The sequence below is a fragment of the Paraburkholderia ginsengisoli NBRC 100965 genome (assembly GCF_000739735.1).
Lineage (GTDB): Bacteria > Pseudomonadota > Gammaproteobacteria > Burkholderiales > Burkholderiaceae > Paraburkholderia > Paraburkholderia ginsengisoli.
The window spans coordinates 111,856-169,409 of the sequence record NZ_BBJF01000011.1; the positions used below are offsets into that span (position 1 = coordinate 111,856).

A 57,554-nucleotide genomic window follows, 5' to 3' on the forward strand; every position below is an offset into this window, starting at 1 on the left:
GATCGGCGTGACTTGCCTGCTGCTGTTCTATTACGGGATCTCCGTGTATTTCTGGCGGCACCGCCATTCGGGCGACCCGGCGACTCGGGCGGCGTCCTACGCAGGGCTTGCGGTCGCCACTAGCACCGTGATTTTCGGCCTGACCATCGACGTGCTCGTACCGATCATGGTCACGGTGCTGCTCGCACTGCTGGTCGCCACGCTGCTCGCGGTGATCGATGCCAGAAAGCGCGAACTGCAGGGTGCGCCCGGTTCGCGTGCGGAGCGTCGGGCCGTTGGCGACAAGGTCTGAGGTCGCACCCTTCAGCCACGCCCGCCGCGCGTGCGTGGCGCGCATCCACCCCACTCAGCGCGTGAACACCTCATAAAGCGCGGCGACATGCGCGTCGACGCTCGGGTCGTACACCAGACTGTCGAGCGGCCGCGCGATCCGCGCGCCGCCGCTGCGCACGCGCTCCACCGCCTGCTCGATCGCACGCTCGAAACTCCCCGCCGACTGCCGCGAGAACTCGATCTTCGCCGCGCCGGTGACGGTCTCCGCCGAACCGACGTTGTCCGCGATCACGAGCGGCGTGCCGCACATCACCGACTCGACCCCGACGAGGCCGAACGGCTCGTACGCCGAAGCGACGACGGTGAAGTCGGCGGCCGCGAACAGCTTTTCGATCTCCTTGCTGTAGCCGACATAGCGGATCGTGTCGCTCGTTTTCGGCACCGGCCGGCCGGCAACGACGAGGCACACCGGCAGCGTGGTCCGCGCGAAGAACGCCTCCAGCAGCGGATAGCCCTTGCGCTCGTGACTGGTCGACGAAAACACGAAGATCACGCGGTCTTCGGGCAGATCGAACTGGCGGCGCACCGCAGCGCGCGCTTCGTCGGCGAGCGGCTGGAAACGCGCGTCGACGGGCGGATAAAGTACGTCGATGCGCTCCGCCGGCACGCCGTAAAAGCGCTGCAACTCGCGGCTCATCAACTGTGAATGCGCGACGATCGCACGCGCCTGCGAATAGACGCGCCGTTCCAGTTCGATCTGCCACTCGTCGCTGCGGCGCGCGCGGCGCCCGGCAGCTTCGAGCGAACCGGGATGCGTGCCGCCGCACAGCGCGACGTCGGCATGCGTCGAGTGATTGATAGAGAACACGCAGCCGGGCCGATGCCGTCTGAGGCGCTGCTTGAGCCGCCAGTCGAACGCGAGGTTGCGTAGCTTGCGCGGCGCCCAGCGCACGTTCAGCGGCTGCGCGTCGATCCACGCCGCTTCGGGCAGGCTGCGGTCGATTTCGCGGGCGAATAGCGTCGGACGCAAGCCCATCCGATGCAGGCCGGCGATCACATCACGTGTGTAGCGCTCGGCGCCGCCGCTGTTTTTCAGCGCCTGAGCGGTCAGCGCGATGTCGGTAAGGGGACGGCGGGTCGGGTCGGACAAGGATCGGATCTCGGTGAAGGGCACACACGCGCACATGCGGCGCGGCGGGTTGGTCCAAAGCAGCGGCAATTGTAAAGGATGCCTCGCGCCGCGCTCCGCGCTCCTCGCCGCTGATTGCGGCCCGTGTCGCGCAGCCCCGCCGCCACCGATTAAAATCTAGCCCAATTGCCACCGCTCCGACTCCATGACCGATAGCCTGTCGCCCCCGCCTTCGCCCGTATCGGCCGCCGAACGCCCGCTGGTCACGATGCTGCTGATCGCCTACAACCAGGCCGGGCAGATCGGCGACGCCGTGCGCTGCGCCCTCGCGCAGACCTATCAGCCGCTCGAAATCATCATCTCCGACGACGCCTCCAGCGACGCCACCTTCGCCGCGATCGAAGCGGCGTTGGCCGGCTACGACGGCCCGCACCGGGTGAGCGTGCGGCGTAACGCGGCCAATCAGGGCATCAGCGCGCACCTGTCGCAGATCGCACAGCTGGCGCACGGCGAACTGCTGTTCGTCGCTGCGGGCGACGACATGTCGGCGCCGACCCGCTGCGAGCGCGTGGTCGACTTCTGGCTCACGCACGAGCGGCGTCCCGACCTGATCGCCACCGATCTCGCCGACATGGACGAAGCCGGCCACGTCCACGAACGGCTGAGCCCGACCGAGCTCGACACCTACCGCAGTTTCGACGACTGGCTGGCGCGCCGTCCTTGGCTGATCGGCGCGGCGCACACGTGGTCGCGGCGGCTGTTCGAACGCTTCGGGCCGATGCTGCCGGGCGCCGCCGCCGAAGATCAGATCATGGTGCTGCGCGCCATTCTCTCCGGCGGGGCGCTGAGTCTGCGCGAGCCGCTGGTGCGCTACCGGCGCGGCGGGCTGTCGCGCAAACGCCGCTATGCGTCGGTGGATGAGTTGATCGCGCGGATGCGCCAGAGCAATCGCTATGGATTGGCGGAGCTTGCGCAGTTGCAGCGCGACGCCGAAATCGCCGGGCTTGGCGAGCGCATGCGCGCGGCCATGGCGCCCAAGCTCGCGCGCGAGCAGTTTATCCACGCGATGTTCGAGGCGGGTGGTATCGGGGAGCGGATCGGCCTGCTGATGCACAGCGCCGGCGTGAAACTCGGGCTGCGCATCCGCATTTTTCTGTACGCGAGCTGTCCGGCGGTGTACGCGCCGGGCATCTGGCTCAAGCGCGTGGTGCGCAAAGAACGCCGCTGAAACCGCGCTTACAGCGCGCCGCGCGACGCACTACGGCGACGCCGCAACCGGCGTCCGAAACTCGGCCCCTGCGCGTCGACGCCGAAGCTCAGCACGCTGCGGCGCAAGCGCCGCATCATCTTCACCGCGCGCACGAAGGTCTCGCCGGTGTGGCTGATCAGCACGAATTCGAACGCGCCGCGCCAGCTTTCGATGCCGCGCGAGAACGCGTGCATGTCGTCGCGCGCGTCGACCGGCAGTTCCGCGCCGAAGCGCCGCGCGAACAGGCGGATCTGATCCGCGATGCCGTCGATCTGTCGCCGCCTGCTGGCGCCGCGCCGCCGCGCCGCCTCGACGCCGCATTCGTCGCGCGCGCTGGCGCCAGGCCGTCGATTGGTCGCGCTAGCGCCGACCGCATTGCTGTCGTGCTGGCGATATTTGAGGTGCGGCGCCGCGACGTGCCGGATCTCGCCGAACGACGCGACCACCATCGCGAGCCACCAGTCGTGCATCACGATGCCGGCCGGAAACGGCAACGCGCGCTCCAGCGCGGCGCGATTGAGCAGCATCGCGCAGCCGGGCACATGGTTACTCAGCAGAAAATCCCGAAGACGCTCGGCGCGGCGTGACTTCGCGGTGATGTCGAACAGCGATTTCGACAGACAGCACAGCGTCGCATCCACCAGCTCGATGTCGCAGAAAGCCAGCGCGGGCGTGGACTTGCCTCGCGCGCGCTCCGCTCGTTGCAGATCGTGCATCAGGTCGGCGACTTTCGCGGGCGCCCACACGTCGTCCTGATCCGCGAGCGCGATGTAGTCGCCGCGACAACCCGCCAGCGCGCGCTCGAAGTTGCCCACGATGCCGACCCGCTCGCCGTTGCCCACCAACCGCACCGGCACGCGCCCGGCATGGGACGCGAGGAGCTCGCGCGTGCCGTCGCTGGAGGCGTCGTCGGACACCACCACTTCGAGATTCGGCCAGCTTTGCGCCTCTAGCGATGCCAGAAGCTCAGGCAGATAGGTGCGGCCGTTGTAGGTCGCAAGCGCAATGGAAACCAGCGGCGCGCCGGGGTCGTTGTGAAACATGGGGGGTCGGATCTCCGCGACGCGGGACGATGGCAGGCCGCCAGCATGCGATTAGTGCGACAAATACGCAACGAATTGAGGCAAAAACGCAACACTGCCCCGAAAACGGGGCTAGCGGGTCATGGGGCAAGCGGCGGTAAGGAAGAACCGGTCCATCCGGCCGCCGGGCGCTAGCACTGGGGACGGCACCCACGCCGCAAGCATTCTGGTGACCACGCCGCGCGCCGGATTTGCCGCTAGCTGGCGTGGGGAAAATCCCAATGACGGCGAGGGGTCGCGGCCGCTCAGTCGCCTCGACTGAGCGGCGCTCGAATGGGCGGATCAGGCCGCGTTCTGCTGAAACTGGATACGGTGCAAGTGCGCGTACAACCCGTCCTGCTTCAGCAATTCGCGATGGCTGCCGCGTTCGACGATGCGCCCCGCTTCCATCACCAGAATGCGGTCGGCGCGCTCGATGGTCGACAGGCGGTGCGCGATCACCAGCGTCGTGCGGCCCTTCATCAGCGTTTCCAGCGCGGCCTGCACGTGACGTTCGGATTCGGAATCGAGCGCCGAGGTGGCTTCGTCGAGGATCAGGATCGGCGCATCCTTGTAGATTGCGCGCGCAATCGCGAGACGCTGCCGCTGGCCGCCCGACAGCATCATGCCGTTATCGCCGACCAGCGTCTCGATGCCGTTCGGCATCGCCTCGACGGTGTCCCACAGATTGGCCGCGCGCAACGCGGCCCTGACCTTCTCCGGATCGGCCGTCTGACCGTACGCGACATTATTCGCGATCGTGTCGTTGAACAGCACCACGTCCTGGCTCACCATCGCGATCTGGCTGCGCAGCGCATGCAGGCCGTAGTCCGGCAGCGCCACGCCGTCGACCAGAATCGCGCCGCCGGTCGGATCGAAAAAGCGCGGCAGCAGATTCACCAGCGTGGTCTTGCCGCTGCCCGACGGGCCCGCGAGCGCGACCATTTCGCCCGGCGCCACCTTGAACGACACCTGGTTCAACGTGTGACGGTTGTGCGTCGTGCTCGTGCCGTTGGTGCTGTACGTGAACGACACGTCGCGGAATTCGACCTCGCCGCGCGCGCGCTCGAGCGGCTTGCCGCCGCCTTCCGGTTCGGACGGCTCGTCGATCAGACCGAAGATCAGCTCGCACGCGGTCATCCCGCGTTGCAGCGGCTGGTTCACGTCCATCAGATGCTTGAGCGGCGAGATGATCAGCAGCATCGACGTGACGAACGCGACAAAACCGCCGACCGTCGTCTGATCCGACGACGACTGCACCACCGCGATCGTGATCACGACCGCCAGCGCGATCGACGCGAGGAACTGCGTCAACGGCTGCGCGAGGCCGCCGGAGACCGTCATACGCATCGCGTAGCCGCGCAGGCGCTTGCTCATCGCGGTGAAGCGGTCGATCTCGTACTGCTCGCCGTTGTGCACCTTGACGACCTTGTAGCCGCCCACCGACTCTTCGACGATGTACGACAGCTCGTTGGTCAGCAGTTGATGCTCGCGGTTCAGACGCCGCAAGCGGCGATTGATCTTGCCGACCAGCCAGCCGATTCCCGGCAACAGCACGGCGACGATCAGCGTGAGACGCCAGTTCAGATAGAACAGATAGCCGAGCAGGAAGATCACCGTCAGCGAGTCGCGCACCAGCGTCACCATCACGCTCAGCAGCACGTTGAGAATCTGGTTCACCTCGAAGACGATCGCGTTGATCACCGTGCTCGCGGTCTCGCGCTGGAAAAACGCGACGCTCGTGTGGATCATCCGATCGAACATCTTCAGGCGCAGTTCGAGCAGAATCTTGTTCGACACGTACGCGAGCAGATAGCCGGACGCATACTGCGACACGCCGCGAATCAGCGCGAGACCGATCACCGCGACCGGCACGAACCACTTGGCGTTGTCGCTCGCATGCGCGCCGAAGCCCTTGTCCAGCAACGGTTTGAGCAACGCGGGGATGGCGGCGTCGGTGCCGGCGCTGACGGCCATCGCGACGATCGCGCCGACCACCACCCACAGCAGCGGCTTGATATACGGCCACAGGCGCCGGAAGACGACGGCCGGCGACGACGCCTCACCTGAACCGATGGGTTTGCTTAACGTTGGCTTCGCGCTCAAGGAATCCTCTGTGAATGCGGTACGGCTTCCGCGCGGCGCACCGGGTGGGCGGCGCGGGAATGTCAAAAAAGAGCATTGTAATCGGTTGGTGGTGACGGCCGGGCGCAAGGGGCGGGTCGATTGAGCGGTGGGAGCGGACGGGCCCGATAAGCCGGCTGTGTATACTCGCGGGACTCATTGCCCAACCCATTCCCATCACCGCGCGTTCGCCGCCACGCGAACTCAGCCCACGCAACCCAGGTATGCAAGAAACCACTCTCGGCGTCGCCATCATCACCCGAAACGCGGCGGCGCGGCTGGCCGAATGCCTGCAAGCCGTGGCCTTCGCCGATCAGATCGTCGTGATCGACGGCGGCAGCACCGACGGCACCGCCGACATCGCCCGCGCGCATGGCGCCCGCGTGATCGAACAGACCGACTGGCCGGGTTTCGGCCCGCAAAAGAACCGCGCGGTGGATGCGCTCGGCACGAGCTGGATTCTGTCGATCGACGCCGATGAAATCGTCTCGCCGGAACTGGCCGCCGCGATCCGCGCGGCATTGATCGCGCCCACCGCCGACGTCTACGCGGTCGACCGGCTATCGAGTTTTTGCGGCCACTGGATTCATCACAGCGGCTGGTATCCGGACTGGATTCCGCGTCTGTTCAAACGGGGCGCCGCGCGTTTCTCCGACGACCTCGTGCACGAGCGCCTGGTATTCGACACGCCAGCGCAGCGTCTGACCGGCAAGCTGATGCACTACTCGTACGAGGACTTCGAAGGCGTGCTGCGCAAGCTCGACGCGTATTCGACGGCGGGCGCGCAGCAACGTCACGCGGCGGGCAAGCGCGGCAGCTTCGGCAAGGCGCTCGGACGCGGCGCGTGGGCGTTCGTGCGGACCTATCTGCTGCGTCGCGGTTTTCTGGATGGCCGCGCCGGCTTCATGATCGCGGTGTTCAATGCGGAGACGGTGTACTACCGGTTTTTGAAGCTGGCGCGAATGGGTGAGGAGACGCGGCGGTAGGCCGGAAAACTTCACCACCGCGGCGCCGGCCGGAATCGGTTCGCCCGAACCAGGCGAACCCGAACCAAACCTCAATAAACGATCTCGATCGAGCTTCCCGCAAACTCGCCGCGCAACGCGGCAAGCAGTTCGTCGGTCGGCTTCACGCGCCAGGCGTCGCCCAAACGCATTTCACCTTGCGCATTCTCGCTGCGATACACCACCTGCACCGCGAGACCGTTTGGAATCTGCACCGCCTGACGCTGACGGTCGTTGCCATAGCCACCGCCGTTGCGGCCACCACCGCCACCACCTCCGCGCGATGAAGCCGCTGGCGCCGCAGCCGCCTGCTCGTCCTTGCCCGCGCTATGCGCTTCGAGCACACGGCGCAACGCCAGCGCGTCGGCATTACCGTTCATCTGAACCTTCACGGCTTCGGCGTAGCGGCAACGCGCGCGGCCCAGATCCATCACCGTATCGACGGTGAAGCGGATACCGCCGGTGAACGCGTCGTTACGCGCCTGGCCTTGCACGACCAGCAGTTCGTCTTCCTTGAACAGCTGCTTGTGCGCTTCAAAGGTCTCGTTGAACACCGTGACTTCGCATTGGCCCGTGCCGTCGTCGAGCAGCGCGATCAGCATCTTGCCGCGCTGGGTCATCTGCGTGCGCAGCGATGCGATCACCCCGGCGACCAGCTTGTCGCGCCCCTCCTTCAACTCGCCGATCTTCTGGCGCACGAAGCGGCGCACTTCATCCTTGTACGCGTCGAACAGATGGCCCGACAGGTAAAAGCCGAGCGCGGCCTTCTCTTCCTGCAGCTTCTTCTTTTCCGGCCATTCCGGCTCGTCGACCAGCTCGTGACCTTGCGACGGCGCGTCACCCATGTCGAACAGACCCGCCTGCAATGCATTGGCGCTCGCCTGCTCGGCCGCTTCCATCGCGAGCGAAACCGACGCAATCAGTTGCGCGCGATTCGCGTGCAAGGTATCGAACGCGCCCGCGCGGATCAACGCCTCGATAGTGCGGCGATTGACGATGCGGCGATCAACCCGGTTGCAGAAATCGAAGATGTCGATGAAAGGACCTTCTTCGCGCGCGCGCAGGATTTCTTCGATCGCGTTCTGGCCGCTGCCTTTGATCGCGCCCAGGCCGTAACGGATCGTTTTCGAGCGCTTGCCGTCGGGTTCGGCGACCGGCTCGAAGCGATACGCGGACAGATTCACGTCCGGCGGCAACACGGCCATCTTGTTCGTCAGACAGTCTTCGAACAGGATCTTGACCTTGTCGGTGTCGTCCATGGCGAGCGACATATTCGCCGCCATGAATTCCGCCGGATGGTGCGCCTTCAGCCACGCGGTGTAGTACGCGAGCAGCGCATACGCGGCCGCGTGCGACTTGTTGAAGCCGTAGCCCGCGAACTTCTCCATCAAGTCGAAGATTTCGTCGGCCTTCTCGGCGGTCAGGCCATTCTTCGCGGCGCCCTGGCGGAACAGCTCGCGATGCTCGGCCATTTCCTCGGCCTTCTTCTTACCCATCGCGCGACGCAGCAAGTCGGCGCCGCCCAGCGAATAGCCGCCGATGATCTGCGCCATCTGCATCACCTGCTCCTGGTAGACCATGATGCCGTAGGTCTCTTTCAGAACAGATTCGACGCGCGGGTCCGGATACTCGACCACTTCGCGGCCGTGCTTACGCGCGCAGAAGCTCGGGATCAGGTCCATCGGGCCCGGACGGTACAACGCGACGAGCGCGATGATGTCCTCGAAGCGGTCGGGCTGCGCGTCTTTCAGCATGCCCTGCATGCCGCGGCTTTCCAGCTGGAACACGGCGACCGTATTCGCTTTCTTCAGCACCGAGAACGACGCGGGGTCGTCGAGCGGCACCTGGCCGAGCGACCAGTCCTGCTTCGACGGATCGAGACGGCGGATATAGCGCTCGGCCCAGTCGAGAATCGTCAGCGTGGTCAGACCCAAAAAGTCGAACTTCACGAGGCCGACCGCTTCGACGTCGTCCTTGTCATACTGGCTGACGACGCCGCTTTCGTCGCCCTGCGTGTACAGCGGGCAGAAATCGGTCAGCTTGCCCGGCGCGATCAGCACGCCGCCCGCGTGCATGCCGACGTTACGCGTGAGGCCTTCGACGCGCTGCGCGAGTTCGATCAGCTGATGCACTTCGTCTTCGTTGTCGAAGCGCTCCTGCAACAGCGGCTCTTCCTTCATCGCGTCGGCGATCGTGACGTGCTTGCCTGGCTTGAACGGGATCAGCTTGGCGATGCCGTCCGTGAACATGTAGCCGAGATCGAGCACGCGGCCGATGTCGCGCACCGCCGCCTTCGCCGCCATCGTGCCGAACGTCGCGATCTGCGACACGGCGTCCGCGCCGTACTTTTCCTTCACGTACTGGATCACGCGGTCGCGGCCGTGCTGGCAGAAGTCGATGTCGAAGTCGGGCATCGACACCCGTTCCGGATTCAGGAAACGTTCGAACAGCAGGTTGTAGCGCAGCGGGTCGAGATCCGTCACGCCAAGCGCGTAAGCGACCAGCGAACCCGCGCCCGAACCCCGGCCAGGTCCGACCGGCACGCCGTTGTTCTTGGCCCAGTTGATGAAGTCCGCGACGATCAGGAAGTAGCCCGGAAAGCCCATCTTGATGATCGTGCCGCACTCGAATTCGAGGCGCTCGTAATACGTGGCGCGCTGTGCGGCGCGCTCGGCCTCGTCCGGGTACAGCTGTTCGAGACGCTTTTCAAGGCCCTCTTTCGACAGCTGCACGAGGTAGTCGTCGAGCGACATGCCGTCGGGCGTCGGGAACAGCGGCAGCTTCGGCTTGCCGAGTTCGAGCGTGAGATTGCAGCGCTTGGCAATCTCGACCGTGTTGGCGAGCGCCGACGGAATGTCCGCGAACAGCGCGGTCATTTCCTCCTGCGTGCGGAAATACTGCTCGGACGTAAAGCGCTTCGGACGGCGCGGATTCGCGAGAATGTCGCCTTCGGAAATGCACACGCGCGCTTCGTGCGCGGTGAAGTCGTCGGGCGTCATGAACTGCATCGGATGCGTGGCGACTACCGGCAATTTCAGCGACGCCGCCAGCGTGACCGCCTGCTGCACGTACTGCTCGCCACCCGGCTGACCGCAACGTTGCAGTTCGATATAGAAGCCGCCAGGAAACACCTTTGCCCAATGCAGCGCGTTGCGTTTCGCCGCTTCCACGTTGCCGGCCGCGAGCGCGAGACCGACGTCACCCTGTTGTGCGCCCGACAACGCGAGCAGCCCTTCGCCGAGTCCCGATTCGAGCCAGCCGGCCTCGACTTCGGCGCGGCCGCGATACTGGTTCGTGAGCGATGCCTTGCTGAGCAGCTCGCACAGATTCAGATAGCCGCGCCGGTCCTTGACCAGCAACAGCAGACGGGAAGGCTTGTCGCGGTCGTCCGGATTGGTGATCCAGACGTCGCAGCCCGCAATGGGTTTGACCCCTTTGCCACGGGCTTCCTTGTAGAAACGGACGAGGCCGAAGGCGTTGCCGAGATCGGTGAGGGCGAGCGCGCCCTGACCGTCTTTGGCCGCGGCCTTGACGATGTCGTCAAGACGCACGATGCCATCGGCAATCGAGAATTCGGAGTGAACGCGGAGATGAACGAAGCGGGGATCTGACATGGGCGACATTGTAACTCCACCCTCCCGGAGTGTTCAGCGCAAAACCTGGCGTTAGCCATACGGCCTAGGACGCGAACGCCGCAGCGTCTCAGCGAGGGCGTTTATGGCGCCGTGAACAGGTGGCCGCGACTGCGGCGACGTGACCATCACACGCAAGTTGCCGGACGATTTGCGCTAGCGCAACCGGCTGGCCATTCGGCCGAGTCGGGGAAAACGCCGGCTTGAGGGATAATACGGGTTTCGCTCTATTCGACGTGGCCGCGACGCACGAGCTACCCAGGCTCGACGCGGCGGCGCAACGCGCCCCGCTCTTCGCCACGCCGGCCACTTCTTACTGCTGCTTATCGCTGGACAAACATGCGTATCGTCAATCTCTCCGCGTATCAATTCGCGACCATCGAAGACACCGCCGCCTGGCGCCCGCTCGTCACCGAGCGCTGCAACGCGCTCGGCCTGCGCGGCACCATCCTGCTCGCGCCGGAAGGCATCAACCTGTTCGTCGCCGGCACGCGCGCGAACACAGACGCGTTCATCGACTACATCCGTCACGACGCGCTGTTCGAAGGCAAGTTCGCGAATCTCCAATTCAAGGAAAGCCTGTCGGAGAAGCAGCCGTTCACGCGCATGCTGGTCAAGCTCAAGCGTGAAATCATCACGATGAAGAAGCCGGCCATCCGTCCGGAGCTGGGCCGCGCGCCGTTCGTCGACGCCCCCACGTTGAAGGCCTGGCTCGACCGCGGTCACGACGACGAAGGCCGCCCGGTCGTGATGCTCGACACGCGCAACGCGTTCGAAGTGGATGTCGGCACGTTCGACAACGCGCTCGACTACCGCATTACGAAATTCAGCGAATTCCCCGAGGTCATCGAGAACAATCGCGCCGACCTCGAAGGCAAGACGGTGGTGTCGTTCTGCACCGGCGGGATTCGCTGCGAGAAGGCCGCGATCCACATGAAGGACGTCGGCATCGAGAACGTGTACCAGCTCGAAGGCGGCATCCTGAAATACTTCGAGGAAGTGGGCGGCGCGCATTATCACGGCGACTGCTTCGTGTTCGACTACCGCACCGCGCTGAATCCGCAACTGGAGCCGACTGCCACCGCGCAATGCTTCGGCTGCCGCGCCGTGGTCCCGCCGGAAGCGCAGCAATCGCCGTTGTACGTGGCGGGCAAGACGTGTCCGGCGTGTCATCCGGACAGCAAGGCGGCGCGCGCCGCGTGATGGCCGCGCGCGGCAACGCCCTCACTCAACCATGACGTATCGCGGACGCTTCGCGCCGTCGCCTACCGGCCCGCTGCATTTCGGCTCGCTGGTCAGCGCGCTGGCCAGTTGGCTCGACGCCCGGGCGCATGACGGCGCATGGCTCGTGCGGATCGAAGACATCGACGGACCGCGCACGGTGCCGGGCGCCGCCGACGACATTCTCGCGACCCTCGAACGCTTCGGCATGCAGGCCGACGAGCAACCGATCTGGCAAAGCCGGCGCATCGCGCGCTACGAAGAGGCGCTGGAGCAGTTGAAGTCCACCGGTCTGATCTATCCGTGCGGCTGCACGCGCAAGGAAATCGCCGATTCGCTGCTCAACGCACACGCGCGCAACACGACCCTCGCCTACCCTGGCACCTGCCGCATCGGCCTGAACGGCAAACCAGCGCGCGCGTGGCGCCTGCGCGTACCCGACGGCGACGCCGCCGCGATCACGTTCGACGATCGCTGGCAGGGCGAGCAGACGCAAAACCTCGCCACTGAAGTCGGCGACTTCGTGCTGAAGCGCGCGGACGATCAATGGGCGTATCAACTGGCGGTGGTAATCGACGATGCGGACGCGGGCATCACGCACATCGTGCGCGGCGCGGATCTGCTGGATTCGACGGCACGGCAGGTTTATCTGCAACGCTGTCTCGGCGCACCCACGCCCTGCTATCTGCATGTGCCTGTCGTGACGAACGAACTGGGCGAAAAACTCAGCAAGCAGAACGGCGCAACCGCGCTCGACAACGACAAGCCGCTCGAAGCGCTGAGCGCGGCGGCGCGGCATCTGGGCCTCGACGAGCTGAGCGGCCACACGCATCCGACGCTGGAGAGCTTCTATGCCGCTGCAACGGCGGCGTGGGCGAAGCGGATGGGCGTGACAAAGTAAAAAGCGCTTCGCCGTTGTAGCAGCGAAGCGCTTGAGACGCCAAGGCGTTTGAAAGACGCTTGATAGACGCGTGGAGAACGCGTCAAAACGTCCCCTCAGAATTACGACGAGGAAGTCGACTTCCTCGGCATCCCGAACCCGCCCAGCAATGCCGCCAGCGGCTGCTTCGAGCCCGACTTCTGCGGCGCACCGGAAGCGGCAGCCGCTTCCTCGACCTTGCGCACCGAAGACGGCGACGGCTCATACGGCTTCAGGAAGAAATCATCGACGGGTTGCGCGCGATGGTGATGCGGCCGGTCGAACGAACCCGACGACGGCGCGCCCGTGCGACGGCGGCTGCCGCGCTCATCACGACCTTCACGGCCGTCACTGCTGCGCTCGCGGCGCGGCGCACGCTCTTCGTGGTGATGACGAACCGGCGCGGCGACGGTCAGGTGTTGCACGTCCAGCGGACGCTTGATCAGCTTTTCGATATCGGCGAGTTGCTTGCGCTCGTTCGGGCTGCACAGCGACAACGCATCGCCCGACGCTCCAGCACGGCCGGTACGGCCGATGCGGTGCACGTAGTCTTCCGCGTTGAACGGCAGGTCGAAGTTGATCACGGCCGGCAGTTCGGCGATATCCAGGCCGCGCGCGGCGACGTCGGTCGCGACCAGCGCTTCGATCTCGCCGCGCTTGAACGCGTCGAGCGCCTGCATGCGCTCGTTCTGCGTGCGGTCGCCGTGAATCGCGGTCGCCACCACGCCGTCGCGTTCGAGACTGCGCGCGAGACGGCTCGCGCCGATCTTGCTGTTGCAGAACACGATCACCTGCTTGAGGCTGCGCTCACGGATCAGTTGCACGACCGCGCCGGTCTTGTCGCCCTCGGCGACTTCGAAGACGATCTGCGTCACGTTGGTCGCGGTCGAGTTGCTGCGCGCGACTTCGATGGTCTGCGGGTTGCGCAGATACGTGGCGGCCAGCTTCTTGATTTCGCCCGAGAACGTGGCCGAGAACAGCAGCGTCTGACGTTCCTTCGGCAGCAGGTTCAGGATGCGCTGCAGGTCCGGCAGGAAGCCCATGTCGAGCATCCGGTCGGCTTCGTCGAGCACGAGAATCTGCACCTGGCCGAGATTCGCGGTTTTCTGTTGCACGTGATCGAGCAGACGGCCCGGCGTGGCGATCAGGATTTCGACGCCGCGGCGCAGTTGCTCGGACTGCGGATTCATATCGACGCCGCCGAACACCACCGCGCTGCGCAGCGCGGTGTGCTTCGCGTACGACTGCACGTTCGCGGCGACCTGGTCGGCCAGTTCGCGGGTCGGCGTGAGGATCAGCGCACGCACCGGATGGCGCGCGGGCGACGCGCTCGTGCTCGCCTGCGGCAGCAGACGCTGGATGATCGGCAGCGAGAAACTCGCGGTCTTGCCGGTGCCGGTCTGCGCGGCGCCCATCACGTCACGGCCGGCCAGCACGACGGGAATCGCCTGCTCCTGGATCGGCGTTGGCGTGGTGTAGCCCGATTCTTTGACGGCTTTCAGGATGTCGGGCGCGAGACCGAATTGATCAAAAGTCGCAGTGCTGGGCGTGACGGCTGTGTCGGACATGGTGGCTTTCGCTAAAAATGCGCTTGGCGCGGTGCGCGCGGCAGCGGTCGGAACCGCAGAGGGCATCAGGATGAAGGCGGAGCCACGGCGTACCGCACGGGACCCGTCAGTGCTTCGGGAAAATGCGGCCGGCTCCGGCCGGCGGAAAACACCCGCCGGAAAGGCCGGTATTGTAGCACTTCAGCAAAAACACTCATGGCGCATGTGGCGGCTTTCTGCTTACGACGGCGAAAGCTCGTCGGCGGGGCGCCGCCGGGGGCGTCGCGGGAGTCCTCGAGGTGCGCCGTTCAGCGTCCCCGGCGGCCGCCCGCCTCGCTGGCGAGCGTAGTGCGCGCAGGCGACAGTAGCATGACACGGCGCTTCTGCGAGCGGCGAACGCGGCTCGGGGCGCCGCCGGGTGCGGAGTGCCAGGTGCGCGGCGCACCCGGCGCACCCGCGCCCGCCCGCTTGCGGCCGCACCAAAGGCTCGCGGCCCAAAGCCGCCCCCCTCACCACGTCTCGCGCATCACCATCAGCCGCATCTCCGTCATATCTTCGATCGCGTAGCCCACGCCTTCGCGCCCCAGTCCCGAGTCCTTCACGCCGCCATACGGCATGTTGTCGACCCGGAACGACGGCACGTCGTTGATCACCACGCCGCCCACTTCGAGCGCGTCCCACGCGCGATGCGCATGCGCGAGCGAATCCGTGAACACGCCGGCTTGCAGTCCGAAGTCGCTGTCGTTGACGGTTGCTAGCGCGGCCTCGAAGTCGTCGAAGCGCTCCAGAATCGCCACCGGCCCGAACGCTTCCTTGCGATACAGGTCGGTGTCGCGCTTCACGCCTTCGAGCAGCGTCGCCTCGAACATCGCGCCGTCGACCTTGCCGCCCACGACGATCTTCGCGCCCGCCTGCACCGCACCGTCCATCCAGCCGGCGAGACGCTTCGACTCCGACTCGGAGATCATCGGTCCAACGAACGTCTTTTCGTCCTTCGGATCGCCCATCACGAGCGACTTCGTTTTCGCAATCAGCTTCTCGCGCAGCGCGTCATACACCTTCGCGTGCACCAGAATCCGCTGCACGCCGATGCAGCTCTGCCCCGATTGATAGAACGCGCCGAACGAGAGCCGGTCGACCACATAATCGAGCTTGTCACCCTGATCGCCGTCGACGATCGCCGCCGCGTTGCCGCCCAGCTCGAGAATCACTTTTTTCTTGCCGGCCTTCGCCTTCAGATCCCAGCCGACCGCCGGCGAGCCGGTGAACGACAGCAGCTTGAAGCGCTCGTCGGTAGTGAACAGATCGGCGCCGTCGCGATGCGCGGGCAGAATCGAAAACGCGCCCTTCGGCAGATCGGTTTCCGCGAGAATCTCGCCCATGATCAGCGCGCCGACCGGCGTGCGGCTCGCCGGTTTCAGCACGAACGGCACGCCCGCGGCGATCGCCGGCGCGACCTTGTGCGCGGTCAGGTTCAGCGGAAAGTTGAACGGCGAGATGAACGAGCACGGGCCGATCGGCACGCGTTTCACATAAGCGTGATAGCCCTTGGCGCGCGGCGAAATCTCCAGATTGACGATCTCGCCGTCGATCCGCACGCTCTCCTCGGCGGCCACCTTGAACGTATCGATCAGCCGCGTGACCTCGCCTTTCGAATCGTTGATCGGCTTGCCCGCTTCGATGCACAGTGCGAGCGCCAGTTCGTCGTAGCGCTCGCGAAAGCGCTTCACGCAGTGCTCGAGCACCGCCTGGCGCTTGAACGGCGGGAACGCGCGCATCGCGGGCAGCGCGTCGACGGCATGGCCGATCGCCTTGTCGATCGCTGCCGCGTCGGCCATCGCGACGCGGGTCGCCACTTCGCCGCTGAATTTATCGGTGACTTCGAGATCGGTGTTGGCGGCCACCGCCTCGTTGGCGAGGTAGTACGGGTAAGTCTTTTTCAACATGACGCGTTCTCCTTGATCCGATGCCTGACAGCGGCAATAGCAGTTGCAATAGCAGCGGCAACACCGCGCGTAAGCGCCATGCCGCCCGCTAACGGTTCAGATAAAACTCACGGCCACAGATCACAGCTGCGCGGACAGCCGCTTGATCTCGCGATTGAGCACGCGCTCGTTGTCCGAGTAGTCGATCGGCAGATCGATCACATGCACGCCGGGCGTCGCGAAGCACTCGCGCAGCAACGGCGCGAATTCCGCCGCCGTTTCGATCCGATGCCCGTTCGCGCCGTAACTTTGCGCATACGCGACGAAATCCGGATTGGCGAGCGTCATCCCGTAGTCCGGGAAATTCATGTTCTCCTGCTTCCAGCGGATCATGCCGAACGCGTCGTCGCGCAGAATCAGGATCACCAGATCGAGCTTCAGCCGCACGGCCGTTTCCAGTTCCTGCGAATTCATCATGAAGCCGCCGTCGCCGCATACGGCCATCACCTTGCGGTCCGGGTGCACGATTTTCGTGGCGATGGCGGAAGGCAAACCCGCGCCCATCGACGCGAGCGCATTGTCGAGCAGCAGCGAATTCGGCTCGTGCGCGCGGTAATAGCGCGCGAACCAGATCTTGTACATGCCGTTGTCCAGACACACGATGCCGTCGACCGGCGTGGTCTCGTACACGTCGTTGACGATCCGCACCGGGTACATCGGAAAACGGTCGTCGTGCTGGCCTTTGACCAGATGCGCCTCGAAGTGCTGCTTGATCTCCTTGAAGCGCGTGAAGTCCCAATGCTCCTGGCGCTCCTTGAGGCTTTCCTTCAACTGCCACACCGCATTGGCGATATCGCCGACCACTTCGATCTGCGGGAAATACACCGTGTCGACTTCCGCGCCGAGGAAGTTGACGTGAATCACCGTCTTCTCGCCCGCCTCGCCGCTGCGCATGAAGAACGGCGGCTTCTCGATCACGTCGTGGCCGACGTTGATGATGCAGTCGGCGTGCTCGATCGCGCGATGCACGAAGTCGCCGTCGGACAGCGTCGCGTTGCCGAGCCACATCGGATGCGATTCGTCGATCACGCCCTTGCCCATCTGCGTGGTGAAGAACGGAATGCCGATCTGGTCGACGAACTCGCGCAGCATCTTCGTGGTCGTCTTGCGATTGCCGCCCGCGCCGATCATCAGCAGCGGATGCTTCGCGTTGGTGATCGCCTCGACCGCGCGCGCGACCGCTTTTTCCTCGGCGACCGGACGGCGGCTGTAACTCTTCGGGATCGGTTTGCCGTCGCCCTCTTCGTGCGCGACGTCTTCGGGCAGTTCGAGATGCGTGGCGCCGGGCCGCTCCTCTTCGGCCTGGCGGACCGCCTCGCGCACCGCCGCCGGAATGTTGCTGATCGATACGATCTGCCGCGTGTACTTGGTGAGCGGTTCCATCATCCGCACCACGTCGACGATCTGAAAATGGCCCTGCTTGCTCGACTTGATCGGCTTCTGTCCGGTGACCATCAGCATCGGCATGCCGCCTAGCTGCGCGTAGGCGGCGGCGGTCACGAAGTTGGTCGCGCCTGGCCCGAGGGTCGCGAGACACACGCCGGTGCGGCCGGTGAGACGTCCATAGGTGGCGGCCATGAAGCCGGCCGCCTGTTCGTGGCGTGTGAGGATCAGACGGATTTTCGAGCGGCGCAGCGATTCGAGCAGATCGAGATTTTCTTCGCCGGGGATGCCGAACACATACTCGACACCTTCGGCTTCCAGCGATTTGACGAACAGGTCCGATGCTTTCATTGAGGGTCTCGCTTGATGATACGGACGCGGGCCGGGAACCCTGCGGTCAGGGTCCGGAAACTGACGAAACGGACGATCGAAGACGACGACGGCCGCGCGCACGGCACGCGGCATGGCAGGACGGCACGGCGAATGCCATGTCGGACAGCTTACTACTCGAACGGAAACGATGTGTGCAGCGGGGCAATGCCGTGCGGCGGCGAGGACGTGAAGCGATGAAGGCAAGCGGCGGCGGTGATACGCGCAAGGTGGGCCGCCGCCTCATGACGGCCGGCCTAACGGACGATGGTGACGCAGTCGGAGAGAATCGGCGGCGCATTCTCGCCGCTCATCGCGTCGTACAGGTCGGCGCGCGGGCCCTTGGTCCACCACGTGTAGCTGCCGGCCTGGTATTTCGCGCCGGACGCCGACATCGTGTTGACGAACAGCAGCTGTTTGCCTTTCACCGGCACCAGCGCGAAGCTCTGACCGTTCGCGGTGTTCCAGTACGTGACATGAAGAATCTTGCCGGTCGCGCAGGTGTATTTGTGGGTCTGGCGATTTTTGGTCTGAATCTCGGCGAACTGCAACGGCGCGGCCCACGCGTTGCCGTATAACGCCGCGAGCCCTGCCGCCGTGATGGTTGCAACCAGCCATGTCTTCATCGGATGCCTCGCTTGTTGCTGCTGAGTTGGTGCATTCGTTGCTGCATACCCACAGGACTGAACACAGACCTCGCGCGCCGCTCGGCGTAACGCGGCGTGTCCCGCTTGCTCATGGATCGATGACGGCCGCGCACGCGTCGGTCGGCGCGGCGGCGACGTGCCCGACCAGCGGCACGATCTTCAGGCCCGCCGATGCAACCCGGCACGGCGCGGCGGCGAGCCCGCACCCCGTCATGCCGGCGCACAGCGCGAGCGCCACGCCGAGCGCGCCGAGACGGCCGGCCAGATCGCGCCGCGTCATATTGTGCGATTCGTTGTGCGACTCGTTGTGCGCCTCGTTGTACAACTCGTTGCGCGATTCAGGCGCCATACCTACCTCTACTCCGATGAGCTCGCCGAGCTTTCATCATCATTGCGATTGATTGCGCGCGCGGCGAGTCTCGCCGGCGCAGGGGTCATGCAGCGCGCCGAGACACGCGTGAGCGCATCGGCGCGCGCCGCCATGACGGCTTACTTCGCCGACACCGGCCGCACCGCCGCCGCGGCCTGCTTCGCGCGGGCACGGGCTTCGTCGAGATTCTCGCCGGTGGCGAGCGCCACGCCCATGCGGCGCTTGACGAAGCTCTCCGGCTTGCCGAACAGGCGCAGGTCCGCATTGGGCACCGCCAATGCCGCCGCGACGCCTTCGAATGCGATACCTGCTTCGTCGAGACCGCCGTAAATCACCGCCGACGCGCCGGGCGCCCGCAGCGACGTATCCACCGGCAGGCCGAGGATCGCGCGCGCATGCAGTTCGAACTCGGAGAAGCGTTGCGAGCACAGCGTGACGAGCCCCGTGTCGTGCGGACGCGGGCTCACTTCGGAGAACCACACCTCGTCGCCACGCACGAAAAGCTCCACGCCGAAGAGACCGCGGCCGCCGAGCGCCGCCGTCACCTTGTGCGCCACTTCGCGCGAACGTTCGAGCGCGAGCGGGCTCATCGGCTGCGGCTGCCACGATTCGACGTAGTCGCCCGCCACCTGCACGTGGCCGATCGGATCGCAGAAATACGTGCTGACTTCGCCGCTCGCCGGATCGATCGCGCGCACGGTCAACTGCGTGATCTCGTATTCGAAATCGATAAAGCCTTCGACGATCACGCGGCCGTGATTCACGCGGCCGCCCGCCATCGCGTATTGCCACGCGGGCTCGACGTCGGCGTCGGTTTTGAGCACCGACTGCCCCTTGCCCGACGACGACATCACCGGCTTCACGACGCACGGATAGCCGACTTTGGCGATGCCCGCGCGCAGTTCGTCGAGCGAATCGGCGAACGCGTACGGCGAGGTCGGCAGGCCGAGTTCTTCCGCGGCGAGACGGCGGATGCCTTCGCGGTTCATCGTCAGCTGCGTGGCGCGCGCGGTCGGGATCACTTCGGCGAGACCGTCGGTTTCGATCGCGGCGAGCGCGTCGGTGGCGATCGCCTCGATCTCGGGGACGATCAGATGCGGGCGTTCCTGCTCGACCAGCGCGCGCAGCGCGGCGCGGTCGGTCATGTCGATCACGTGCGAGCGATGCGCGACCTGGTGACCCGGCGCGTTCGGGTAACGGTCGACGGCGATCACTTCGACGCCCAGCCGTTGCAGCGCGATGATCACTTCCTTGCCGAGCTCGCCGGCGCCCAGCAGCATGACGCGCGTGGCGGATTCAGAAAGGGGCGTGCCGATCCGTTGGCCGATCTGCATGGGGTCTCCAAAAAAGTCAGGATGAGGGTGGGATTGGGTAGAGCCCGATGTTAACATGCGGGCCCCCTGTCGCGGCTTGCCGGCGAGTTGCCTGCGCCTTGCTCGCGGCGGTCTCATTTTCCTGCCCTTGTGCGTGCGCGACGGGTGCATGAAGGCTACGCGGTGGGTACGTGACGGGTCCATGAGCGACGCAGCGGCGGCGCGCATCAGCCCCGCCGCTATCTCACCAGAGTGTCCGCATGCCGTTGCGCTCGCGTGCGGCAAGCTTAGTGCGTTACCCTTACGCCTTCGCCAGTTTGAAGAGGAACGACGCCATGCTTCAAAGCTCCTCCGCGCGACCCGTTGCGCGCTTCACCCCGTACCTGCGTACGGCCCTTGCCGCGCTGAGCGTCGCCGCGCTGCTGGGCGCCTGCGCGATCCCGAAACATCCCGACGCGGCAGCGCCCGCGCCCGATCCGTTCAATCCCGCCGCCGCGCAACTGCTCGACGACACCAGTTGGGTGCTAAGCGCGTGGAAGCAGGCCGACGGCACGCCGCGCGCCATTCCATCCATCGCCGACGGCGGTCCGATCACCCTCACGCTCTCCACGTCGACCGGCCAGCGGCACGCGAGCGGCTTCTCGGGCTGCAACCGCTTCATGGGTTCGTACGCGCTGAAGGACGGCAAGCTGAGCTTTGGCCCGCTGGCCGGCACGCGCATGGCGTGCATGTCGGCGGGCGGCAAGATCGAAGGCGCGTTTCTCGATGCGTTGACACGCATCGACCGCACCGGCGTGCAGATGCGCGAGCCGCAGCAGATGCAGCTCGTGCTCGATAACGGCGATACGCTGACTTTCGATCGCAACACTAAATGAGCGATGTGCGCAGCGGGCGGCGGATTACCGGCCCGTTGTGCGACATAGTGGTGTGGCGCTGGGCCGGCGCATGCGCCAGTGAACGCGCCATCGAACGCGCGCGGCCGCGTTCGGGACATGCTGCGCGATGCGCGCGGCGCGTTTCATGAGCCGTAGTTTTTCGCCGATGGCAGACCGCGCGCCGGTCTGCTCTCCCTTGGGACGCAAGCATACTTGCGTCGGCCTTCGAAGCCTTGGGCTTCGCCGGTTTAAACTCGACGGATTGCGTTTTTTCGCGTTCGTCATTCGTTGATGTCTAGTATGCACACGGTAGTTTTCGGCTGGTTCGGCGGGTCGGCCGTCTGGTTCATTCCTCTTTTGTGGCGCCTCGTGAAGTCGGTGCTGCCAGGCGGCGCAGGCTTGCGCGGTCCCGGCACGATCCGTCTTTGGCTGGGCTTCGTCTGCGTGTTGGTGGCGAGCTGCACGCTGGAGGCGTCGCTGCTCGACGTGGTCGGCGTCAATGGCTTCGGCCATGCGCTGGCCGCGGGCTTCGGTCATCTGCTCGGTCGCATCGGCACGCCGCTCGCGGCGCTCGCGCTGCTGCTGATCAGCCTGCCCTGGCTGATCGATTTCCGCTGGCGCGATTTCGCCGCGTGGGCGGACGGCGCGTTCGGCCTCGGGCTGTCGCGCGGACTGGCTAAGCGCGATGAGGAAGCGCGCCGTCATCGCAGCGTCGACGATGGTTTGCCTTCGCATGTTTCGCCGGCCACCAACACGATGGCGCCGAAAAGTAATGGGCGTTATGCGCGGCCGACGGTGTGGCGTCCGCCTGCGAGTGGACGCGGTGCGGGGGCGGCCGGCGCGGCGGCGGGTAAGGATGCGGCGGCGCGGGGTGCGAGAGCGAGCTGGCGCGCGGGCGCCACGGCTTCACGCAGCCAGGCGGCGCAGATCGAGCCGGTGCTGCGTACGGGCACGACGACTTCGACGCGGCAGACGTCAATTCCAGGACGAGCGCCGAATGCGGATAACTCGGCGTTCATGCCGACCGAGCCGGTCGCGCCTGTTGGGTGGTTGCGGGAGACAGGCGCGCGGGGGGGAGTGGGCGGGGCTTCTTCGGCTTCGGCTGCTTCGGCTGCCTCCGGTGCCGTGTCGCGCGATGCAGCGTTGCAGGTCGGCCGGCGCTCGGCTGGCGAACAGCGTCCCGTGGGACCGCTTGTCGCAGGCGCGGATTGGGCTGGGGTTTCTGGTCCGGCTTCTGCCGTAGGTGCTGGTGTTTCCGTTGCCGGTGCCGCTATTTCTGGTGCCACTGCTGCCGCGCCGGGCGCTGCGGCGCAAGCCGTGAATGCCGCCGCGGCGCGCACTGCGCCGCGCGCAGCCGCAAGTTCTGCGGCCGGTTCGATGACGAATGCCGCAGCCGGCGCGAACCGTTCATCGGCGACGATGCCTCGCGCGGCGGCTCCGCTCGACCGCGCCGCGACACCTGGTCAGCCATTTCCGTCCGTCCCGCTTGCGAACGCGGGCATGCCGACGTCGACCACGCGTCGGCCGGCACCGAGCTACACCCGGCCGATGGCGAACGCACAGAAAGTTTCGCCGCCCGCCAGCGTCCAGGAGACGCTGCGTAGCATCGCGGAAAACGCCGCGCGCTGGACCGATCTGGCCGGCGTGAGCCTCGCGCGCAGCAGCGGCGCGGAAGGCGCGAAGACAATGGCGGCGAGCAACGAGGAACCGGCGGTGGAATCGATGGAGTCGGTCGAGTTTGGGCAGACCGGTCAGCATGCGCAGGGGCTCGGCGCCATCGAGACGACTTCGTCGACGAATTCGAATGAGCCTTTGCCGGAGGTCGTCGAGCCTTCGGTTGCGCAGTCCTCGGTGCAGGCCTCGGTGCAGTCCTTGGCACAGCCCTTGGCGCAGCGGCCGGTCGAAGCGGCGTCTGTCGAATCGTCATGGATGCCTACCGCTTTCGATGCGCCAGTCGAGGTCGACGCCGTGCCTGTCGTGCAATGGCCGATCGAGCCGCCGATTATTCACGCGCCGTCGATGGCTGCGCCCGTGCCGATGGGTGATGCGGGCGGCGCGTCCGAATCGGTTGCGGCGGGCTCGGCTGGTTTTGAGTCCGGGGTAGCGACACCGGATGCGTTCACGCCGGCTTTGTCTACGCCTGCTGTGGTCGCACCTGTTGTGTCTGCGCATGCTCCGTCCACGTCGGCTGAGTCCGCGCCCGCCGAGTATGGACCTGTTGCGTCAACGCATGCTGTGCCAGCACCTGCTCTGACCACACCCGTTGCGTCTGCGCATGCTGTGTCCGCGCCGGTCGAGTCCGCACCTTTCGTCGCGTCGACGCGTGCTCCGTTCACATCGGCTGTCTCCACGACCGCCGAGTACGCACCTGCCGCATCCACGCCGACGCCGTTCCAAATCTTCGCGGCCCAGTTGCAAGCGAGCGATGAACAACCGGACGAGTCGTCGTTCGAAGATGAATCGACGCAATCGGCCGTGCAGATCGACGGTGACGCGCACCCGAGCAGCACGGTCGCGCAAACGGTCGACGAAGCCATCGAGCCTTCGTCCACTATCGCGCCGAGCCTCGCCGCGTTCGCGAAGCCACAGGTCCCCGCGCATCGGGAAGAGACCGCGCCGATCGCAGAGCCGCGCGACGTCCCCGCAGCGACGACGCAACCGCCAATTCCGGTCGCGGAAGTCGTCATCGATAAAGCGCTCGCGCCTTGGCAGAGCCGAAGCACCGCCGTCGCGGCGCAGCATGCGCTTGCCGCCAGCCATCCCGTCGTGCAGACCGAAGTGCGGACCGAAGCGCCGACCGCTCACCATACGCCGTTGCCGCAAGTCGCGGGCGCAAGCGCAGGCGAAGCACCGGCCCCGGTCCAGCCGGCGACGTCGAACGCCCCCGCCGTGCACGACGCATCGGAAGCCGGGAGCACTTTCACACCGGTCACAGTGACGACCACGGCAAACCCGGCCCAGCAGCAGTCTCCGCAACCGCTGCAATCACCGCAGTCGTCGCAGTCGCTGCAACCCGCGCAATCAGCGCAATCGCCGCAAAGCCCCGAGCCGCACGCACCACTGCCGACCCCACCCACGGCCGAAGCCCCGCCCCCGGAACCCACAGTCGTCCAGCGCCCCCCGCTGCGCGGCCACGCTCCAGTGAACGGCTTCGAATTCCATGCGCCGGCCGCGTCGATGGTCGAGCTGCCGACGCTCGATCTGCTCGCGCCCGCCGACACCGACATCGAGCCCGTCTCCGAAGAAAAGCTCATCGAGACCGGCCTGCTGATCGAGCAGCGCCTGCAGGAATTCAAGGTGCCGGTGACCGTCGTCGGCGCATCGGCGGGACCGGTCATCACACGCTTCGAAGTCGAGCCGGCGCTCGGCGTGCGCGGCAGTCAGATCGTCGGTCTGATGAAGGACCTGTCGCGCGGTCTCGGCCTCACGTCGATCCGCGTCGTCGAAACGATTCCCGGCAAGACCTGCATGGGCCTCGAATTGCCGAACGCGAAACGCCAGACTATCCGCCTGTCCGAGATTCTCGAAGCGAGCGTCTACCAGAACTCGCATTCGCAACTGACGCTCGCGATGGGCAAGGACATCACCGGCCATCCGGTCGTCGCCGACCTGGCGAAAGCGCCGCACATGCTGGTCGCGGGCACGACCGGTTCGGGCAAGTCGGTCGCGATCAACGCGATGATCTGCTCGCTGCTCTACAAGGCGACGCCCGAGGAAGTGCGCCTCATCATGATCGATCCGAAGATGCTGGAGCTGTCGGTCTACGAAGGCATCCCGCACCTGCTCGCGCCCGTCGTCACCGACATGAAGCTCGCGGCCAACGCGCTCAACTGGTGCGTCGGCGAAATGGAGAAGCGCTACCGGCTGATGTCCGCGGTCGGCGTGCGCAACCTCGCCGGCTTCAACCAGAAAATCCGCGACACCGAGGCGAAAGGCAAGAAGCTCGGTAACCCGTTCTCGCTGACGCCCGACGCGCCGGAACCGCTCGCGCCTTTGCCGCTGATCGTGGTCGTGATCGACGAACTCGCAGACCTGATGATGGTGGCGGGCAAGAAGATCGAAGAGCTGATCGCGCGGCTCGCGCAGAAGGCTCGCGCCGCCGGCATCCACCTGATTCTGGCGACGCAGCGGCCCTCGGTCGACGTGATCACCGGGCTCATCAAGGCGAACATTCCGACGCGCGTCGCGTTCCAGGTGTCGTCGAAGATCGACTCGCGCACGATTCTCGACCAGATGGGCGCCGAGTCGCTGCTCGGTCAGGGCGACATGCTGTTCCTGCCGCCAGGCACCGGCTATCCGCAACGGGTCCATGGCGCTTTTGTGGCCGACGAGGAAGTACATCGGATCGTCGAGTACCTGAAGCAGTTCGGCGAGCCGCAGTACGAGGAAGGCATTCTCGACGGCCCGGCCACCGATGGCGGCGCGGCGCAGGATCTGTTCGGCGAATCGCCGGACGCGGAAGCCGATCCGCTCTACGACGAGGCCGTCGCGTTCGTCGTGCGCACGCGGCGCGCGTCGATCTCGTCGGTACAGCGGCAATTGCGCATCGGCTACAACCGCGCGGCGCGCCTTGTCGAACAGATGGAGACGGCGGGACTCGTGTCGGCGATGAGCATCAACGGCAGCCGCGAAGTGCTCGCGCCGGGACCGGCGGAATAGCGGACCGGCCGCGTTGCCGCCGGCTGAAAAGGCGACGGACGCAATGCTTCCAACGAGTGCGCAACCGTCTGCGATACGCACTGAGCCGCAAGCAAAACGGGTCGCTCAAAAGGCGACCCGTTTCGCATCTCATACCCGCGCGTTCACATACCTATGACACGCGCCGCCCCCCTCTCACGACGGCGACACCAGTTTGAAATCCACCGGCGCACCGAGTTCGAAGTGCTGCTTCGGCGTCGGATCGAGCAGACCGGTCTGCTGATCGCGCTTGAACACATACACGCTATCGCTGTTCTGATTGCCGACGATCAGCCAGTTGCCGCTCGGGTCGATCGCGAACTCGCGCGGCGACTTGCCGAGGCTCGATTGATGGCCGATCTTCTTCAGATGTCCGTTGGCGGGATCGACCGAGAAGATCACGATCTCGTTCGCGTCGCCGCGATTGGACGCGTACACAAAGCGCCCGTCCGGCGACAGATGGATCGCCGACCCGCCCACCGCCCCCTTGAAGCCCGGCTGCGTCATGGGCAGCGTTTGCACCAGCTTGAGCTTGCCGTCGCTGTAGTCGAAGGTGCTGACCGACGCGTTCAGTTCGCTCGTCAGATACGCATGCTTGCCGTCCGCGCCGAAGATCAGATGGCGCGGCCCCGTGCCCGCTTTCTGCTGGGTGTAGCCCCAGTCGGTCGGCGTGACCGGGCCGCGGTTGTCGCCGGGCGTGTAGCGATACGAGTACAGCTTGTCGGCGCCGAGGTCCTGCGCGAAGAGATAGTGTCCGTCCGGCGAGAACACCGTCGAGTGAACGTGCGAGTTGTCCTGACGCCCCTTTACCGGCCCGCCGCCCTCGTGATGCACGGTGAGTACCGAGCTGCCGAGCTGGCCGTCGCCTTGCACCGGGAACACCGCGAAGCTGCCGCCCGGATCGGCCGCCACCGAATAGTTCGCGGTCAGCAAATACTTTCCGTCCGGCGACAGACTCAGATAGCACGGATCATTGCCATCCGACGACACCTTGTTGAGGAACGTCAGTTGCCCCTGCGCGGCGTCGAAGCCAAACGCGCTGACGCCGCCGCGCTGCGTGGCCGGGCCATCGTCGCCGGGCAACTCGTTGACCGCGTAGACGAAGCGGCGGTCGCGGCTCACCACGAGGAACGACGGATTGACCGTCTGCGCCACCGACACGCGCGTGGCCGCGCCCGTCTTCGTATCGAAGCGATAGACGTAGATGCCCTCGCTCTTGCCGCTGGTGTAAGTGCCGACCAGCATGTTGTAGACGCCGTCCGTGGGGACCGGGCCGGAATCTTGCGCATACGCGTGCGAAGCAACAATCGAGACCATGAGCACGAAACCTTTTATTATCGAACGGGCGGCGCGTAGAGGAGCAGGTCGCCCCGTGCGCCGCAACGCGTGATCAGTAGCGGAGGGCAAAACGGAAAGCAGAACGGAAGGCAACAAGGCAGGCGGAACGGAACCCGAAGCGGAACTCGAAACGGCACGCGCGGCCGCCCGGCGACGACGAAGCATATGACCTCCTGGACATCGGTGATTGGGTGAAGCGATTGTCATGGTGTCACTGGTCTGCCGCGCGGTCGGTCGAGCGTTGTTCTTATCGAGGCAAGTATAAAAGCGTTGGGTCGGATCATGCAGCGGATCATGCAACGCATGCGGCTACCGTCATCCGGCGCGCATCGGTAGTCATTGCCCCGCGTCGCGGGGAGTTTTTTCAATCGCGTCTTACGCGTCTCACACTACGGAGTCTTCATGAACGTCACACTCAGCCTGGGCCCGGTCGTTTCGTTGATCGCCGGCATCCTGATTCTCGTGATGCCGCGTCTGTTGAACTACATCGTCGCGCTCTATCTGATCCTCATCGGCATCATTGGGATTTTCGGTGTGGGCTCGACGCATTTCTGAGCCGGCGGCAACGGATGAACGAAGCCGGGCGCGTGCCCGGCTTCGTCGTGCGTAGTCGGTGGAATCGGCGGGATCTGCGTGGTCGGTGGGAATGTACTGAATGCGGAACGCGGACGGCGCGACGAGACGCATGCGCCGCCGGCACGTTGGCAAATCAACGAAGCAAAAGACGCACGGGATGCGCTCCGCCTTGACGCTCAACCGTTGGAGAGCTGGTCGAGCCGCAGGCGCCCCTGCAACGACAGAGCGCCGACGGCATAATGGCCGTCACCTTCCTGGTAGCGCCGGAAGCAGTCCCGTTCGACCAGAAACGCGGCGGCGGTCAGCATGCCGTTGCGGCTCAGGCCCAGCCGGCCGTGATCGAGCGGCAACATCGAATCGCCGGCGAGTTCGCTGGCGGCCGAGAGTATCGTGATGCAATCGGATTTCGTCGGGTTCAGCATGGCTTTCGTCCTCGGAAACGGCGTCTGCGTGCGCCATGGGCAAGGCCGACTCTCGGCCCGGCAGGGCTCCGGACCTCGGCTCGAAATCCGATTGTAGGCATTGATTTGACAATTACCAACCCACGTTTTGCCGCATTGCGTGATGAACCAATGTGCATCGCGCGAGTCCGGTAATAACCATGACCCCAGCGCGACGGCCTTGCCGTGCGTCATCACTGACACGCTTCTCTATGCCTGCACTCATCGAAGACTATGCGCTCATCGGCGACGGCCACACGGCCGCGCTCGTCTCCCGCGACGGCTCCGTCGACTGGCTCTGCTGGCCGCGTTTCGACTCCGGCGCGTGCTTCGCCGCCCTGCTCGGCACGCCCGACAACGGCCGCTGGCTCATCGCTCCCGTATCGGACACCGCGCCCACCATCACGCGCCGGTATCGCGGCGAGACGCTGATCCTCGAGACCGATTTCGAAACGCCCGAGGGCGCCGTCACGCTGATCGACTTCATGCCGCCGGGCAACGGCTGGTCGGAGATGGTGCGTATCGTCGTCGGCAAGCGCGGCACCGTGCGCATGAAGATGGAGCTGGTGCTGCGCTTCGACTACGGTTTTTCGATTCCGTGGGTCGATCGGCTCAAGCACGACAGCGGCATCAAGGCGATCGTCGGACCGGACAACGCGGTGCTGCGCACACCGGTCGAGTTGCGCGGCGAAGATATGAAGACGGTCGCCGAATTCACGGTAAGCGAAGGCGAACGCGTGCCGTTTTCGCTCGCCTACGCGGCGTCGCATCTGCGCATTCCGCCCGCGCGCGATGCGCACACGTCGCTCGCGCGCACCGAGAATCACTGGCTCGAATGGTCGGCGCGCGGCACCGTCGAAGGGCGCTGGGCCGGCGCGATCCGCCGCTCGCTGATCACGTTGAAGGCGCTCGCCTACGAGCCGACCGGCGGCATCGTCGCGGCGCCCACAACGTCGCTGCCGGAGCAGCTCGGCGGCACGCGCAACTGGGACTACCGCTACTGCTGGCTGCGCGACGCCACCATCACGCTGCTCGCGATGATGCGCGGCGGCTACTACGACGAAGCGCGCGCGTGGCGCAGCTGGCTCGGCCGCGTGATGGCCGGCTCGCCGGAACAGTTGCAGATCATGTACGGCATTGCCGGCGAGCGGCGGCTGCCGGAGTTCGAGATCGACTGGCTGCCGGGTTATCAAGGCGCGAAGCCAGTGCGGATCGGCAACAACGCGGTCGGCCAGCGCCAGCTCGACGTGTATGGCGAAGTGATGAACGCGCTGCACCTGGCGCGCGTCGGCGGCCTGCAGGCGGACGACACCGCGTGGAACGTGCAGCGCGCGCTGCTGGAGCACTTGGGCACGATCTGGCAGGAGCCCGACGAAGGCATCTGGGAAACGCGCGGCGGCCGTCAGCATTTCACGTTTTCGAAGGTGATGGCGTGGGTCGCATTCGACCGCGCGATCCGCTCGGCCGAAATGTTCAAGCTCGACGGCCCGCTCGACGAATGGCGCGCCACCCGCGCGCGGATTCACGCGGAAGTCTGCGAGAAGGCGTGGAATCCCCAACTCAATGCGTTCTCGCAGTTCTACGGCAGCGACCAGCTCGACGCGAGCGTGTTGCTGCTGCCGCTGGTCGGCTTCCTGCCGCCGCACGATCCGCGCGTCGAGGGCACGGTGGCTGCGATCGAGCGCGACCTGATGCACGACGGTTTCGTGATGCGTTACCGCACGACCGAATACGACGACGGCCTGCCGCCGGGGGAAGGTACCTTCCTTGCGTGCTCATTCTGGATGGTGGACAACCTCGCGCTGCAAGGCCGTATCGGCGAAGCTATTGCGATGTACGAACGGTTGCTCGCTTTGTGCAACGACGTCGGCCTGCTCGCCGAAGAGTACGACCCGGCCGAAAAACGCCTGGTCGGCAACTTCCCGCAGGCGTTTTCGCATGTGGCGCTGGTGCACACCGGCCTGAATTTGATGAAGCATGAGCAGGAAATGGCTCAGGCGACCGGTCATCCGTCGCATAACGGCAACCGCTCCGGAGAACTGAAGGATGAGGCAACCCCCGATAGCGGCGCGGCAACATCGCCAGTAGCATGATTCAATGACGGTTTGCGTGCTACCCGCGCGCAAATTGCTGCATTGCACAAGTGCGCTTTGTTCGATATGATCGATCAAACTGTCGGCCGACAATCAATGTGCCAACAATCAAAATGGCCCGCCGCAACGCTTCCCGCGTGTTTGCGAAGCCCCTTGCGAACCCGCTTAGAACGGAGCACCCATGCTCTATCAACTGCACGAATTCCAACGGGCGATGTTGAGCCCCCTTACCGCCTGGGCCCAGGCCGCGTCGAAATCGTTCGCGAATCCTGCCAGTCCTTTGGCCTATGTGCCGGGCGCAACCCGTCTTTCAGCCGGCTACGAATTGCTCTACCGGCTTGGCAAGGATTACGAAAAACCCGAGTTCAATCTCCACCAGATCGTTAAAGATGGTCATAACATTCCGATCATCGAACAGATCATTGTCGAGAAACCGTTCTGCCGTCTGATGCGCTTCAAGCGCTTCGCCGACGACAGCGACGCTGTCACCCAGTTGAAAGACGAGCCGGTCGTACTAGTGTGCGCGCCGTTGTCAGGGCACCACGCTACGCTGCTGCGCGACACCGTGAAGACGTTGTTGCAAGACCACAAGGTCTATCTGACCGACTGGATCGACGCGCGCATGGTGCCGCTGGAAGCCGGCGAGTTTCGTCTGGACGACTACGTTGCGTACATCCAGGATTTCATCCGTCACATCGGCGCGAAAAATCTGCATGTGATCTCGGTATGTCAGCCGACCGTGCCAGTGCTCGCCGCCATTTCGCTGCTGGCGAGCCGCGGTGAAGACACGCCGCGCACCATGACGATGATGGGCGGGCCGATCGACGCGCGTAAAAGCCCGACCTCGGTCAACTCGCTGGCGACCCAGCATTCGTACGAGTGGTTCGAGAACAACGTGATCTTCACGGTGCCGCCGAATTATCCGGGTGTGGGCCGTAAGGTTTACCCGGGCTTTCTGCAGCACACCGGCTTTGTCGCGATGAATCCGGAACGTCACGCGGCCTCGCACTGGGACTACTACCAGAGCCTCCTGCGCGGCGACGAAGACGACGCGGAAGCGCATCGCCGCTTCTATGACGAGTACAACGCCGTGCTCGACATGGACGCCGACTATTACCTCGACACGATCCGCGTGGTGTTCCAGGAATTCCGTCTGGCCGAAGGCACGTGGGACGTCTCCGGCGAGCGGGTGAAGCCGCAGGACATCACGAAGACCGCGCTCTTCACGATCGAAGGCGAGCTGGACGACATTTCCGGCGACGGCCAGACCTATGCCGCGCACGAGTTGTGCACCGGCATTCCGGAGCAGAACAAGCGGCACTTCACCGCGGAAAAGTGCGGCCACTACGGCATTTTCTCGGGCCGGCGCTGGCGCACCATCATTTATCCGCAGCTGCGCGACTTCATCCTCGAGCACAACAAGGCGGCGAAGGTAGTGAAGGAAAAAGTCGAAGCCTGAGCGGGCAACGCACGCGCGGCAGTCGACAACAGCAACGGCCTCTCAGGAGGCCGTTGTCGTTTGTGATGCCGCTGCGCGACGGCTATGCGCGACACGTACGCCGCGAGCCGCGCGTCTACTTGCGCAACAGATACGCGAGCAGCAACTCGGTGTTCATCTGAATCACTTCGCTGCGTTCGGCCGCGCTGCTGAAATCGCGTCCGAGCGTCGCTTCGAGCGTGAAGCGGTTCGACACGATGTAGTAGCCCATGCCCGACAACGTCACGTAAAAGCGCAGCGGATCGACGTTGGTGCGAAACAGTCCCGCGCGCTGACCGCGTTCGAGAATGCCGCCGAGCGTCGCGACGATCGGCGAGATCATTTCGCGGATGCGCGTCGACTTCTGCATGTAGCGTGCTTCGTGCAGATTCTCGTTGTTGATCAGACGCAGCAACTCGGGATGATCGCGGTAGTAGTCCCACACGAAATGCGCGAGGCGCGTGACGGCCTCGACCGGCGCGACGCCATTCAGTTCGAGCGTACGCTCTGCTTCGTTGAGCGCGCTGAACGCGTGCTCGAGTACTGCGGTGAAAAGCTGCTCTTTGCTACCGAAATAGTAATAGAGCATGCGTTCATTCGTTTCCGCGCGGCGGGCAATCTGATCGACGCGCGCGCCGAATAGCCCACCATTCGCAAACTCTTCGGCCGCCGCAAGCAGAATGCGGCGCCGCGTGCCTTCAGGATCTCTTTTGATTTTCGGCTGATTCATGGTGGCATCGTCTTCGTGAGCCGCGTTATCCGGATCGCGCCGCCGGCCTCTCCTCGGGCCTTGCACCGACAGCGTTGAACGGGCGCGCCATGGTTGGGGAACACCCTTTTCTGCGGTCTTTCGAAAAAGCGCTTCGATTATGGCACATGGATTGCGAATGGCAATTGGGGAAATCGGCGATAATGTGCTATTTAGTTGAAGCTGTGCGGCCGCAAGCCAAGCCCCCACGTCGTGACCGTGACAGAAATTAAAATACTCGCAGATCGCATCGAAGATCTGCTGCCCCAAACGCAATGCACGAAATGCGGTTATCCCGCATGCCGTCCTTACGCCGAAGCCGTTGCAAACGGCGAAGCCAATTACAACCAGTGTCCTCCCGGCGGCGCCGAGGGTATCGCGCGCCTCGCCGCGTTGCTCGGCAAGCCGGTTATTCCGCTCAATTCCGCCAATGGCGTCGAGCGGGCGCGTCCGCTGGCGGTTATCGACGAACAGGTGTGCATCGGTTGCACGTTGTGCATGCAGGCCTGTCCGGTCGACGCGATAGTTGGCGCACCGAAACAGATGCACACCGTGATCGCCGAGCTGTGTACCGGCTGTGATCTGTGCGTGCCGCCGTGCCCGGTCGACTGCATTGCGATGCCGTCCGTCACGGGCGAGGCCGCCGGCTGGGACGCGTGGAGCCAGAGCCAGGCCGACGCCGCGCGCGCGCGTCACAACCGGCGCGAAGCCCGTCTCGCCCGCGAGCGCGAAGCCGCCGAAACGCGTGCCGCGGCGCGCCGTGCCGGTAGTGGTCCCGCCGCTCAGCAAACCGCGGAGGCGAGTCAAACGGCACAAGCCGCGCAAACCGGCGCAACGGCGACGCCTGCGGCGCCCGCCGTTGAGGATGCCGAAGCGAAGAAACGCGCGATCATCCAGGCCGCGCTCGAACGCGCTCGCAAGAAGAAAGAAGAACTCGCCGCCAAAGGCCAGGGCCCGTTGAACACCGAGCGTGTGAGCGCCGACGTGCAGGCGCAGATCGACGCCGCCGAAGCACGGCGCCGCCGCCTCGGACTCGCCGCCTCCTCCGGCGACACCGACGCCGACTCGCCGTCCAACCCGCGCTAAGCGCATCTGCCACGCTCCGCCGCATGAACGCGAACAAACGCCGCGCCATCTACGAAACGCTTCAGAGCCTCAACCCGCATCCGACCACCGAGCTCGAATACACGACGCCGTTCGAACTGCTGATCGCCGTGCTGTTGTCGGCGCAAGCCACGGACGTGTCGGTCAACAAGGCGATGCGCAAGATGTTCCCGGTCGCGAATACGCCGCAGCAGGTGTTCGATCTCGGCGAGGAAGGCGTGACCGGCTACATCAAGACGATCGGCCTGTACCGGACCAAGGCGAAGAACGTGATCGCGACCTGCCGCATTCTGCTCGACCAGTACGGCGGCGAAGTGCCCGAGGATCGCGAGGCGCTCGAAAGTCTGCCGGGAGTGGGCCGTAAAACGGCCAACGTGATCCTGAACACGGCGTTCGGTCATCCGACCATCGCAGTGGATACGCATATCTTTCGGGTTGCCAATCGAACCGGGCTCGCGCCCGGCAAGGACGTCCGCGCGGTCGAAGCGGCGCTGGAGAAATTCACGCCCGCCGAGTTCAGGCAGGACGCGCATCACTGGCTGATCCTGCACGGCCGTTATGTGTGCAAGGCGCGCCGCCCCGAATGCTGGCATTGCGTGATCGAGCCGCTGTGCGAGTTTCGCCCGAAGACGCCGCCGCCGGATCTCTAGGCCCTAAGCCGCACCTGGCGGCGCGGCGCGGCGTCAGCAGCGCGCGCCGCCGCGGCGTAAAATGCTCGCCTGCGCGCCCGCCTCGCACACCGCCCTCTCCACTCCAACGCACCGGTTCCACGATGTTCAATCCCAGCCGCGACGAAGTCCGTCTCTTTTTCACCGACACCTGGCGCAAGCAGCGTCAAGGCGAGATTCTGACGCCGCTCGAAGCGATCGCCGCCGACTGGATCGTCGAGCATCCCGAGTACCATGCGGACCTGAACGATAGCGGCGCCGCCCAGGCGCAGGACTACTCGCCCGAGCGCGGCCAGACCAACCCGTTCCTGCATCTGTCGATGCATCTGGCAATCACCGAGCAGTTGTCGATCGACCAGCCGCCGGGCATTCGCGCGGCGCACGAGCGGCTTGCGTCCCGCCTCGGCTCGACGCACGAAGCGCAGCACGCGATCATGGATTGCCTCGGCGAAACCATCTGGGAAGCGCAGCGCACCGGTACGCCGCCGGATACGGACGCTTACCTTCAGCGGATCGAGCGGCGCGCGACACGCGATTGAGGGCGAGGCGCCTCGGCTCGTATCGCTGCGCCGCCCCCCAAAACAAAACACCCCGCCGGGGCGGGGTGTCGTTCGAATCTCAAAGCTGCGAGCCGATTCCGCTCGCGTCACGCGACGCGCTTACTTCTTCTGCACCAGATCGCCGTTCAGCGATTCGATATAAGCCGCGAGGTCTTTCATGTCGCTTTGCGACAGGCTCTGCACCTGCGCCTGCATGATCGCGTTGTTGCGACCGAGGTGCGGGTTGCCCACGCCCATCTGATACTGGCGCAGCGCCCAGTAGATGTAATCGGAATGCTGGCCCGCGAGCTTCGGATACTCCGGGCTCACCGGCTTGTTCAGGTTGACGCCGTGGCATGCCGCGCAGTTGTGGCTGTCGGACAGCACCTTGCCGTTGCCGGCGTCGGCGGCATGCGCGACGTTCGCTGCAACCAGACCGATCACTGCCGCCGACGCGCATGCAGCCTTGAACACCGTGTGGAGTGCCTGTTGGGGCTTAATCATGAATTCTCCTATCCCGCGAATAGTGATAGCCGGGTGACTGGATGGATGACCGCGGCCGATCACTTGTCGGGATTATTTTTCGAAGCGGAATTTTGCGCCGCGTAGTAGGCGGCGATGTCGGCAATGTCCTGGTCCGACAGCGAGACGGCGATGGCGTGCATCGTCTCGAAATGGCGGTCGCCCTTCTTGTAGCCACGCAACGCGTTTTCGAGGTATGCCTGATTCTGGCCGCCGAGCATCGGCACGCGGTAGACCTCGGGATAAGCCGTGCGGTATTCGGGGATGCCGTGACAGCCAATACACATCGCGACCTTGGCCTGCCCCGCCTTGGCGTTGCCGACGACATCCGCTGCCTGTGCGCTGGCCGTATAGCCCGCAAGCACCGACAGCGCTGCGATCACGACGTGTTTGCCGACGAATTTATTCATAGCATGTAACCTGGCTTGAGGGGAGACGGGCGCCCAAAAAGGCAACGGCCCGCGCCGTTCTTCTTATAGGGTAGCCACGCAGGCCAAAAAAATCGGACTGATTGTACCGCGACGCCGCGCCGCACGTCCACCGCGCGGGGCCGGCGCGGGCGCCCGCCGACCGTGCCGCCGCGGCCGCCGCCGCTTTGCTCCGCGACACCCGCCGTGCAAGGCCCGGCCGGCGCGCGAGGGTTCCGTTCACCCGGTTCGAACCGCTAACGCATCCGGCGAACACGCCTCAAACGGGCACAGGGTGAACCCGTAGCAGGCATCAACCCGGCATGCGAACGAACCGTTCGCGCACCGCGTGCAACTGCATCCGGCACCCGCCCGCCGCGCGACCCAACGGACCGCATAGCGGACGTCACCGCGGCTCACACCATACGCGAGCCGGTTTCAGGCCAACAGGTCTTCTGACTTATACTGGGTTTTTTCCCGGACAAGAGCAGCTCGCCATGCGTTTCGAAGGCTCATCGCAGTACGTCGCCACCGACGACCTCAAGCTCGCGGTCAACGCCGCGATGACGCTGAAGCGCCCGTTGCTGATCAAGGGCGAACCGGGCACGGGCAAGACCATGCTCGCCGAAGAGGTCGCCGCCGCGCTCGGCATGCCGCTGATGCAGTGGCACATCAAGTCCACCACCAAGGCCCAGCAGGGTCTGTACGAGTACGATGCGGTATCGCGCCTGCGCGATTCGCAACTCGGCGACGAGCGCGTCAAGGACATCCGCAACTACATCGTCAAGGGCGTGCTGTGGCAGGCGTTCGAGTCGGACGAGCAAACGGTGCTGCTGATCGACGAGATCGACAAGGCCGACATCGAATTCCCGAACGACCTGCTGCGCGAACTCGACCGCATGGAGTTCTACGTGTACGAGACGCACGAGTTGATCCGCGCCAAACAGCGCCCGCTCGTGATCATCACGTCGAACAACGAGAAGGAGCTGCCCGACGCGTTCCTGCGCCGGTGCTTCTTCCACTACATCAAGTTTCCCGATCCGGTCACGATGCAGCAGATCGTCGAGGTGCACTACCCCGGCATCAAGAAGGAACTGCTCGCCGCGGCCATGCAGAGCTTTTTCGAACTGCGCAACGTCGCGGGGCTGAAGAAGAAGCCGTCCACGTCGGAGCTGCTCGACTGGCTCAAGCTGCTGCTCGCGGAAGACATTCCGCCGGAAGCGCTGCGCTCGTCGGACCAGAAGCAGATCATTCCGCCGCTGCACGGCGCGCTGCTGAAAAACGAGCAGGACGTGAGTCTGTTCGAGCGGCTGATCTTCATGAATCGCAACAACCGTTGATTGGACACGCCTGATCGTTGCGCGGCGCACGCGGGTCGAATCCGTGCCCGTCGCCCGACGCGCCGCACTCGCCCTTCGCGGCGCGGCAACTATTTCGCAGGGACGGAGTCAGCGCCCAGGCGCTGCTCCCGTCGACACCCATGAAGGGTGGGACCGGAGACACAGCATGCTGATCGATTTCTTCTATTCGCTGCGCGCCGCGAAATTGCCGGTGTCGGTGAAGGAATACCTGACGCTGCTCGAAGCGCTCAAAGCCAATGTGATCGCGCCGTCGCTCGACGAGTTCTATTACCTCGCACGCATCACGCTGGTCAAGGACGAGCAGTATTTCGACAAGTTCGATCAGGCGTTCGGCGCGTATTTCAACGGCGTCGCGCAAGCGTCGGAACTGGCCTTCGACGTCCCGCTCGACTGGCTGAAGAAGAAGCTGCAACGCGACCTGTCGCCGGAAGAGAAAGCGCAGATCGAAGCGATGGGCGGCCTCGACAAGCTGATGGAGCGCCTCAAGGAGCTGTTCGACGAACAGAAAGAGCGCCACGAAGGCGGCAGCAAATGGATCGGCACGGGCGGCACGTCGCCGTTCGGCAATGGCGGCTACAACCCGGAAGGCGTGCGCATCGGCGGCGACGCGGCGGGCAATCGCACGGCCGTGAAGGTGTGGGAAGCGCGCGCGTATCGCGACTACGACGACCAGGTCGAAATCGGCACACGTAACATCAAGGTCGCGCTGCGCCGTTTGCGCCGCTTCGCACGCGAAGGCGCCGCCGAAGAGCTCGACCTGCCCGACACGATCCGCAGCACCGCCGCGAACGCCGGCTGGCTCGACCTGAAGATGGTGCCGGAGCGGCACAACAAGGTGAAGGTGCTGATGCTGCTCGACGTGGGCGGCTCGATGGACGACCACATCAAGCGCACCGAAGAACTGTTCTCCGCCGCGAAGGCCGAGTTCAAGCATCTCGAGTTTTATTACTTCCACAACTGCGTGTACGACTTCCTGTGGAAGAACAACCGCCGCCGCCACGCCGAGCGCATGCCGACGTGGGACGTGCTGCACAAATTCACGCCCGACTACAAGCTGATCTTCGTCGGCGACGCGACGATGAGCCCGTACGAAGTGCTGCAACCGGGCGGCTCGGTCGAATACAACAACGCCGAAGCCGGCGCAGTCTGGCTGCGCCGTCTCGCGGATCACTTCCCGCATCACGCGTGGCTCAATCCCGAACCGGAAGGTTTGTGGGCGTACCGGCAATCGGTCAGCGCGATCCGCGAAGTGCTCGGCCACCGGATGTACCCGCTCACGCTCGCCGGGCTGGAGACCGCGATGCGCACGCTGAGCAAATAGCGCGGTTCAAATAGCGCTGTTGCATCGGCGGTCTCGCTGTCACGCATTACCCTCAACTATAAAAAAGCATCTGCATGAGCCTTTCTTCATCGCCCCAGTTGTCCCCCGCCGACACGCCGACGAGGCGCCCCAATCCTCTCGCCGACACGTCGCTGTCCACCGTCGTCGCCGGCTTCGTCGCGATGATGACCGGCTACACCAGTTCGCTCGTGCTGATGTTCCAGGCGGGCCAGGCCGCGCATCTGAGCGCTGCGCAGATTTCATCGTGGATCTGGGCGCTGTCGATCGGCATGGCCGTTTGCACGATCGGCCTGTCGCTGCGCTTTCGCGCGCCGATCGTGATCGCATGGTCGACGCCCGGCGCGGCGCTGCTGGTGTCGTCGCTGCCGCATGTCGCGTATCCGGAGGCGATCGGCGCGTTCATCGTGTGCGCGGCGCTGCTGACCGTGGTCGGCTTGACCGGCTGGTTCGATACACTGATGAAGAAGATTCCCGCCGGCATCGCGTCGGCGTTGCTGGCGGGCATTCTGTTCGAGATCGGCATCGAAATTTTCCGCGCCGCGCAGTTCCAGACCGCGCTCGTGCTGACGATGTTCTTCACCTACCTGATCGTCAAGCGGCTCGCGCCGCGCTATGCGATCGTCACGACGCTGATCGTCGGCACGGCCGCGGCCGGCGCGCTCGGGCTGCTCGACTTTAGCCACTTTCACGTCGCGCTCGCGCATCCGGTGTTCACGCCGCCGGTGTTCTCGGTGGCCGCCAGCGTGAGCATCGGGATTCCGCTGTTCGTCGTGGCGATGGCCTCGCAGAACGTGCCGGGCATCGCGGTGCTGCGCGCGGACGGCTACACCACGCCGTCGGCGCCGCTGATCTCGACGACAGGCATCGTGTCGCTGCTGCTCGCGCCGTTCGGCTCGCACGGCATCAATCTTGCGGCGATCACGGCGGCGATCTGCACCGGACCCGAAGCGCATGAAAACCGCGACAAGCGCTATACCGCCGCAGTGTGGGGCGGCATTTTCTATCTGCTCGCCGGCATTTTCGGCGCGACCATCGCCGCGCTGTTCGCGGCTTTGCCGAAGGCGCTGGTGGTGTCGGTCGCGGCGCTCGCGCTGTTTGGCTCGATCATGAGCGGCCTCGCCAACGCGATGCAGGACGTGAAGCAGCGCGAGGCGGCGCTGGTGACGTTCATGGTGACGGCCTCGGGGCTCACGTTGCTGTCGATCGGCTCGGCGTTCTGGGGGCTGGTGGCGGGCGTGCTGACGCAACTGATGCTGAACGCGCGGCGCCGGTGATGGGCTTGCGGCTTGCTTCGCTATACGAACCACGCTGCAACACGCATGCTCTGCCGTCGCTCCAACTCCGCGAGAAAACCCGTGAACGGATCGCCCAGGCCAACTGTCAATACCGGATCAGGCGATCCGCCATAGAATAGATGCATCCGGCAGCGCTTCCTGGCGATATTTCCGGCAACATCGCGGGCAGCGCTGCAGCGTGACCCGCGGCCGCCGGCGCTGACGCAGTCCTGTCAGCCCGGCGGCGACCTCATTTCTCCTGAACCACGGCGCGCGCGCCCTGAAGGCTCGAACATGACAACCGCACTCGATCAACTCAAGCAATACACCACCGTCGTCGCCGATACCGGCGACTTCCAGCAGCTCGCCCAGTACAAGCCGCAGGACGCGACCACCAATCCGTCTCTGATCCTGAAGGCCGTGCAGAAAGACGATTACCGGCCGCTGCTCGAAAAAACCGTGAAAGCGCACGCGTCGAAACCCGTCGGCGCGATCATCGATCAGTTGCTGATCGCATTCGGCACCGAAATCCTCAAGATCATCCCGGGCCGCGTGTCGACCGAAGTCGACGCGCGCCTGTCGTTCGACACGGAAGCGTCGATCGCCAAGGGCCGCGAACTGATCGCGCTGTACAAGGACCACGGCATCGGCCGCGAACGCGTGCTGATCAAGCTGGCGTCGACGTGGGAAGGCATCCGCGCGGCCGAAGTGCTGCAGAAGGAAGGCATCCACTGCAACATGACGCTGCTGTTCTCGCTCGCCCAGGCCGCGGCCTGCGCCGAAGCGGGCGCGCAACTGATCTCGCCGTTCGTCGGCCGCATCTACGACTGGTACAAGAAGAACGCCGGCAGCGCGTGGGACGAAGCGAAAGACGGCGGCGCCAACGATCCGGGCGTCAAGTCGGTGCGTCGCATTTACGCGTACTACAAGAAGTTCGGCTACAAGACCGAGGTGATGGGCGCGAGCTTCCGCACACCGGGTCAGATTCTGGAACTGGCCGGTTGCGATCTGCTGACCATCAGCCCGGATCTGCTGCAGAAACTGCACGAGAGCACCGACAAGGTCGAGCGCAAGCTGTCGCCGGAAATGGCGAATGACGCGAACATCGAGCGCGTGCCGGTCGACGAAGCGTCGTTCCGTTTCCTCGTCAACGACGAAGCGATGGCCACCGAAAAGCTCGCCGAAGGCATCCGCGCATTCGCCGCGGACGCGGTCAAGCTGGAGAAGCTGATCGAAGCGCTGCGTTAAGCCCCGCTTCGCGCCTGACCGCGCGCGCCGCGTGATGCACGCGGCCGACGCGGCCAATCGAGCGGCCCTGGACCTCGCGGTTCAGGGCCGCTCGCCGTTTACGGTCCGACGCTACGACTTCCGGACGCGCCCGCGCCCGCTATCTCCTACGCGACCTTCCTACGCAATAACGTCACAATCCACACCGCGACAGACGACTACAATCGTCTTCACGTCCGCTTCCGTCGCCGTCATTCGAGGCGCGACGGTGCGGCCAACCTGTTCCGGGAGACGATCATGGAAGTTCAGCCCTACGTATTTTTCAACGGACGTTGCGAGGAAGCGCTCGACTATTACCGCGAGAAGCTCGGCGCCGAGGTCACCTTCAAGATGCGCTACAAGGAAGCACCGCCGGATGCGGCGAACCAGCCTCGCCCCGGACTCGAAGACAAGATCATGCACTCGAACGTGCGGATGGGTTCAACCTCGTGGATGGCGTCCGATGGCAACTGCGATCCCGCCGCCGCGCCGATGAGCGGCTTCAGCCTGTCGCTGACGGCCGACGACGCCGCGTCCGCCGAACGCTACTTCAGCGCACTGGTCGACGGTGGCCAGGTGGTGATGCCGTTTCAGCCGACGTTCTGGAGCAAGGGCTTCGGGATGGTGGTGGACCGCTTCGGTCTGATGTGGATGGTGACGGTCCCGGACAAGCCTTAAAGCGCTATCGCGACCTACCCCTTCAACAAACTCCGCGAACGTCGCTCGATATTCCAGTTCGGCTCGGTCTCCAGCAACAGTGCGCGTAGCCGCTCCACCTGCTCCGCAAGCCGCTGCCCGAGCCAATACGGCCCCTGCAAATCGGGCGGCATCTTGAGCGCCGCGTCGCCGGACGCTTGTCCTGACGGCGACGCAGCCGGAATACCGAACTGCGTCGCGCGCCCAAAGCGCAGCGCTCGCGCGATCGCCAGCAGGGTCGCCCGCACCGCGCGGACCTCGACGCCGCATCGCTCGGCATACGCGGCGCGCGCCGCCGCGTCGGCGTGCATCAGCGGACCGGTCGCGAGCAATTCCAGCGCGCTGAGCACCGAGCGATGCAGTCGCTGGATCTCTTCGAGCTTCGCCTGCGGCACGTCGATTTCCTTCGCCACCGACGGCATCAGCGAGCGCAACTGGACCAGCCGTTTGTTGATCTGCAGAAAACGCTTGACCTGTTCTTCCTCGCTGATCGTCTGGCCTTCCAGCAGCCGCGCGTAGATCGACGCGCATTCGCGCAGATTGGCCGCGAGCCCGTAGCGCCACGAATACGTCGCGTGCAGCGGCAACGCGAACGAAAACGCCAGCGCGATCACGATGCCGATCAGGACATTCAGCGTGCGCCATAGGCCGACATCGATCAGGTTGTCGCCGTGACCCGCGACGATGCACATCGTGATCGCGGTCAGGAGGCCGATATAGCCGGACGAGCCGATCGCGAACCACGCGCAGATCGACGCGACGATCGCCATCAGCACATAGGTGAGCGGCAGCGAGCCGACGAAATTCTGCTGCACGATCAGCAGCAGTCCGATCGACGCTCCAAGCAGCGTCCCCGCCGCGCGCTCGGCCGCCTTCTTGCGGATATTGCCGTGATGCTGCAAGCCGCCGATCACCACCAGCAGCGTCACCGACGACCAGATGCCGTGCGGAATGTCGATGCCGGTGGTCGCGAGGATCGAAACCAGCATCGCGAGCCCGACGCGCAGGCTGTGCAGCACCTTCGCGTGCCGGTAGCGGTAGTAAGGCGAGCTCACCGCGCGGACCATCCGGCCGAGCGCCGAGCGGCGGGGAATCACGGTATGGGAATCGGCAGAAGCCATGGCGGCGCGACCCACGCGGTAGAGGACAGTTTCGCTATCCTGCCCTGGAGCGGCCGATAAAGACAAACGCCCGCAAACTTTCGTCGGCGGGCGCTGCGTTTTTCAGGCATATCGGGTACGCCGTCGATTCAACCTTCGACCACGTCCAGATAGTCTTCCGGGTGCGTGCGGTCTTCGCCGCGCTGCATGCCGAACGCACGCACCAGCAGGCTCACCACGACGGACACCACCAGGTTCACGATCAGCGACCACACCGCCGCATAGCCCGGAATCGCCATGCCGAACAGGTGGATCGTGAAGATCGAGCTGGCAAGTTTCAGCGAAATCGCCATCCACGTGCCGGTGGCGATGCCGACCGCCCAGCCCACCAGCAGGCCGCGATAGTCGAGCACGCGCGTGTACAGACCCAGCACGATGGCCGGCAGCGTCTGAATGATCCAGATCCCGCCGAGCAGTTGCAACTGGATCGCGTACGTGAGCGGCAGGCCGAGAATGAACGCGACCGCGCCGACCTTGACGATCAGCGACACCAGCTTCGCGACGTTGGTCTCCTGCTCGTGCGTCATGTTGCGGTTGATGAACTCCTTGTGCACGTTGCGCGTGTACAGGTTGGCGGCCGCAATCGACATGATCGCCGCCGGCACCAGCGCGCCGATACCGATCGCCGCGAACGCCACGCCGACGAACCACGATGGGAAGAAGTGCAGGAACAGCGCCGGCACCGCGAAGTTCGGACCGAAGGCCTTGAAGTACGGCGCGAATTCCGGCATGTCCTTCACGCCGGCCGCGAGCGCCATGAAGCCGAGCAGCGCGAGCAGGCCGAGCACCAGCGAATAGGCCGGCAGCAGCGCCATGTTGCGCCGGATCGTGTTGCCCGACTTCGACGACAGCACCGCTGTGATCGAGTGCGGATACAGGAACAGCGCGAGCGCCGAACCCACCGCGAGTGTCGCGTACGCACTATAGCCGTTCAGGCTCGACACGTCCGGCGACTTCAGCAGCAGCTTGGCCGGCGGCACCACGCCGAAAATATGGCCGAAGCCGCCCAGTTGCGGCGGGATCACGATGATCGCGGCGAAGATCGTCACGTAGATCAGGATGTCCTTGACCACCGCGATCATCGCCGGCGCGCGCAGGCCCGACGTGTACGTGTACGCGGCGAGGATCGCGAACGCGATGATCAGCGGCAGATCGCCGACGAAGCCCTTGGTATCGAAACCGAGCGCGCCGATCACCACTTCGATGCCGACCAGTTGCAGCGCGATGTACGGCATGGTCGCGACGATGCCGGTAACGGCGATCGCCAGCGCGAGCATGCGGCTGCCATAGCGCGCGGACACGAAGTCCGCCGACGTCACGTAGCCGTGACGCTTGGCGATGCTCCACAGTTTCGGGAACACGACGAACGCGAACGGATAGATCAGGATCGTGTACGGCAACGCGAAGAAACCGGTTGCCCCCGCGCCGAACACCAGCGCCGGCACCGCGATGAACGTGTACGCGGTGTACAGGTCGCCGCCCAGCAGGAACCACGTGACGATGGTGCCGAAGCGCCGGCCGCCGAGGCCCCACTCTTCCAGATGGGCGAGATCGCCGCGCCGCCAGTGGGCCGCGACAAAGCCGAGAATGGTGACGCCGATGAAAAACAGAACGAAGACGAAAGTTGCGGTGGCGTTCATTATCGTGCGTCCCCTTGCGGACGGCCCGTATAGCGCGATTTGGTCTTGAAGTACACGAGCGCCGTGATGACGGCGCTGATCAGCACCCACAGGAGCTGATACCAGTAGAAGAACGGGAAGTCGAACAGCTGCGGTTCGATCCTGTTGTATGACGGCACCCAGATCATTGCGATCCAGGGCAGCAGCAGCAACCAGAGCCAGTGCTTGCTGGCCTTGTTCGCGTCGGCGTCGTGAGCCATGACGTCTCCTCTTTCCTATTTTTGAATTTGTCGGCCCGTGTCTTTGACGGGAAGTGGATCCCACGGCGGGTAGCCACGGGCGCCCCGAAGAAAGCTCCGAAAGAGTATAGGAGCCGCGAACGCGCGGTCAAGCAGGGACGACCCGAGGCGCGACGGCGCTTTGCAACGGGGACATGCGCGATGGATTAAGGCTGGGAGCTCATGCGCGGAGGCGCGGCGATGACGTCGAAGGGATCGCGAGGACCGGGAGTGCCGCTTGCTGCGGGCGGTGCGTGCCCTGCTGGTGCGGCGGCGGGAGAAGGTCTCGCCGCGCTGCGTGTCCAGGCAGGCGAGCGCAATTGCGCAAAAGGCTGCCGGAGCGTCGGTCCAAGCGGCGCTTCGCGGGGGGCGTTTAGCTTGACGAGGGCGATTGCCGCCCATTGTGGTGGAATGCTTCGGTGTTGCTTTGCTGCTATCGCGTTGCTTCGCGATTGCTTTGCTGCCGCGTTGCTGTTGCCTGGACGCAGTGAGCAACCAGAGTGCCCGAAGAATGACGAAGCTTCAGCCTCCTTCGCGCCCCGTCATGCCCGCTGCAAGCGGCCGCGACTCATACGAGCCCGGCCGCCCCAATGCTTAGATCGAGAACGACGCGCCGTTCTGCCCCGTCGATTCCTGGATACCCTTGATCCACTTGCGCGCCGGCAAGCCGAGCTCCGTTTCGATCAGCTTCGCGCGCGTTTGCAGTGCGGTGAACGGCACGTCGAGCGCCGGGCCCGAGAACGCGATCGCGATGCGATTGCCGTCGTGCACTTCCGGCAACGCGATCACGCGGCCGTCGAACGCTTCGTTCAGGCGCTTCATGTTGCGCACGAAGCTCGGATGATCGCCGAACAGATTCACCGTCACCACGCCCGCGTCGGTCAGACACGCACGCGCCGCGCGATAGAAGCCGACGCTGTCGAGCACCGGGCCGCGCGCGGTCGCGTCATAGACGTCGATCTGCAATGCGCCGATCGTGCCGTGATTCGCGCGGTCGTTGACGAAGTCCCACGCGTCGGTTTCGTGCACGGTCAGACGCGCGTCGTCGTGCGGCAGTTCGAACATCGTGCGCGCGGCCACCACGACCGCCGGGTTCACCTCGACCGCCTCGACCTTCGCGCGCTTCAGGAAACGGTGCGCGAACTTGGTCAGCGCCGCCGCGCCCAGACCGAGCTGGACGATGCGCTTCGGCGTTTCGAGGAACAGCAGCCAGGCCATCATCTGCTGCGCGTATTCGAGTTCGATGTGATCCGGCTTGCGCAGACGCATCGCGCCTTGCACCCATTCCGTGCCGAAATGCAGGAAGCGCACGCCGCCCTCTTCCGAGAACGTCACCGGGGCAAAACGCGGCTTGCGCGGCGCTTCGATTTGCGGCGCGTCGTGCAGATCGTCGAGCGACGCGCGCTTGTTGCGCGTGTTTTTCTGCGCGCTTTTCTGCGCAGTTTTCTGATAACCGGCGACCGCGTCGTTGTCACGGTTACGGAAGGCACGCGCCTCGGCCGAAGCGCGCTTGATCAATTTCGTCATGTGAGGATGTCGCGCCAGAGACGCAATTTTTGGTCGAACGAGAGCATAGCATTCGCCGGACTCGACGAAGGCAATACCAGGGTGGCGTAGCCCGCCGCGCCGATCACCGGTGCGAAGCGGCCGGCCGTCTTGCCGTTAAAGCAGACTTTCCTGAGCAACGGCGCATGCTCACGGAGCGAATCGAAATCATTCGGTTGCGCGTGGCGAATCGCCGAATCGAGGCTGCCTTCGCGATGGCACGCGTCGAGCACGTCCCAGATGCCGATACCATGAGCGAGCACGCGAGTGAGGCGCTCTTCGTAGGGCAGCTCGTGCAGTGAAGGTTCGTCGAGCACTGCGCCGAGCAGACGCCAGAACTGGTTGCGCGGATGCGCGTAATACTGCGTCGCGGCCAGCGACGCTTCTCCGGGAAAGCTGCCCAGAATCAGCGTGTGCGTCTGCGCGGCAACGACGGGAGGAAAGCCGCGCAGCATCAGCGGCTCCGTTGGTCGGACGGACGCGGCGCGGGATGCGCACGCGATGCGGTGTGGTCGAGCGCGCGGCCGTGTTCGCGTATGCGCGGTGACGTGGTGTGTGACGCGTGCGCAGTCGAAGCCCCGTCGCCTGAACCGTCCGCCTCGCCCGCCCCACGCGAAGAAGACGCGGACGCCAGATGCGCCCACAGCGCCGGCAACATGCACTCGGTCACCATCAGCGGCGCGCCGTGACGCTCGAACACCGAGCGGCGCGCGACCAGCGCGTGCGGCCGCATGCCGTCGATCTCCGGCGCCGCCAACCGGTACAGCGGATGCCGCGCGCCCACCCTGCGGCTCACCAGCGACGAACGCGCGACGCTACTGTCGCTATACAGCAGTTCGGCGAGCGGCCGCGTGCGCAAGCGCCGCGTGGCTTGCCACACGCCGACGCTCGCCGCGCGCGGCGTCACGCTATGCGCGGCGACGAACGGCACACCGTCCACCGACAACACCACTTCACGAACCCACACGGGCGCACGCGGCGCAACACCGAGCGCGGCGGCTTCGTCGGCCCAGGGCAGCGCAATGCTTTCGCGCGTGACGCGCACCGCCACCGCGCCGAGCGTGCGCAGATGGGCGGTCAGTGAACCGCCGCGGGTCAACCAGTCTTTCTGGGCGGCGCTGAAGCCGGGTAAGGGCGCGACGCGCCAGTGGGCGTCTGCGGCATCGAAACGGATAGACATGGTGTCGGATTATAACGGCGCGGCCAGCCGGCAATGTCCCGCGCGGCTGTGCTTCGCTGCGTGTCGTTCCGGCGACACCCGCATGAATGTCGACGCATCTCAACCCGCTTACTGTTTTCGGACGCGGCTGATTCCTCCTGTCAGCGACGCGCGATAAAACCTTCATGCCTGAACAAAGTGGGCGGCGCGTCCGCGTTCAGCGGACGCGCCACACAATCGGATAATCAAGGAGAAAAAGAAGATGAAAACTTTCCTGGGCGCAACGGCCTGCGCGTTGTCGGTGTTGCTGATCGCGGGCTGCGCCGCGCCGCTCAATCGCGATACGGAAACCTCGCTGAACAAGGCGGTCGGCATCGAGGTGGCGCGAGTCGCGGACGGTGTCGCGGTCAAGCTGCCCGAAACCGCATTGTTCGATTTCAACAAGTCCGAAGTGCGCGCCGACTCGGGTGCGGTTGTCGACCGTTCCGCTGTGCTACTTAAGCGCAGCAAGAAGCCGATCGTCGTCGAAGGCTATACCGACAATGTCGGCACGCTGGAATACAACCAGCAGTTGTCCGAAGCGCGTGCAACCTCGGTAGGCTACGCGCTGGTCACACGCGGCGTCGCGCAAGACCGCATCCGCACGAAGGGCAACGCGTACAACAATCCGGTGGCGAGCAACGATACGCCCGAAGGCCGCGCATTGAACCGCCGTACGGAGATCATCGTGCGCGGTGAGACGCTTGAGACGTTGATGGGCAAGTAAGCAGGCATCGGCTGTCAGGCGGGCACGCGCGTGTGTTGCGTGCGTGCCCGCCTCACACCGTGAACGGCCAGCGCGAATTGACCGAACGACGCGCGCGTGCCGATGCCCGTCCGTTCACCGCGCGACCGCATGCGTCGCGCGTGTACGCCGCCCGGCGGCGATCATCTTCTGCAACCGCTCCGCCACCCGCTCGACCACCGGCGCCCACCGTGCCGGCTGCGGCTGCCTGAACAAATCGACCGAGTCATACCACGGCTGCGTTTCCTCATTGCCCCACGACCAGTGCGACACGTGATCGAGCATCGCGAACACCGTATGCCCTAGCGCGCCGCCCAGATGCAGTGGCGCGCTGTCGATGGTCACCAGCGCATCGAGCGCGCCGAGTTGTGCGGCGACATCCTCGAAACCGGCCTCGTAGCTCCCGGTCAGATCGTATAAGCGATAGCCCTGCGCAGCGAGCGCCGCCACATCGGCGTGGCGTCCCGGCGTGAGCGGATAGAACGCGACGTCGGGCAGCTTGAGCAGCGGCGCGAGCGCGTCCAGCGGAATCGAGCGCTTCGCATCGCGCCGATGCGTCGGGCTGCCAGACCACACGAGGCCAACGCGCCGCCGGACCTCCGGCGCGCACGCAGTGACCCGTGCGCGCCACGCCGCCACCTTCCTCGCATCGGCGCGCAGATACGGCGCGCCGTGCACCTCGTGCGGCTGCAGATCCAGCATGAGCGGCAAGCTCATCATCGGCAACGCGTAGTCCGGCTGACCGAGCGGCCCGTCTTCGATCGACACGCAATCGGCGTAAAAGCGCGCGGCCAGCGGCTGCAACGCGCGCCGCACGGCGAGCACGAGCCGGCCGCCTTCGTCGCGCACGCGTGCGGCCAGTTGGGGCACGAAGCGCAGCATCTGGATGTCGTCGCCGCAGCCCTGCTCGCTGTGCACGACAAGCGTCCTGCCAGCAAGCGCCTCGCCTTGCCAGCGCGGACACAGGCGCGCCATCACGGCGATGATGTTGTGCGACTCGCGGTCTTCGCGCGCCAGCCTCGCGAGTGCACGCGGCCACGCTTGCGTCCATGCGCCGCGCCGCAACTCCAGGTCGGCGAGATCGATCGAGGCCTGCACCGCGCCCGCCTCGACGGCGAGCGCCGCGTGCAGTGCCGTTTCGCTTTCGTCGTAGCGCGCCTGCTCGCCGAGATACATGCCGATCGCGGCCAGCACCTCCGCGTTGCCGGGCGCGAGCGCGTCCACCGCGCGCATGGTCGCCTCCGCGCCCGCCGCGTCGTTGCACTGCCATTGCGCGTGGCTCAGCTGCCACGCCATTTCCGCGTCGGCCGGCTGCTGTGCGAGTGCTTCGCGGCAGAGGTGCTTGATCGCGGGCCAATCGCGTATCTCGCGCAACGCCAGCACGAGTTGCAACGGCAACGCGGGATCGAGCGCCGGGTCGAGCGCATACGCGCGCAACAGCGCCGCGCGACGCTCGGCCCGTGAGGCCGTGTCGGGCTGCGCCGCCAGCACGATCGCCAGCCACCATGGCGCGCGCGCGTCACGCGGCGCGAGGCGTTCGTACGCACGCAGCATGTGCGCAGCCGCCGAGTGCGCACCGCAATGCTCGGTCAGCCAGACGATCCACTCGCGCGTCGCCGCCAGCGCCTGCGTGGCCGCCGCCAGTTCGCTGTGGCGCTGCGCGGTGTCGGCGTGGCCGAGCGCGTCGGCAAACAACGCGAGCCGCGCATGGCGCGCGCCGCTCGCGTCCGCTTGCGCCTGCGATGCACTGTGATACGCCGCCTCGAAATAGCCGGCGCTCGCGCACAGATCGGCGTGCAGTTGCGGCGTGATGCCTGTGGCGACGAGTTCGAGCGCGCGCCGGGCGGCGGCGTCGAAACCCTGCTCGCGCTGGAGCGACCACAGCAGATGAATCGAATCGATCGGCTGCGCCTGGACAGAGTCGGACATGGGGCTTCGAGCGGTTTCGCGCGGGTGGGTCATGGTGTTATTACACCGCGCGAGGGTATCGTCAGAAATAAGAATTGGCGGATAAATAGCTTAAAAATGGCAAACAATTCTTCAAGCTTCTTAACGAAAAAAGCCCCGACATAAGACAAATCCAAATTACATCTAGAAGCGACTTGATCTCAATTTATGGTCGTTGATTAGTTTTAGTTAGTTAACCATAATGAATTTAAATCGACGCGAAAAGAAGTTCCGGGAGCCGATCTGTTCGACCGTCAACATCAGGGAGTCCGTTTTGAACACCGACAATCTTGCAGAAACATCCGATCGTCTGGCCCGTCTCGCGATGCTCGTCCTGCAACGCACCGGCGCCTCGTACGAGGAGAAAGAGCTCGCCGGCTCGGCATTGGCGCAGCACCACACGTCGAAGCAGACCAGCAAGGCGATCGGCAGTCTCGCGGCCAAAGTGCTCGGCGACCCTACGTCGAGCTACGAGGCCAAAGAACTGGCCGGCTGCGTGCTGACGCAAGTGCGTCATTTCCAGGGGTCGGCTTCCGCCGCTCAGTAGCCGCTCAGTAAGCGGAACCCGCGTCGGCACCGTCGCGCTGGGCAAAAAAAAATGCGCTGCCGAAGCAGCGCATTTTCAGGCACGAGCGTCAGTACGACACTATCGGCTCAAGCCAGTTTCAACCTCAACTCGCGCGAGCCAGCAGCAACGCATTGGTGCGCTTCACGAAGCTCGCCGGATCTTCCAGCGCGCCGCCTTCGGCAAGCAAAGCCTGATCGAACAACAGATGGCACCAGTCGTCGAAGTTCGCGCTGTCCGCGTGCAAGCCCTTCACCAACGCGTGCTCCGGATTCACTTCGAGAATCGGGTGGAACGACGGCGCCTGCTGACCCGCGGCCTTCAGCATGCGTTGCAGATAGCCGCTCATTTCGCCATCGTCGGCGACGAGGCACGACGGCGAGTCGGTCAGGCGGAACGTCAAACGAACGTCCTTCGCCTTGTCCTTCAGCGCTTCCTTCATCTTCTCGACCAGCGGCTTGAACTCTTCGCCCACCTTCTCCTGCGCCTGCTTTTCCTCGTCGTTCAACGCGCCCAGATCGAGATCGCCGCGCGCCACGCTTTGCAGCGGCTTGCCGTCGAATTCGTTCAGATACGACAGCATCCACTCATCGACGCGATCGGTCAGCAGCAGCACTTCCACGCCCTTCTTGCGGAACACTTCGAGATGCGGGCTGTGGGTGGCCGCCTGCCAGGTGTCGGCGGTGACGTAGTAGATCTTGCTTTGCTCGGGCTTCATGCGCGCGACGTAGTCGGCCAGCGACACCGTCTGCTCCGGCGTTTCCGTATGCGTCGACGCGAAACGCACGAGCTTCGCGACGCGCTCGCGATTCGCAAAGTCTTCGCCGATGCCTTCCTTCAGCACCTGGCCGAATTCCTTCCAGAAGCCGGCGTACTTTTCCTTGTCTGCGTCATTGTCCGAGTTGGCCAGTTCTTCGAGCATCGACAGCGAACGCTTGGTCACGCCTTCGCGGATCGCCTTCACGTCACGGCTCTCCTGCAGGATTTCGCGCGACACGTTCAGCGGCAGATCGCTCGAATCGACCACGCCCTTCACGAAACGCAGATACGTGGGCAGCAGTTGCTCGGCGTCGTCCATGATGAACACGCGCTTCACGTACAGCTTCAGGCCGCCGCGCTGCTCGCGGTTCCACAGATCGAACGGTGCGTGGGCCGGCACGTACAGCAGTTGCGTGTATTCGCTGCGGCCTTCCACACGGTTATGCGTCCACGTGAGCGGGTCCTGATGATCGTGCGCGAGGTGCTGGTAGAACTGCTTGTACTGCTCTTCGGTGATGTCGTTCTTCGAGCGGGTCCACAGCGCGCTCGCCTGATTGACGGTCTCGTCCTCGTCCTTCGCGACCATCGCGCGCTTTTCCGCGTCCCACTCTTCCTTCTGCATCAGAATCGGCAGCGCGACGTGGTCCGAGTACTTCTGGATGATCGACTTCAGGCGATGCGCCGACAGCAGATCGTCTTCATCGGCACGCAAATGCAGCGTGATGGTGGTGCCGCGCGCCGCGCGGTCGATCTGCTCGACCGCGAAGTCGCCCTCGCCCGCGCTTTCCCAGCGCACGCCTTCCGAAGCCGGCAAACCGGCGCGGCGCGTTTCGACCGTGATCTTGTCCGCGACGATAAAGCCCGAGTAGAAGCCGACGCCGAACTGGCCGATCAGCGCCGCATCTTTCTGCTGGTCGCCGGAGAGCTTGCCGAAGAATTCCTTGGTGCCCGAGCGCGCGATCGTGCCGAGGTTCGCGATCGCTTCGTCGCGGCTCATGCCGATGCCGTTATCGTCGAGCGTGATGGTCCGCGCGTCCTTGTCGAACGACACGCGAATTCGCAGGTTCGGATCGTTCTCGTACAGCGCGCTGTTTTCGATCGCTTCGAAGCGCAGCTTGTCGGCCGCGTCGGAGGCGTTGGAAATCAGCTCGCGCAAAAAGATTTCCTTGTTGCTGTACAGCGAATGGATCATCAGTTGCAGAAGCTGTTTCACTTCTGCCTGAAAGCTCATGGTTTCTTGTGCCATGGTCGGACTTCCTCTCTGTTGCGAATGGGGTTCAGGTCAGGCATTGCGGGACCGCCGGATTGCCGGCCAAAGGTCTTCCGGCCAGCGGATCGTCCGCCTAACTGGGGGCGTTCCGGCGCGGTTTCAAGAGGCGCGCCGCGCGACGCTGTCGAGATAGCGGCACAGGAACGTCGCCAGTTCCGGATCGCCGCAGTTGGCGATATTGAAGCGCATCCAGGTGGTCGGCGACTGCTGTGGAGAAAACAGACTGCCGGGCGTCAACAGGAAGCCGGCCTCGTGACCGGCCGCCGCCAGCGCGCCCGCGTCGACGCCCGTATCGACCCATACGAACATCCCGGCCGAGGGCGTCAGAAACAGCTTCATGCCGGTCTTTTCCAGCATCCGCACGGACTTTTCGCGCACGCCGTCGAGCCGCGCGCGCACCCGTTCGACGTGGCGCCGATAGTGGCCCTCGGTCAAAATCTTGTACAGCACGCGCTCGTTGAGTTCGGGGCTCGTCATGCCGACCAGCATCTTCTGATTGCTGACTGCCGTCGCCACTTCCGGCGCGCATGCGATGAAGCCGACGCGCAGATTCGGCGCGAGCGTCTTCGAAAAGCTGCCGAGGTAGATCACGCGCTTCAACTGGTCGAGACTCGCGAGCCGCGTACCCGGCTGGCTCGGCGGGCACAGATCGCCGTAGATATCGTCCTCGACGACGATGAAGTCGTACGCTTCGGCGAGGCGCAATATGCGGAACGCCTGGGCCGCCGTCAGCGACGTGCCGGTCGGATTCTGCAGCACCGAGTTGATCACCAGCATTTTAGGCCGCCACGTCTGAACCAGCGTTTCGAGCGCATCGAGGTCGGGGCCGTCCGGCGTGTACGGCACGCCGACCAGCCGCGCGCCTTGCGACGCGAAGCAGCCGAACATCTGGAACCAGGCCGGATCGCCGACGATCACCGCATCGCCCGGCTTCACGTAGATGCGTGAGATCAGGTCGATCGCCTGCGTGACGCCCGACACCATCACGATCTGCTCCGGCGACGCGCCGATCTCCAGCTCCTCGAGCCGCGTCTGCAATTGCTGGCGCAGCGGCAGAAAGCCCTGCGGCGTGCCGATGCCGAGCATCTGCGCGCCGCTTTGCCGGCCGAGCGTGCGCAGCGCGTTGGTGATCAGGTCGCCGTCGAGCCAGCGCGCGGGCAGATAACCGAGGCCGGGACTGCGCTCGGGCCGCGCGCCGGTGTACAGCATGTTGCGCAACAGCCAGACCACGTCGATCTTGGTCGGCGCGGGCGCTCCCTCCACGTGCGGGCGCATCTCCATCGCGGCCGCGCCGCTCAACCGCTCGCGCACGTAAAAGCCGGAGCCGCGCCGCGACTCCAGATACCCCTGCGCGACCAGCCGCTCATACGCCTCGACCACCGTGAAGCGCGACACGCCTTTGTCGAGCGCAAGCTTGCGGATCGACGGCATGCGCATGCCGGGGCGAAACACGCGCTCGTCGATCCGCCGGCATGCCCACTGGACGAGCTGCTCGACCAGCGTGAGCGCTGACGTGTCGTGCGGAGCGGGAATCTGGGCTAGCGAAACGGACATGGCGGACTCCAACTGTACCGAATAGTATCGAGGCGATTGTACCGTTACTGTGCCGATCGCCGCCGCTACATTTGAGAACAACAAAGGAAGGTGACGCAACGCGAATCCGGGTAGGGCAACGGTCCCGCCGCTCGCGGGCGATCCGGTAACCCCAGTCTCCACACCCTCCGCATGGCCCGCCGATCCGGCAAACGGTTATGCTTACGGCCCCGGCAGCCGCGTCGTCACATCTGGCGCGCACCGGCTTACCGCAGTGAACCGTTTTCCTCGCTCCGTCATGACCGCTCATCCGCTCCGCCTCGATCACCTCGTGATTTCCGCCCGCACCCTCGACGAGGGCACGCAGTACGTCGCCGATACGCTCGGCGTCGCGCCGGCCGGCGGCGGCGCGCATCCGCTGATGCGCACGCACAATCGGCTGCTGAACCTGTGGGGCGGCGTCTATCTGGAGGTGATCGCGATCGATCCACACGCCACGTCGCAGGCCAATGCGGCTGAAGCGTCCGCCGAAGGCAGCGCGACGCGCGCCCGTTTGTTTGCACTCGATGACCCGGCGGTGCAGGCGCGGCTCGAACGCGGACCGTACCTGTCGCACTGGGTGGCCCGAGTCGAGCGCCCGAAGCGGCTGACGACGTGGCAAGCGCAGTATCCGCAGCGTATCGCGCCGATCGTGCCGATGACGCGCGGCGATTTCACGTGGGGCCTGTCGGTCCCCGACGACGGCGCGTTCCCCGCCTGGCAGGGCGTCGGCGACGGCGTGCTGCCCTCGCTGATCCAGTGGGACTCGCCACGGCATCCGTCGGCCGTGCTGCCGGACACCGGTATCGCGCTGAAAGCGTTGAAGGCCGTGCATCCGCAAGCGGAGCGCGTGAGCGAGCAGCTGCAATGGCTCGGCGCCGCGCATCTGCTCGAATTGCAGTCAACCGACGGCGCCGCGGCACTCGTCGCCGAATTTGAAACACCCGATGGTCTACGGACCCTCAAATAACCAGCGCGCGCGGGTCGCCGACTCGCGCGATAATCGACGTTTTTACCGGTTCCAGAAATACCAGCAGAGGAGAGCATGGACCAAAGCGACCTGAAAGCCCCTACGTGGCAATTGTCCGAACGCGCACGCAAGCTCACCAGCTCCGCGATCCGCGAGATCCTGAAGGTCACGGAGCGGCCCGAAGTCATTTCGTTCGCCGGCGGCCTGCCCTCGCCGGCCACCTTCCCGGCCGAACGCATGCGCGAAGCCGCCGACCGCATTCTGCGCGACTCGCCCGCCGCGGCGCTGCAATACAGCGCGACCGAAGGCTATGCGCCGCTGCGTGAATGGATTGCGCAGCGCTATTCGGTGAACGGCGCGCAGATTCGTCCCACGCAGGTGCTGATCACCACCGGCTCGCAGCAGGCGCTCGACCTGCTCGGCAAGGTGCTGGTGTGCCCGGAGAGCCCGGTGCTGGTCGAAACGCCGACTTACCTCGGCGCGCTGCAATCGTTCTCGATGTACGAACCGAGTTATGTGCAGGTTCCGACCGACGAGCAAGGCCTGATCCCCGAAGCGCTGACGCCGGAACTGACGAAAGGCGCGCGCCTCCTGTATGCGCAGCCGAACTTCCAGAATCCGACCGGCCGCCGTCTGCCGATCGAACGCCGCCGCGCGCTCGCAGAATTCGCGAAGACCGCGCCCTTTCCGGTGATCGAAGACGATCCGTACGGTGCGCTCGACTACGCGGGCGAACCGTTGCCCACGATGCTGTCGATGGCGCCGGACCATATCGTCTATCTCGGTTCGTTCTCGAAGGTGCTCGCGCCGGGCCTGCGGGTCGGCTACATCATCGCGCCCGAAGAGCTGATCTTCAAGCTCGTGCAGGCCAAGCAGGCCACCGACCTGCACACGCCGAGCTTCACGCAGCGCATCGTGCACGAAGTGATCAAGGACGGCTTCCTCGACACGCACGTGCCGACCATCCGCGAGCTGTACCGCAATCAATGCGAAGCGATGCTCGCCGCGCTCGAACGCTATATGCCCGAAGGCGTGAGCTGGAACCGTCCGGAAGGCGGCATGTTCATCTGGGTGAATCTGCCCGCGCAGATCGACAGCATGAAGCTGCTCGAGGAAGCGGTCGCGCAGAACGTCGCGTTCGTGCCGGGCGGTCCGTTCTTCGCGAACGAAGCGCAGCACAACACGCTGCGTCTGTCGTTCGTCACGGTGCCGCCGGCGAAGATCGACGAAGGCGTCGGGCGTCTCGGCGCGCTGATTCGCGCGAAGCTCTGAGCGCCGCTCGCGTCAGCCAATTTCACTACTGATTCTGATCGAGGACACGACATGGCTCAAACGAATGTGTACGACAAGCTCAAGGAACTGGGCATCGAGCTGCCCGTCGCCGGCGCGCCGGCCGCCGCGTATGTGATGAGCGCACAAAGCGGCAACACGGTGTACCTGTCCGGGCACATCGCGAAGAAAGACGGCAAGGTGTGGACCGGCAAGCTCGGCGCCACGCTCGGCACCGAGGAAGGCAAGGCCGCGGCGCGCTCGATCGCCATCGACCTGCTCGCCACGCTGCACGCGCACGTAGGCGATCTGAACCGCGTCACGCGCATCGTCAAGCTGATGAGCCTCGTCAACTCGACGCCGGAATTCACCGAACAGCATCTGGTCACCAACGGCGCGTCCGAACTGGTCGCCGATGTGTTCGGCGAACGCGGCAAGCATGCGCGCTCGGCATTCGGCGTCGCGCAGATTCCGCTCGGCGCATGCGTCGAAATCGAAATGATCGCGGAAGTCGAGTAACGAACGTGCATTAGCCTGGCGCACGGCGAAAGCCGCGTTGGCAATCCAGCCGGCCACTCAGCCGGCATAAGCCGATGGTTCGGCCGGTAGTCCATTCAGAACGCGTCGCGAGGTGTAGCCCACCCGCGACGCGTTTTGCTTTTGTGCAAAGGTGGATCGTTGCCGCGTCAGCGGATAGAATCCGCGAACCCTACTATCGTTTGATTCGCTGGACCGCGCTCCCATGCCTGCTCACACTGTCCGTTTCAAACAGGTCGACGTGTTCACGTCGGTGCCGTTCAAAGGCAATCCGCTTGCTGTCGTATTCGACGCCGACGAACTCGATGCGAAACAGATGCAGGCCATCGCCCAGTGGACCAATCTGTCTGAAACCACGTTTCTTCTGAAGCCGACCGATCCAGCCGCCGACTATCGCGCGCGAATTTTCACAACGCATGGCGAATTGCCGTTCGCGGGTCATCCGACGCTCGGCACCGCGCACGCGCTGCTCGAAAGCGGCTATCTGCCGA

Annotated in this window: 48 protein-coding genes and 1 pseudogene (2 of these 49 only partly in view); 25 read left to right on the forward strand and 24 right to left on the reverse strand. The window is 65.0% G+C overall.

What is annotated here, in order from left to right; all coding sequences use genetic code 11:
* On the forward strand, positions 1-292 hold the 3' portion of the coding sequence (locus BGI01S_RS19130; protein ID WP_042327561.1) for an O-antigen ligase family protein. It extends 998 nt beyond the left edge of the window; 292 of the gene's 1,290 nt are visible here — the last part of the coding sequence; the start codon falls outside the window, past its left edge; it ends in the stop codon at positions 290-292.
* A gap of 54 nt (positions 293-346) precedes the next feature.
* On the opposite strand, the gene BGI01S_RS19135 is transcribed toward BGI01S_RS19130, so the two are convergent.
* Complete coding sequence (locus BGI01S_RS19135; protein ID WP_042327562.1) at positions 347-1,423, reverse strand: glycosyltransferase; 1,077 nt, start codon at positions 1,421-1,423, stop codon at positions 347-349.
* Positions 1,424-1,607: 184 nt separating this feature from the next.
* Between BGI01S_RS19135 and BGI01S_RS19140 the strand changes: the two genes are divergently transcribed.
* The gene (locus BGI01S_RS19140) at positions 1,608-2,630 is read left to right on the forward strand and encodes a glycosyltransferase family 2 protein (protein WP_042327563.1); all 1,023 of its coding nucleotides are present in this window, start codon (positions 1,608-1,610) and stop codon (positions 2,628-2,630) included.
* Between the two features lie 8 nt (positions 2,631-2,638).
* Here BGI01S_RS19140 and BGI01S_RS19145 read toward each other — a convergent pair whose 3' ends face one another.
* Positions 2,639-3,694, reverse strand: a complete 1,056-nt coding sequence (locus BGI01S_RS19145; protein ID WP_042327564.1) for a glycosyltransferase family 2 protein — start codon at positions 3,692-3,694, stop codon at positions 2,639-2,641.
* 321 nt (positions 3,695-4,015) lie between these two features.
* Positions 4,016-5,818 (reverse strand): lipid A export permease/ATP-binding protein MsbA, encoded by a 1,803-nt coding sequence (gene msbA, locus BGI01S_RS19150; protein ID WP_042327565.1) that lies wholly within the window; start codon positions 5,816-5,818, stop codon positions 4,016-4,018.
* A 242-nt stretch (positions 5,819-6,060) separates the two neighbouring features.
* On the opposite strand from msbA, the gene BGI01S_RS19155 reads away from it, so the two are divergent.
* A complete protein-coding gene (locus BGI01S_RS19155) occupies positions 6,061-6,822 on the forward strand; it encodes a glycosyltransferase family 2 protein (protein ID WP_042327566.1) in 762 nt (253 codons plus the stop codon).
* Positions 6,823-6,893: 71 nt separating this feature from the next.
* Here the strand turns inward: BGI01S_RS19155 and dnaE are convergent, their stop codons facing one another.
* On the reverse strand, positions 6,894-10,463 hold the full coding sequence (dnaE, locus tag BGI01S_RS19160; protein WP_042327567.1) for a DNA polymerase III subunit alpha: 3,570 nt from the start codon (positions 10,461-10,463) through the stop codon (positions 6,894-6,896).
* Positions 10,464-10,811: 348 nt separating this feature from the next.
* Here dnaE and BGI01S_RS19165 point away from each other — a divergent pair, with 348 nt between their 5' ends.
* Both BGI01S_RS19165 and gluQRS read left to right on the forward strand, forming a co-directional pair.
* Positions 10,812-11,675 (forward strand): sulfurtransferase, encoded by an 864-nt coding sequence (locus BGI01S_RS19165; protein WP_042327568.1) that lies wholly within the window; start codon positions 10,812-10,814, stop codon positions 11,673-11,675.
* 31 nt (positions 11,676-11,706) lie between these two features.
* Complete coding sequence (gene gluQRS / locus BGI01S_RS19170) at positions 11,707-12,594, forward strand: tRNA glutamyl-Q(34) synthetase GluQRS (RefSeq protein WP_042327569.1); 888 nt, start codon at positions 11,707-11,709, stop codon at positions 12,592-12,594.
* A gap of 101 nt (positions 12,595-12,695) precedes the next feature.
* Here gluQRS and BGI01S_RS19175 read toward each other — a convergent pair whose 3' ends face one another.
* From BGI01S_RS19175 to purT, 6 genes are all read right to left on the reverse strand, one after another.
* Entirely contained in the window at positions 12,696-14,180 is a 1,485-nt protein-coding gene (locus tag BGI01S_RS19175) for a DEAD/DEAH box helicase (protein ID WP_042327570.1), read from the reverse strand.
* Between the two features lie 488 nt (positions 14,181-14,668).
* Positions 14,669-16,105: an aldehyde dehydrogenase family protein gene (locus tag BGI01S_RS19180; protein WP_042327571.1), complete on the reverse strand. Its 1,437-nt coding sequence runs from the start codon at positions 16,103-16,105 to the stop codon at positions 14,669-14,671.
* Between the two features lie 120 nt (positions 16,106-16,225).
* The gene (locus tag BGI01S_RS19185; protein WP_042327572.1) at positions 16,226-17,878 is read right to left on the reverse strand and encodes an acetolactate synthase large subunit; all 1,653 of its coding nucleotides are present in this window, start codon (positions 17,876-17,878) and stop codon (positions 16,226-16,228) included.
* A 275-nt stretch (positions 17,879-18,153) separates the two neighbouring features.
* A complete protein-coding gene (locus BGI01S_RS19190; RefSeq protein WP_042327573.1) occupies positions 18,154-18,522 on the reverse strand; it encodes an MliC family protein in 369 nt (122 codons plus the stop codon).
* Positions 18,523-18,631: 109 nt separating this feature from the next.
* Positions 18,632-18,823 carry a DUF6726 family protein gene (locus BGI01S_RS19195; RefSeq protein WP_042327746.1) on the reverse strand — a complete coding sequence of 64 codons (192 nt, stop codon included), beginning with the start codon at positions 18,821-18,823 and terminating at the stop codon, positions 18,632-18,634.
* Between the two features lie 209 nt (positions 18,824-19,032).
* Positions 19,033-20,247, reverse strand: coding sequence for a formate-dependent phosphoribosylglycinamide formyltransferase (purT, locus tag BGI01S_RS19200; protein ID WP_042327574.1), 1,215 nt, complete (start codon positions 20,245-20,247; stop codon positions 19,033-19,035).
* A 314-nt stretch (positions 20,248-20,561) separates the two neighbouring features.
* Between purT and BGI01S_RS19205 the strand changes: the two genes are divergently transcribed.
* From BGI01S_RS19205 to BGI01S_RS31470, 3 genes and pseudogenes are all read left to right on the forward strand, one after another.
* Positions 20,562-21,101, forward strand: a complete 540-nt coding sequence (locus BGI01S_RS19205) for an META domain-containing protein (RefSeq protein ID WP_042327575.1) — start codon at positions 20,562-20,564, stop codon at positions 21,099-21,101.
* A 300-nt stretch (positions 21,102-21,401) separates the two neighbouring features.
* Positions 21,402-25,497 (forward strand): annotated as a pseudogene (locus tag BGI01S_RS31465) (DNA translocase FtsK); the annotation flags it as partial.
* A gap of 38 nt (positions 25,498-25,535) precedes the next feature.
* Positions 25,536-25,760 carry a DNA translocase FtsK gene (locus tag BGI01S_RS31470; protein ID WP_425497451.1) on the forward strand — a complete coding sequence of 75 codons (225 nt, stop codon included), beginning with the start codon at positions 25,536-25,538 and terminating at the stop codon, positions 25,758-25,760.
* Positions 25,761-25,934: 174 nt separating this feature from the next.
* On the opposite strand, the gene BGI01S_RS19215 is transcribed toward BGI01S_RS31470, so the two are convergent.
* Complete coding sequence (locus tag BGI01S_RS19215; protein WP_456299629.1) at positions 25,935-27,281, reverse strand: lactonase family protein; 1,347 nt, start codon at positions 27,279-27,281, stop codon at positions 25,935-25,937.
* Between the two features lie 237 nt (positions 27,282-27,518).
* On the opposite strand from BGI01S_RS19215, the gene BGI01S_RS29715 reads away from it, so the two are divergent.
* Positions 27,519-27,671: a DUF3096 domain-containing protein gene (locus tag BGI01S_RS29715; protein WP_084585423.1), complete on the forward strand. Its 153-nt coding sequence runs from the start codon at positions 27,519-27,521 to the stop codon at positions 27,669-27,671.
* A 197-nt stretch (positions 27,672-27,868) separates the two neighbouring features.
* Here the strand turns inward: BGI01S_RS29715 and BGI01S_RS19220 are convergent, their stop codons facing one another.
* Positions 27,869-28,114, reverse strand: a complete 246-nt coding sequence (locus BGI01S_RS19220; RefSeq protein ID WP_042327578.1) for a hypothetical protein — start codon at positions 28,112-28,114, stop codon at positions 27,869-27,871.
* A gap of 230 nt (positions 28,115-28,344) precedes the next feature.
* On the opposite strand from BGI01S_RS19220, the gene BGI01S_RS19225 reads away from it, so the two are divergent.
* Together BGI01S_RS19225 and BGI01S_RS19230 are read left to right on the forward strand one after the other, a co-directional pair.
* Positions 28,345-30,225, forward strand: a complete 1,881-nt coding sequence (locus BGI01S_RS19225; RefSeq protein ID WP_042327579.1) for a glycoside hydrolase family 15 protein — start codon at positions 28,345-28,347, stop codon at positions 30,223-30,225.
* 181 nt (positions 30,226-30,406) lie between these two features.
* Positions 30,407-31,684 (forward strand): polyhydroxyalkanoate depolymerase, encoded by a 1,278-nt coding sequence (locus BGI01S_RS19230; RefSeq protein WP_042327580.1) that lies wholly within the window; start codon positions 30,407-30,409, stop codon positions 31,682-31,684.
* 115 nt (positions 31,685-31,799) lie between these two features.
* Here BGI01S_RS19230 and BGI01S_RS19235 read toward each other — a convergent pair whose 3' ends face one another.
* Positions 31,800-32,432: a TetR/AcrR family transcriptional regulator gene (locus tag BGI01S_RS19235; protein ID WP_042327581.1), complete on the reverse strand. Its 633-nt coding sequence runs from the start codon at positions 32,430-32,432 to the stop codon at positions 31,800-31,802.
* Between the two features lie 237 nt (positions 32,433-32,669).
* On the opposite strand from BGI01S_RS19235, the gene rsxB reads away from it, so the two are divergent.
* The 3 genes from rsxB to BGI01S_RS19250 all read left to right on the forward strand — a co-directional run bounded on the left by rsxB (position 32,670) and on the right by BGI01S_RS19250 (position 34,761).
* Complete coding sequence (gene rsxB, locus BGI01S_RS19240; RefSeq protein WP_042327747.1) at positions 32,670-33,536, forward strand: electron transport complex subunit RsxB; 867 nt, start codon at positions 32,670-32,672, stop codon at positions 33,534-33,536.
* A gap of 23 nt (positions 33,537-33,559) precedes the next feature.
* Positions 33,560-34,204 carry an endonuclease III gene (nth, locus tag BGI01S_RS19245; RefSeq protein WP_042327582.1) on the forward strand — a complete coding sequence of 215 codons (645 nt, stop codon included), beginning with the start codon at positions 33,560-33,562 and terminating at the stop codon, positions 34,202-34,204.
* A 122-nt stretch (positions 34,205-34,326) separates the two neighbouring features.
* Positions 34,327-34,761 (forward strand): DUF1841 family protein, encoded by a 435-nt coding sequence (locus BGI01S_RS19250; RefSeq protein ID WP_042327583.1) that lies wholly within the window; start codon positions 34,327-34,329, stop codon positions 34,759-34,761.
* A 120-nt stretch (positions 34,762-34,881) separates the two neighbouring features.
* On the opposite strand, the gene BGI01S_RS19255 is transcribed toward BGI01S_RS19250, so the two are convergent.
* Both BGI01S_RS19255 and BGI01S_RS19260 read right to left on the reverse strand, forming a co-directional pair.
* Entirely contained in the window at positions 34,882-35,265 is a 384-nt protein-coding gene (locus BGI01S_RS19255; protein WP_042327584.1) for a c-type cytochrome, read from the reverse strand.
* A gap of 59 nt (positions 35,266-35,324) precedes the next feature.
* Positions 35,325-35,693 carry a c-type cytochrome gene (locus BGI01S_RS19260; protein ID WP_042327585.1) on the reverse strand — a complete coding sequence of 123 codons (369 nt, stop codon included), beginning with the start codon at positions 35,691-35,693 and terminating at the stop codon, positions 35,325-35,327.
* 494 nt (positions 35,694-36,187) lie between these two features.
* Here BGI01S_RS19260 and BGI01S_RS19265 point away from each other — a divergent pair, with 494 nt between their 5' ends.
* The 5 genes from BGI01S_RS19265 to BGI01S_RS19285 all read left to right on the forward strand — a co-directional run bounded on the left by BGI01S_RS19265 (position 36,188) and on the right by BGI01S_RS19285 (position 41,611).
* Entirely contained in the window at positions 36,188-37,030 is an 843-nt protein-coding gene (locus tag BGI01S_RS19265; protein ID WP_042327586.1) for an AAA family ATPase, read from the forward strand.
* Positions 37,031-37,196: 166 nt separating this feature from the next.
* Entirely contained in the window at positions 37,197-38,372 is a 1,176-nt protein-coding gene (locus tag BGI01S_RS19270) for a vWA domain-containing protein (protein ID WP_042327587.1), read from the forward strand.
* Between the two features lie 74 nt (positions 38,373-38,446).
* Positions 38,447-39,667, forward strand: a complete 1,221-nt coding sequence (locus BGI01S_RS19275; RefSeq protein WP_042327588.1) for a benzoate/H(+) symporter BenE family transporter — start codon at positions 38,447-38,449, stop codon at positions 39,665-39,667.
* Positions 39,668-39,961: 294 nt separating this feature from the next.
* Positions 39,962-40,915 (forward strand): transaldolase, encoded by a 954-nt coding sequence (gene tal, locus BGI01S_RS19280; RefSeq protein WP_042327589.1) that lies wholly within the window; start codon positions 39,962-39,964, stop codon positions 40,913-40,915.
* 276 nt (positions 40,916-41,191) lie between these two features.
* Complete coding sequence (locus BGI01S_RS19285) at positions 41,192-41,611, forward strand: VOC family protein (RefSeq protein ID WP_042327590.1); 420 nt, start codon at positions 41,192-41,194, stop codon at positions 41,609-41,611.
* 14 nt (positions 41,612-41,625) lie between these two features.
* Here BGI01S_RS19285 and BGI01S_RS19290 read toward each other — a convergent pair whose 3' ends face one another.
* The 6 genes from BGI01S_RS19290 to BGI01S_RS19315 form a co-directional block, all read right to left on the reverse strand.
* Positions 41,626-42,750 (reverse strand): FUSC family protein, encoded by a 1,125-nt coding sequence (locus BGI01S_RS19290; protein WP_174447423.1) that lies wholly within the window; start codon positions 42,748-42,750, stop codon positions 41,626-41,628.
* A 128-nt stretch (positions 42,751-42,878) separates the two neighbouring features.
* Positions 42,879-44,429 carry a monocarboxylate uptake permease MctP gene (mctP, locus tag BGI01S_RS19295; RefSeq protein WP_042327591.1) on the reverse strand — a complete coding sequence of 517 codons (1,551 nt, stop codon included), beginning with the start codon at positions 44,427-44,429 and terminating at the stop codon, positions 42,879-42,881.
* Positions 44,429-44,668, reverse strand: coding sequence for a DUF3311 domain-containing protein (locus BGI01S_RS19300; RefSeq protein ID WP_042327592.1), 240 nt, complete (start codon positions 44,666-44,668; stop codon positions 44,429-44,431). Before BGI01S_RS19300 ends, mctP begins: the two co-directional genes overlap by 1 nt.
* A 612-nt stretch (positions 44,669-45,280) precedes the next feature.
* Positions 45,281-46,213: a class I SAM-dependent methyltransferase gene (locus BGI01S_RS19305; protein ID WP_042327593.1), complete on the reverse strand. Its 933-nt coding sequence runs from the start codon at positions 46,211-46,213 to the stop codon at positions 45,281-45,283.
* Positions 46,210-46,686, reverse strand: coding sequence for a DNA-deoxyinosine glycosylase (locus BGI01S_RS19310; protein ID WP_042327594.1), 477 nt, complete (start codon positions 46,684-46,686; stop codon positions 46,210-46,212). Before BGI01S_RS19310 ends, BGI01S_RS19305 begins: the two co-directional genes overlap by 4 nt.
* On the reverse strand, positions 46,686-47,411 hold the full coding sequence (locus BGI01S_RS19315; protein ID WP_042327595.1) for a chorismate--pyruvate lyase family protein: 726 nt from the start codon (positions 47,409-47,411) through the stop codon (positions 46,686-46,688). The genes BGI01S_RS19310 and BGI01S_RS19315 overlap by 1 nt, the downstream gene beginning before the upstream one ends.
* Positions 47,412-47,652: 241 nt before the next feature.
* Here BGI01S_RS19315 and BGI01S_RS19320 point away from each other — a divergent pair, with 241 nt between their 5' ends.
* On the forward strand, positions 47,653-48,156 hold the full coding sequence (locus BGI01S_RS19320) for an OmpA family protein (RefSeq protein WP_042327596.1): 504 nt from the start codon (positions 47,653-47,655) through the stop codon (positions 48,154-48,156).
* Between the two features lie 114 nt (positions 48,157-48,270).
* Here the strand turns inward: BGI01S_RS19320 and BGI01S_RS19325 are convergent, their stop codons facing one another.
* Positions 48,271-50,103 (reverse strand): hypothetical protein, encoded by a 1,833-nt coding sequence (locus BGI01S_RS19325; protein WP_042327597.1) that lies wholly within the window; start codon positions 50,101-50,103, stop codon positions 48,271-48,273.
* Positions 50,104-50,446: 343 nt separating this feature from the next.
* Between BGI01S_RS19325 and BGI01S_RS19330 the strand changes: the two genes are divergently transcribed.
* Complete coding sequence (locus BGI01S_RS19330) at positions 50,447-50,668, forward strand: hypothetical protein (protein WP_042327749.1); 222 nt, start codon at positions 50,447-50,449, stop codon at positions 50,666-50,668.
* 124 nt (positions 50,669-50,792) lie between these two features.
* Here BGI01S_RS19330 and htpG read toward each other — a convergent pair whose 3' ends face one another.
* Both htpG and BGI01S_RS19340 read right to left on the reverse strand, forming a co-directional pair.
* Positions 50,793-52,691, reverse strand: coding sequence for a molecular chaperone HtpG (gene htpG / locus BGI01S_RS19335; protein ID WP_042327598.1), 1,899 nt, complete (start codon positions 52,689-52,691; stop codon positions 50,793-50,795).
* Positions 52,692-52,814: 123 nt separating this feature from the next.
* Positions 52,815-54,269, reverse strand: coding sequence for an aminotransferase-like domain-containing protein (locus BGI01S_RS19340; RefSeq protein WP_042327599.1), 1,455 nt, complete (start codon positions 54,267-54,269; stop codon positions 52,815-52,817).
* 277 nt (positions 54,270-54,546) lie between these two features.
* Between BGI01S_RS19340 and BGI01S_RS19345 the strand changes: the two genes are divergently transcribed.
* From BGI01S_RS19345 to BGI01S_RS19360, 4 genes are all read left to right on the forward strand, one after another.
* A complete protein-coding gene (locus BGI01S_RS19345) occupies positions 54,547-55,257 on the forward strand; it encodes a VOC family protein (protein WP_042327600.1) in 711 nt (236 codons plus the stop codon).
* A gap of 75 nt (positions 55,258-55,332) precedes the next feature.
* Complete coding sequence (locus tag BGI01S_RS19350) at positions 55,333-56,529, forward strand: aminotransferase-like domain-containing protein (protein ID WP_042327601.1); 1,197 nt, start codon at positions 55,333-55,335, stop codon at positions 56,527-56,529.
* A gap of 51 nt (positions 56,530-56,580) precedes the next feature.
* Complete coding sequence (locus tag BGI01S_RS19355; RefSeq protein WP_042327602.1) at positions 56,581-57,045, forward strand: RidA family protein; 465 nt, start codon at positions 56,581-56,583, stop codon at positions 57,043-57,045.
* 223 nt (positions 57,046-57,268) lie between these two features.
* Positions 57,269-57,554, forward strand: partial view of a PhzF family phenazine biosynthesis protein gene (locus BGI01S_RS19360; protein WP_042327603.1) — the 5' end (the start) only. It continues 617 nt past the right edge of the window; 286 of the gene's 903 nt are visible here — the first part of the coding sequence; its start codon is at positions 57,269-57,271; its stop codon lies beyond the right edge, outside the window.

Bases quoted from the DNA above. Each gene is read 5' to 3' on its own strand.
- BGI01S_RS19225 (WP_042327579.1), top strand. From the start codon at position 28,345: ATGCCTGCACTCATCGAAGACTATGCGCTCATCGGCGACGGCCACACG.
- BGI01S_RS19165 (WP_042327568.1), top strand. From the start codon at position 10,812: ATGCGTATCGTCAATCTCTCCGCGTATCAATTCGCGACCATCGAAGAC.
- tal (WP_042327589.1), top strand. From the start codon at position 39,962: ATGACAACCGCACTCGATCAACTCAAGCAATACACCACCGTCGTCGCC.
- BGI01S_RS19260 (WP_042327585.1), bottom strand. From the start codon at position 35,693: ATGAATAAATTCGTCGGCAAACACGTCGTGATCGCAGCGCTGTCGGTG.
- gluQRS (WP_042327569.1), top strand. From the start codon at position 11,707: ATGACGTATCGCGGACGCTTCGCGCCGTCGCCTACCGGCCCGCTGCAT.
- BGI01S_RS19300 (WP_042327592.1), bottom strand. From the start codon at position 44,668: ATGGCTCACGACGCCGACGCGAACAAGGCCAGCAAGCACTGGCTCTGG.
- BGI01S_RS19330 (WP_042327749.1), top strand. From the start codon at position 50,447: ATGCTCGTCCTGCAACGCACCGGCGCCTCGTACGAGGAGAAAGAGCTC.
- BGI01S_RS19185 (WP_042327572.1), bottom strand. From the start codon at position 17,878: ATGAAAGCATCGGACCTGTTCGTCAAATCGCTGGAAGCCGAAGGTGTC.
- BGI01S_RS19320 (WP_042327596.1), top strand. From the start codon at position 47,653: ATGAAAACTTTCCTGGGCGCAACGGCCTGCGCGTTGTCGGTGTTGCTG.
- htpG (WP_042327598.1), bottom strand. From the start codon at position 52,691: ATGGCACAAGAAACCATGAGCTTTCAGGCAGAAGTGAAACAGCTTCTG.
- BGI01S_RS19205 (WP_042327575.1), top strand. From the start codon at position 20,562: ATGCTTCAAAGCTCCTCCGCGCGACCCGTTGCGCGCTTCACCCCGTAC.
- BGI01S_RS19305 (WP_042327593.1), bottom strand. From the start codon at position 46,213: ATGACGAAATTGATCAAGCGCGCTTCGGCCGAGGCGCGTGCCTTCCGT.
- BGI01S_RS19155 (WP_042327566.1), top strand. From the start codon at position 6,061: ATGCAAGAAACCACTCTCGGCGTCGCCATCATCACCCGAAACGCGGCG.
- nth (WP_042327582.1), top strand. From the start codon at position 33,560: ATGAACGCGAACAAACGCCGCGCCATCTACGAAACGCTTCAGAGCCTC.
- BGI01S_RS19190 (WP_042327573.1), bottom strand. From the start codon at position 18,522: ATGAAGACATGGCTGGTTGCAACCATCACGGCGGCAGGGCTCGCGGCG.
- BGI01S_RS19220 (WP_042327578.1), bottom strand. From the start codon at position 28,114: ATGCTGAACCCGACGAAATCCGATTGCATCACGATACTCTCGGCCGCC.
- BGI01S_RS19145 (WP_042327564.1), bottom strand. From the start codon at position 3,694: ATGTTTCACAACGACCCCGGCGCGCCGCTGGTTTCCATTGCGCTTGCG.
- BGI01S_RS19310 (WP_042327594.1), bottom strand. From the start codon at position 46,686: ATGCTGCGCGGCTTTCCTCCCGTCGTTGCCGCGCAGACGCACACGCTG.
- BGI01S_RS19350 (WP_042327601.1), top strand. From the start codon at position 55,333: ATGGACCAAAGCGACCTGAAAGCCCCTACGTGGCAATTGTCCGAACGC.
- BGI01S_RS19270 (WP_042327587.1), top strand. From the start codon at position 37,197: ATGCTGATCGATTTCTTCTATTCGCTGCGCGCCGCGAAATTGCCGGTG.
- BGI01S_RS19195 (WP_042327746.1), bottom strand. From the start codon at position 18,823: ATGACGCGGCGCGATCTGGCCGGCCGTCTCGGCGCGCTCGGCGTGGCG.
- purT (WP_042327574.1), bottom strand. From the start codon at position 20,247: ATGCAGATCGGCCAACGGATCGGCACGCCCCTTTCTGAATCCGCCACG.
- BGI01S_RS19140 (WP_042327563.1), top strand. From the start codon at position 1,608: ATGACCGATAGCCTGTCGCCCCCGCCTTCGCCCGTATCGGCCGCCGAA.
- BGI01S_RS29715 (WP_084585423.1), top strand. From the start codon at position 27,519: ATGAACGTCACACTCAGCCTGGGCCCGGTCGTTTCGTTGATCGCCGGC.
- BGI01S_RS19340 (WP_042327599.1), bottom strand. From the start codon at position 54,269: ATGTCCGTTTCGCTAGCCCAGATTCCCGCTCCGCACGACACGTCAGCG.
- BGI01S_RS19215 (WP_456299629.1), bottom strand. From the start codon at position 27,281: ATGCTTCGTCGTCGCCGGGCGGCCGCGCGTGCCGTTTCGAGTTCCGCT.
- BGI01S_RS19290 (WP_174447423.1), bottom strand. From the start codon at position 42,750: ATGGCTTCTGCCGATTCCCATACCGTGATTCCCCGCCGCTCGGCGCTC.
- BGI01S_RS19230 (WP_042327580.1), top strand. From the start codon at position 30,407: ATGCTCTATCAACTGCACGAATTCCAACGGGCGATGTTGAGCCCCCTT.
- BGI01S_RS19345 (WP_042327600.1), top strand. From the start codon at position 54,547: ATGACCGCTCATCCGCTCCGCCTCGATCACCTCGTGATTTCCGCCCGC.
- BGI01S_RS19315 (WP_042327595.1), bottom strand. From the start codon at position 47,411: ATGTCTATCCGTTTCGATGCCGCAGACGCCCACTGGCGCGTCGCGCCC.
- BGI01S_RS19325 (WP_042327597.1), bottom strand. From the start codon at position 50,103: ATGTCCGACTCTGTCCAGGCGCAGCCGATCGATTCGATTCATCTGCTG.
- BGI01S_RS19265 (WP_042327586.1), top strand. From the start codon at position 36,188: ATGCGTTTCGAAGGCTCATCGCAGTACGTCGCCACCGACGACCTCAAG.
- dnaE (WP_042327567.1), bottom strand. From the start codon at position 10,463: ATGTCGCCCATGTCAGATCCCCGCTTCGTTCATCTCCGCGTTCACTCC.
- BGI01S_RS19175 (WP_042327570.1), bottom strand. From the start codon at position 14,180: ATGTCCGACACAGCCGTCACGCCCAGCACTGCGACTTTTGATCAATTC.
- mctP (WP_042327591.1), bottom strand. From the start codon at position 44,429: ATGAACGCCACCGCAACTTTCGTCTTCGTTCTGTTTTTCATCGGCGTC.
- BGI01S_RS19355 (WP_042327602.1), top strand. From the start codon at position 56,581: ATGGCTCAAACGAATGTGTACGACAAGCTCAAGGAACTGGGCATCGAG.
- BGI01S_RS19250 (WP_042327583.1), top strand. From the start codon at position 34,327: ATGTTCAATCCCAGCCGCGACGAAGTCCGTCTCTTTTTCACCGACACC.
- BGI01S_RS19235 (WP_042327581.1), bottom strand. From the start codon at position 32,432: ATGAATCAGCCGAAAATCAAAAGAGATCCTGAAGGCACGCGGCGCCGC.
- BGI01S_RS19285 (WP_042327590.1), top strand. From the start codon at position 41,192: ATGGAAGTTCAGCCCTACGTATTTTTCAACGGACGTTGCGAGGAAGCG.
- BGI01S_RS19255 (WP_042327584.1), bottom strand. From the start codon at position 35,265: ATGATTAAGCCCCAACAGGCACTCCACACGGTGTTCAAGGCTGCATGC.
- BGI01S_RS19275 (WP_042327588.1), top strand. From the start codon at position 38,447: ATGAGCCTTTCTTCATCGCCCCAGTTGTCCCCCGCCGACACGCCGACG.
- BGI01S_RS19180 (WP_042327571.1), bottom strand. From the start codon at position 16,105: ATGTTGAAAAAGACTTACCCGTACTACCTCGCCAACGAGGCGGTGGCC.